Here is a 57,671-nt window from a genome sequence, read left to right on the forward strand (position 1 = left end):
AAGAGTACCTGGACATGTTTCGGATCTACCAGATCGATCTAAGCTATTCAGAAATTGGCTTTGAAAAGCTGGATAGTAACAAGGATGGAAAAATATCTTTGAAAGAAATGGTCAGTGGTTTTCAGGATTTTCTCTTATCCGCAGATCCAGAAGCTGCTGGCAACTGGATCTTTGGTGATTGGGAGAACACTTCTACTGCCCATACAAGCTAAACTACCTATCCAGGACTACCCGCAAGGTACTAACACCTCCAGCTGAGTGTACACGAACCGAGTAGACTCCAGATTTTAACTGAGACAGATCTGCTTCTCTTGATGAGACTTGAAGCACCCTTCTGCCGGACATGTCATAAAACTCTGCACGTTCCATTTGTTCAAAATCCAGGTGTAGGATTCCGTTTGTCGGATTAGGATAGATGCTTCCATGAGACAACTTCTCACCTAAAATCATCATCAGCTCTATGTCCACACTGGCACTGACCGTATCCAGCAGATCGGTCACCTCCACATCAAGTGAATAAGAGTCAACGCCATCGGGCCACATGGACAGATCAGCAAGAATGGCCCCGCTGAGCTCGTCCACAGAAAAAATCCCATGATCACTGCTTGTAATCCTATAATAGAGCTGATCGCCATTCGGATCAGAAGCTGCGACCTGACCTATCTCTTCTATGTCATTGCCTAAACCTAACAATGTAATCGCTGAGGATTCCACCACGGGAACACCTTCCATCGCTAATCCCCACTGGAAAGCCAAATTAGAGTAGGTATCGATCCAATTGATCCAAAGTTCATCGCCCGCAGACACTTCCAGAATGGCTGTACTCTGATAGTCTTCTCCACTATCATCAATCTCAGCAATCGGAAAACCACCACAAGCGTCATAGACCAACAGGTAGGTATCTTCAGAAGTGAAGTACTCCGACGTGATCACCAGATTACCCGCACTCCCTGCTGTAAAGTGATACCAGATGGGAGCAGAAGGTGCCTCCTGTAGACCAGTGGTAATCTCCAGCGGATCTGAACATACATCCCCGGCTTCAATAGCTACTTCTTCCAGTTCAAATGTAAAAGCAGTTGCTGCCTGGTTTTCCCAGATTATTAACAGCGATTCACCAGCATTCAATCCTACTACACTGGTACCTGACAGTCCACTGCTGTAGATTTCACTAACCTGACAGTCAGGTACTGCCCCAACGTATTCGCTCGACTCAGAGCTTATAATCAATTTTTTATCGGACGACTCCATAGTGTAGCTAAACCAAAATAAACCGGTCTCACTCACAGGCACCTCATTGGTTCCTTGCACAGCTGTCTCTGGGTTCTCACAAAGTTCACCAGTACTGATGGTAATTTGTTCAAGGTTCCACTCAAATGGCTCTGAGGAATACTCGTTTCCCCAGTAGATGTAAAACGTTTCTCCTGCCTTCATATCCGCCAGCAACAGTTTACTTTGATAGCCATCTCCAAAATCATCGTTTTCAGCAAACGGTGCCTCTCCACATTCATCAAATACATACAAGTAGGTATCCGTTGTGGTCAACCCGACCGAGCTTATACTCAAGTCTCCATCAGTTTCGGGTGTATAACTAAACCACATCGGCACATCGCTACTTTCATTGACTCCAAGGACAGCAGTTTGTGGCAACGTGCAGAGATCACCTGACTCAAGGTCTTGCTCTATCAGCGTATAATTAATTGTTCCGGGTTGGTCCAGAAAGCTCTGATCCCAGGCAATGAGCACCTCGTCACCCTGCTCCATTCCTAGTGCCTCCACCACCTGAGTTCCTTCTCCATATATTTCAGTTACCTGGCAGTCCGACAGCACGTAGATATCCACCTCTTGCTCAGCCTCTATCAGAAGCTTTTGACCATTGGCCAAGACAGTATATACCGACCAAAACAATTCCAAATCTGTGGTAATGGTGCCTGAACCAGCGGTAATCTGAGCTGGGTTTTCACAGTCTAGCCCCGCTGGCACTTCTTCTACCGACAAGTTCCAAATGAATGAAGCATCCGATGAAAGGTTCTCCCATAGAATTTTCATTTCTTTCCCTTCCTGTAGGGTCAATGTCAAATCAGTCTGGCCATTGCCATCATCTGCATTGCCTGACAACAGTTCCAGATCACAACTCTCATATACGGACACGCTCGTCTCTGCCTCAGTCTGCCCTGAGCTCGACAGTGTCAGGTAACCATAGTATGGCATGGTGAAAGTGTACCAATGAGCAGTCATGGTGGTATTGTTAATTCCCTCTACGGCAGTAGCTGCGGTGGTGCACCCTTCACCTTCCGCCAATGGTTCAGATATCAATGTCCAGTCAAATGCTCCACCATCAGCCTCAAACTGGATGAAAATCGACTCATCCTGCTGGATGTTGGTGAGCACCATTTCACCGTCTCCGGCTAACTGTCGAGTCAACTGCTGACAAGAGCCCGTGTAGACCCGATAAGGCTCTGCGCTATTAATGGTAATCTTCTCGTCTGCGACGGTTTGGGTATAACTATACCAATATTCTCTTAAATCAATAGCAGGCAGACTATTGGTCCCCTCTGAAGCTGTCGCAGACAGACTACAAGCTCCTGCTGCTACCTGATCGGAGGAAGTTAATGTCCAGTCGAATGATCCCTCAGAACCCAACAAAGTCCAGTAGATGTAGATGGATTGATCCGCATCCATAGCCAGAGCCACTTCTGACTGGTTGGTACCAAAAGCAGCTTCATTGGTGATGATAGCATTGCCAGCACAATCTGGATGTACTCGCACGACTGTAGAGCGATCTGTTTGGCCCACGGATGAGAGCGTGACAATGGAAGCCTGAGATGCCGTGTAGGTATACCATCCCTGAGTTTCAGTGGTATTAGTACCCGCCATTGCCACTTCAGCATCTCCACATTGAGCACTGGTAAGTGATTGCCTCCTTGGACTGTTTTCCAGAACTATGCGCATCCTGGATTTTTGATCCTGAGTGAAGAGGTTCATACAGGCATCATCTGTATAGTCCATGTAGTTTTCAATCATATCCTGCAGCTCATCTTCAGGACAGGTATCACTGTCAGAGCACCCAAAGTTGGGCTCGGATGCAGGTGGTGTATCACTGCAGTAATCATCTACCGTACACCCACCATCTCCCCAGATATGTCGTAAGCCCAGCCAGTGACCTACCTCATGGGTAGTGGTTCTTCCCTGATCAAAAGGTGAAACTGCACTCCCTGTAGTCCCAAAAAACTGATGACCAATGACTATCCCATCAGTTTCAGCAGGTCCTCCATTCTCAGCAAGGCCTGTGAGGCCTGATAGCGATGGGAACTGTGCGTATCCCAATACTCCGTCCAGATCCCCACCAAAAGTCAGTACCCAAATATTGAAATACCGCTCAGGATCCCAGTATGAATCAGGCTTCAGCGTGTTTTCAATATCTGATTCACCCCAGAAAACTTTTCCTCCATTGATCCGATTGACTCCAGGTTCAGACAAAATATTGCCATCCGGGTCTTGCAGTACAGGGTAAAACTCAATATAAGCGTCAGCACCATCGGGATGATCATTGCTTCCATTACCCAAGCGACGAAAATCTTCATTGAGGACATCAAATTGGGACTCAATCTGAGCCAGAGAAATATTCGCCCCTGAGCCAATGGCTTCACCATTGTGGACAATATGGACGATAGTTGGGATGTAATAGACCTCATCAGAAGCTGTTCGTCCACTAGTCTTTTCTGAAATCAATTGCTCCAACACAGACTCAAACTCGGACTCTTTCAGTCGATTCGGGTATTTAGCTTGTAGCTTATCCTCCATCACTGTGGTGTAGCAGTTTCTGGTTAGAGGAGTTTGAATGACTGGGGATGATCCCATACTTCCAAATGGATTGTTGACCTTTTGGGCATACGACGAGATGGCACCGAAAAAGATCAAACATAGGGCCAATGTGGGGTGACTGAGTGGAGTTTTCATAGCATAAAAAGTAAAAAGGCCTGCCATTTGTAGCACTTAGCTCTATGACAGGCCCTTAAATATACTTAAGGTAAATAAGATTATTTGTACAAGCCGATTTAAACTCCTTCTGCCTCTACCGCGGTGACTTCTGGCACCATTCGTTTCAGCAAGTTTTCGATTCCGGCCTTCAAGGTGATAGTGGAAGATGGACATCCACTGCAGGCGCCTTGTAGTAACACCTTCACTTTTCCATCTTCGAAAGAATCAAAAGTGATGGCTCCACCGTCCATTTCCACGGCAGGTCTGATGTATTCATCCAAAACACCTTTGATTTTGGCTTCAATGTCCGTGTCGGTTTCCTGTACCTTGTGATCTTCCTCCACTTCTTTTTCGGTAAGGATTTGTTTGTCTGCTTCCAGAAAACTCTTGATGAAATTTTGAACCTCACCTTTGACCTCTGCCCACTCTACATCTTCGGCTTTTGTGACTGTAACGAAATTGCTCATGTAAAAAACACGCTTCACATAAGGAAAGTCGAAAAGCTCACTAGCCAGTGGTGCTTCTTTAGCGCTCTCCTTATCTGGAAAATCTCTACTCACTCCCTCCGGCAATAGCAGGAAGTTCACGACAAACTTCAGTGAGTTAGGATTAGGATTGGATTCGGTATATATACTGATAGGTGGCTTTGTAGTTGCTTCCATAATCTTTTCTGTTACTTCCTGTTGTAAATGCAAAAGTCGGTGAAAAGTTCAGAAATGCCAGAGTTATTCGAATCGTTTTACCCTTAAAACAAAAAAAGGCAGCTCCTCGAGCCGCCTATTCCGTTTTCACCTTCTGTGAAAACCCGCCTTGTTTTTAGTTTAAAAATGGATGATCCCCCATTAGCAATACAGGACAAATGAGTTTTACCGTGCATCCAACGAGAATATGTTGGTCCTCAATTAGAATTTGAAAAGCATCAAAAAAGCGACCCAAATAGTATGGGCCGCTTTTGCATACGGTGAATTGGAATACAATGATATCATCACTGTAACACGTCAAAGTTTGGCAATGAGTATTCGGTTGGCTGAGAAAAGTAAGTGAATACGGGTGATTAGAATTCGATTATGACAGCTTTTCCAGGGCTTTCAGCAACTGCTCTTTTTTGCGAACCGAAACGGGTAATCGACTTTGATCTTTCATCACCAGGGTACCTCCTTCGCGTTTGTCATAATGATCTATATGCCGCAGATTCACCAGATGAGACTGGTGAGTTCGGAAAAAAGATTGGCTATCTAATAGTTTTTCGTATTCCTTCAGTGTGGTGGAAACAAGAATAGACCGCTTATCTGTCAGAAAGAATCGCGTGTAATTGTCACTGGACTCACAGCGGACAATCTCCGCAATGTCAATGAGATATACCTTCTCCGAATCTTTTAGTACAATCTTAGTAAGCTCGCGATTATTCAATTGATGCGCCAGGGTTTGGATCTGCATGCCCGAAACACTCCGGTGCAGATTCGTTTGTGCTTTGGTAACAGCGCGCTCCAGCTCCTCCGGATCAATCGGTTTTAGCAGGTAATCAATTGCTGATATCTTAAATGCCTTGACTGCATACTCATTGTGGCCGGTCACGAAAATCACTGCAAACGCCCTATCGGGAAATACATGCAATACATCGAAACCAAGTCCATCCCTCATTTCGATATCCAGAAACACCAAATCCGGCTTACTAGACCGTATTAGCTCCACTGCAGTCTTCACACCATCAGCTTCACCTACCACGGTCACCTCCGGGCAGTAGATACCGAGTAAGGTTTTGGTGGATTCTCTCAGTGAGGGTTCATCATCGATTATGACTGCTCGCATCTCTCAAATGTAGATTGAAATTCGTTAACTCAAGGCCGGAATATTCAAGGTAGCTGTGGTGCCCTTGCCTGTATCATTGCGCTCCAGCTTCATAGCAAAGTTGGATTTGAATTTCGCCTTCATGAGGTCCAGACGCTCCACAGTGATAGTAGACGCCAACGAGTGATGGTCAGAGTCAGTGTTTACTTTTTGATCCAGCCCAACTCCATTGTCGCGAATCTCCACATAGACCCCATTACTCGCTTTGGTGAATTTCACGAAGAGTTCTCCTTTGTAATCAATGCCTCGCAATCCGTGTTCCAGTGCGTTTTCCACTAAGGGTTGAGCAAAAAGAGGTGGAATAGTTACTGCTGCTTTGCTCAGCTCTTCGTCTACCTCTATGTGAAAGTCGAAAGAATCCTTAAAGCGTAGTTGCTGAATCTGCAGGTAATTAGTCAGCATATCTACTTCGTCCTCTATACTGATAAACTCTTCTCTGCTGTGTTCTAATATTTGCCTCATCAGTTTGGCAAACTTGGACAAGTACATGACAGATTCTTTGGTGTCACTGTTCAAAATGTAGTTTTGAATGGACGAAAGTGCATTAAAAATAAAATGAGGATTCATCTGCAGACGTAGCATGCGTTGCTCTATGTTCGCCACTGCCTGCTGGTGCTTGTACTTGCGGCGCTGATACAGAATCATCCCTGCCAGCAGTATGACCAAAATGGCCACTCCGGCTACAGCCAATTGGGTATTTCGTTGGCTCAGTTGGAGTGCCTGAATTTGAGATTGCTGAGAGAGGCTTTCTATTTCCTGGTCTTTCTTCTCTGTTTCATAGAGTGCTTGTAGCTCATTGATTTGCTTCACTTTCTCTTCCGCAAAAATGCTGTCTCCCAACATTTTTTCTTCCGACAGCAATTCGAAAGCAGTTTGGTAGTCACCAGAAGCTCTATAAATCTGAGTAGCGAGTTCCAAAGCACGTTGTAGCTCATGTACCATACCAGCATCCCGTGCATTGGATATAGACCGTTTGATGTAGTGAATGGCCTGATCGTAATCCATCCGGGTCAGGTATAGGTTGGCCAAAAATTTATTAGCCCGGATAATTCCTTCCCCATGGCCAGCTTTTTCATATAGCGCTGCACTCTGCAAAAAATACTTCTCTGCTGCACGCAAATCCCCTTTCTCCAGGTTAAGCTCTCCGATATTCCTGTAGGAAGCAGCCAGTCCTGTTTGATCTCCCATCACCTGCTGCAGTATTGTCGCTTGCTCAAAGTAATAAAGCGCCGAATCATACTCATCACGCTGTGAGAGGATAGAACCTATATTCAGGTAATTTCTACTTTGCACCGGCTTATGATCAGCAGCAATTGCATTGGTCAAACTAACCTGGTAATATCGCATGGCATTGTCATAGTCCTGCTGCTTGTAATAGACGTTACCGAGATTAAGGTTGGCAATGGTTAGACCTACCTTATGATCAAGCCGCTCAAACACAGCAACAGCAGCCAGGTGGTTTTGGGCAGCACTGTCCAGCTTTCCTTCAGAAATGTAATTGGACCCAATGTTTATAAGTAGTCGTGCTTTTCCATAGTCATCTGTCACATACCTCAATGCTTGCTGATAACTATAACTGGAAGAGTCCAACTGACCGAGACGCTTGAAGGATATCCCCAGACTGTTGTAAACATCCTCCAGATTACTGGAATCTCCATTGGCCAGAAAATAGGGGAGTGATTTCTGCAAATGAGCTATCCCTTCTCGATACTCACCCGTATCATTGGACAAAATTCCCTTCACCGCAGATAGCTTAGCCAGTCCATGTTCGTATCGTAGTTCACTTGCCAGGTCGCTTGCCTTCTGAAAGCAAGAATCCGCTTTTACTCTATCGGAGTTTCTGTACTGATATACCAGCTCGGTGAGTATATCTACCTGCTCTGAAGGTGAAGCCTCAGGAAGCTGCTGCAATAGACTGTCCAAAGCTTGAGAATGAACAGAAGCAGACACACAAATAGTGAGAATAACCGCTAAAAGTACTTTCATGAGTTCGAATTAGGTTGACAAGGCGTGGGAACTCACCTCATGGTTTAGCCGCCAATTTAAATCATGTTGTCAATAGAAACTAGTCCTTGTTCAGCTCACCTTCACTGCTCGCAATCAAAGTGGCCACAGTAGCGTCACCTGTCACGTTTACTACCGTCCTGCACATATCCAGGATGCGATCTACCGGAAAGATGATAGCGATCCAGGCAGGATTGAGCCCGACAGATTGCAGCACGATGATCATCATGATCAAGCCAGCACTAGGCACGGCAGCAGCCCCAATGGAAGCCAAAGTGGCCGTAAGAACAATGGTCAGCTGCTGAGCCAATGAAAGATCTACCATATGCATTTGAGCAAGAAACACCACAGCTACGGCTTGGTAAAGGCTGGTCCCATCCATGTTGACTGTAGCGCCCACTGGCAGAACAAAGCTGGCAATGTTTTTAGACACTCCCATGTTTTCTTCTACACACTCCATAGTAACAGGAAGCGTAGCAGCACTAGAGCTGGTAGAGAAGGCGAGGAACTGAGCTGGCGAGATATTCCTAAAGAATTTTTTGTAGTCGAGTTTTTTGATGAAGACTACACCAATCAGCGGATAGAAAACGAAAATCATGAACGCAAGTCCAATGAGAAGAGTAATTGAATACGATCCCAAACCTTTGAAGATTTCGAAAACCTCGGCCGGAGAATCAGCCATTTTGGCGATAACCCCAGCTAGTAAGGCAAACACAAAAAATGGAGCAGCTTTCATAACCAGCTCTACCATTTTCAGGAAAACCTCGTTGGCGCCATTGATAAAATCGATGACTGGTTTGGCCTTATCCTGAGGGATCAGCACCAGGGTGACGCCAAAAAAGATCGCAAAAAAGATCACTTGCAGCATCAGTTTATTATTGGCTATACTCTCGATGATGTTTTCTGGCACCATGTCTACAATAAACTGTAATGGAGGTGCGTCTTTGGTCTGCTCGGCTGCAGCCATTTTATCTGAAATGTCTGTTTTTGGGGCGGCATAGTCTGGGTCATTGGTCACTTCCGCTACCACATCAGCATATTTGGGATCAGATAAGAAATCCTTGTTGTCTTTTGGTTTGACTCCAGTGGTTTCGTTCACCCAGAGCTCATAGGAGATGCGGTTCTTTACCCGCTGATCATTATCTATGTAATCACCAGGCTTGATCATGTTGACCAGCAGCAGACCAACAGCTACGGCAGAAACGGTAGTGATCAGATAGATTCCCAAGGTTTTGGCTCCTAATCTCCCCAGTTTGGTCACATCACTGAGACCTGAGACTCCACTAATAATAGAAAAGAGTACCAGAGGCACTGCAATGAATTTCAGCAGCCTGATAAAAATGGTGCCGAATGGATCAATCCAGTTGATGGTGAATTCATTCCAGCCCATGGCACTGGAGATGAACGCATAAATAATCCCTAGGATTAGTCCAATGATGATCTTAACGTGGAGGGGTAATTTCTTCATGAGCCGTTACGTATCTGTATCTGTTTGTGATGAGGTTAAGCTTGCAATTTATTGGTTCTTGCGCTTAATCCGAAATTCCCCAGAATATAGTAACTCCCGCCCTGAAGTACTCAATACGCGACTATGACTACTAGTTATCGCTAACCACGAAGGTGCCATCCTGCCAGATCAGGTCCAGACACCTGTCTTCCCCTACACAGTAGCGAATGTTTTTACCCTTTTGTGGCAGAATATACTCACTGTCATATCCATCACCCTCGATGTGACCTTCAGGTCGAAGCGATTTCACCAGATCCAACCCTTCAACTATATCACCACCATTGACTCTGGTATAACTCTTGGAATCAGGTTGGTACAGCTTGAAATCGATACTCCCATCACAAAACATGGTACAACAGTTGGTGACATGTCCAATCAGCTTTTCTCCATTTGTTTTATTCCAATAGACCATCGCTTCATCACACTCATTCATAGACTCTGAGTACTCAATGTAGCCATTGGGTGCATCTAGCAAGGTCACGTTCAACACCGAACCGGCAGACTCATCAAGTTTTTCCAGTTGTGAAGAGTAGTTACTCAATCGGTCATCTTTTTTGAACTTTAGCAAGCCGTGAAGTTTGCGAAGGTCATTGCGCACGTAATACTTCTCGATCCCTGATAATTCATCCATTACGCTAGCTATCGAGGGATATTTGTTGGCTTGTTCAAAAACGGACCCATTCCAACGCCACTCTGTCACCATTTCATCTCGTGAAGTAGTCCTAATCATATCACTGGTGAGTGATGTGCCACTAACCATTTCCGAGTTATAGTCAGGAAATACGCTGTGGGTCACGCGTGACCAACTTTCACCACTAATCCTGAATAGTCCGAACTGTAAAGTGGTGGCTTTGCCATCCGGACAGTCTCCACCGCAGTAACCGGTGGATCGTTTCAAAACACCTATAAGTTGGCCAGCATCAGTCGAGTTCAAAAGAACATATTCATACACATACTCTTTATCCATATTACCAGCATTTATGGTAATCATTCCATCCTTGGCAGATAAAGAATACTCAAACTCATTGCCATAGTGAGCTCCTTTGTCAGATAAGTCAACTCGCGCTTCCTTGGGAATCATACTGATAGAATCGGGCATCAATACGAATAGTTCTTTCACCGTGAGCTGAGTAGCAACTGCCGCCTCAGGTGCTGGCGGATCCTCATTAGCTGCGTCTTCTTGGATTGATTCTGTTTTGGAGCCACAGCTCCAGAGAATGAGTATAATGATGAGTATGAAGTAATTCTTTTTCATGGTAGAGGTTATTTAGGGATTGAAAAATTAGTTAGCCATTTGCATACGCTTCACAATCTCTCTCAGTTCGGTACTGCCCACTTGGTTCATTTCCACATCTTCAGCTACCAGTTTAGCTTTATCTGAGAGCTCCGTGCTCAGTACAAATTGACCCGATTCATTGAGGTATATACCTATCACTGGAAATGGCACCAGGCCATTCTTTCCAACTCCCGTCACACAAGTGGTCAAAATCATCAAGTCTTTTTTGGCGTCCTCATTCACATCGATAAATTCAATCACTACCTCTTCAATCATCCACTCGTCAGTGGAATAAGGACTGAGCTTCTGAGTTGCATCATCTTTTTCTACATACAATCCAATGATTCGCCCTTCTTTCATGGAAGTAGCATAAAGGACTATTTGTCCCATACCCTCTATGTCAGCTACTTTGGTCAGATCTGTCAATGGATCACCCTCTATAATCACCGGGGTTTGCTCAAGCTTTAAGAGGTCATTGTCCCTGATTTCAAAGAAAGTCACTTCTTCCTCTCTGTCAGAATCTTGACAGGCCGGCATTAATACACGTATGTAGTTTGCAGATGAGCCTCTTGCGATTTCAACGACCGGCGGATCACAATACAGCGCTTCTCCGGAGACCACAGCCTGCTCCCCGATCAACCCTTTGTCAGAGTAAAAGGCGACCTGATAGTTGTAATTAGGCTCTCCATGGTCACTTATGTTACGAAGCAAGACGATGTGTCTGTTATCACCTTTCAGCACAGCCAGGGGTGCATAGCCTTTGGCAAGCCAATACCTGCTGAATTTTTGAGGACCCGGGGAAGGTCTTTCACTACCACCAAACTTAGCCGGATGCTGCTCGATCCAGTCTAAATACTCCATCAAAGTAGTTAGAGGTTGGGTATGTACAAAGGACTCAGTCTTGCTATCCCATTTATAGTATCTCTCTGAGGATGCATAGTTTTGATCGCCACAGCCATATCCACCTTGCTCATCCACTATTTTTATGCCCTTTTCAGTAAAGCTAATATTAGAGGCGTAACCTTGCAGGTACTCGCAATTCCCTCCTTCAAACACCGATGGAGCATAAAGATTAGCTGGTTTCAGTTCGTTGTATTTGGTAATGCGATAGACATCACTGCTGCCATCAAATGAGGTTCGAAAGTTGGATATTTGGTTAACAATCAACTCAGGCACTCTATCACCAGTGAGATCTTTAGTGTCTTTCACCGTTCCTGAAACCAGGCTAAAGTGTGTCACTCCATTTGCCTTCAATTGATCAAAAATTTCCTCGTGATAGTCACCACCAGAGAAGAGTTGATTGAGTGTGTTGAAAAAAACCAGGCTTGACTTGTCCGCTTCTATTAACTCATAGACTCTAACGTTACCCAACTTATAGATGAATTTATAGCTGATATCACGCCCTTTCGACCGAAGTGCTAACAACACCTTTTCGTAATCCACCGGAGGTGCAAAAGCGACCGGACCGGATACCTTATCCATCTTTAACTGGTAGAGCTTATTGCGTATTAAGTTCAGGTCCTCTGGAGATAACTCTACACCCTCTGCGGTCCGTTCCTGAACGAACTGCTCAATATCTGTATCTGCGGTGATCTCATTTTTAAGACTTGAGCCAGGAATAAGAGATCTTCCCTTATTGGTTTGTACGACAACAGGCTGGGTAAAGTCATTGGTGCTGGAGAGCGTAAGCGTGTTAGTAGTGGATGTTTCACACATGGCGTCTATATTCACACCATCCATACAAGCCATGATTGGTAAGGTGCCTGAATTCTTCCGGCGAATTACAAATTGATTGGCCAACCAAATAACCTCAACCTCATGCTGTGTAGGCGTGGCTCCTACTCCACCTCCTGTAAAATAGGAATACTCAACCAGCCACTGGCCATTCTTACCGATCCTGATCACTTCGGCCATCCCACGAATATCTTCTGCTTCTATGGATCTATGATACCTAAAGATTAGGAAGCCGTTCATCTCTCTAACCTCTATGGGCTGTATCGTTCCAAGTAGAGCTTCATTGTCATTGATAAGGCCTTTAATTGACTCAGGATAAAAGACACCTTCATAAGGTACATTCTCACTCCCAGACTCAAACTGGCTTTTGAGATTAAGCATTCTTTGAGATGCTTTCTCCCTATTCTCATCAATAGATACTTCGGTGAATTCGGTTTTGGTAATTTGTGTTTCTGATATGCGAGAAGATGAATAAGTACCGTTTGATCCAACTTCAGGGTCATTTGATTCTCCACTGTCTATGATGGTTGATTCGAATTTTCCATTCTTCCAATAGTAGGCTCTGGAGTTCGTAATAAATCCCTGAAGTTGGTTTTCATTGACAATGTAATCTCCAATGGTCATAGGCATACCCAACTCAACAAGATCTGTTTCTTTCCATTCTGAGTCCAGATATAAAACACTTATTTTTCTATTATAAAACCCGCCTTCCATATCGTCTCCAAGCTCCTGTATCACTATATAAGGTTTCGCAGGTGATCGCCAAAGGGATATTTCATATCTTGTAAAGTCACCTTCACCCGGCACATTGATCACAAATAGTTCATCAGCAACTCGAGTGAGACTCAGTTCATGTCGGAAGACATTAGTTGCTTTTCCAGTTGCCAATAGTTCATTTCTGATAGTGGAATCTAGCGAAACATAACGCTCAGGCACTTCTAAAAACATCTCATCCAGGGATTGTTCCTTAGCTGATGGCGTACAGTTTAGTAAGAAGACAGCCATAACAGCGGACAGAAGCAAAGTGGAAAGCTGATTCATTTCAAGATGGGTTTAAGCTAGCAGAAATAGTTATTCCAGAAGGGCATGAGATCATACCATTCTGTGATTGAAACTATTGAAGTAAGGGAAAATGTCCTTACCATGCAAACAAATACTCGATGCTTACTTGATTAGAAGAGATTGATTTTGTAAACAGCAGATTCAGTTTACAAATGTCACACCTCAAGCAAACATCAGCCAAAAAGTTATTGTGAAAGCTTATTAGTCCGGGCGATCAGGAGGAAATCAGCTATTACCAGAGCCGACATGGCCTCTACGATGGGTACTGCCCGAGGAACCACACAGGGATCATGCCGACCTTTACCTGAAACTGTGGCCGTATTGCCATGCTTATCGATACTTTCTTGATCCTGCATGATGGTGGCTACTGGTTTAAAAGCCACATTGAAGTAAATGTCCTGACCATTGGAGATCCCTCCTTGAATACCACCGGAGTAGTTGGTCCTTGTTTTGACTAGTCCGTCTTCTGTGTAGAAAGCATCGTTGTGTTCTGAGCCACGCATCCTGATGCCTTCGAATCCACTGCCGTATTCAAAACCTTTTACTGCATTGATGCTAAGCATGGCTTTACCAAGTTCTGCATGCAACTTATCAAAAGCTGGTTCGCCAAGTCCTGCTGGCACACCGGTAATCACGCCTGTAACGACCCCACCTACCGTATCCTGATCTTTACGCACTTTATCAATATAATCGAACATCTGTTGAGCCATCTCAGGGTCCGGGCATCTCACATCATTGGATTCTGTTTGAGAAAGGTCTAAATCAGTATAGGGCTTATTCAGTGCGAGTTCTCCTACTTGCGAAACATAGGCATGGAAAGAAATGCCAAATTCTCTGAGCATCAGTTTGGCAATTGCTCCAGCAGCTACCCGAGCCGCAGTTTCTCGGGCAGAGCTTCTCCCGCCTCCTCGATAATCGCGAATACCATACTTGGTCTCATAAGTATAATCTGCATGAGATGGACGAAACTTTTCCGCAATGTGACTATAGTCCTTACTCTTTTGGTCTTTGTTTCGGATCACCATACCAATTGGCGTACCAGTTGTCTTTCCTTCAAATACTCCACTTAATATTTCAACCTGATCCTCTTCCTTGCGCTGTGTGGTGATTTTTGATTGTCCGGGCTTACGTCTGGCGAGTTCATTTTGAATAAACTCCATGTCTATCGGGATGCCGGCAGGGCATCCATTGATGGTGACGCCTATCGCAGCTCCATGAGACTCCCCAAATGTGGTAATGCTAAAGATCTTTCCGTAAATGTTTCCCATTCTACTCGTTACTTATCGTCAAGCGGCAGCAAAGATATTCGCATTTGCTTGCGATGTGATAAGAATTGAAGGTTTTTAGGTCACTTGAGAAGTAGAAAATTTGGTCGTTCTACTTTTTAAATACCATATATGCTGTCAAACCAAGCATCATCACTATGAAGATATTAGTAAAAATCCGCATCCATGAGCTCTCATTCATCCCTACGAGTTTGTTGTCTTTGAACTCTATTCCATCATAGAATGAGCCCATGTCATTGGATAGGATGTATTGGTTCTTACGGCTTTCACCAGTGACAACCAGAGTTTGGTTGGACCTGAGCGTATCGTATTTTTCATCATCTGGATTGAAAAACACCCATTGAAAATAGTCCCCAAGCTCATAAGTACCTGGTTCATTAGGAATGCCGTAGTAGTTGAAGCTCTTGGTACCAGTGACCCTACCTGAAGATCGGGTGATATCCTGCTTCACATTTGGCGCATAGAAATCAAATGCATCAGTAGTTGGTACAACCGGTTCTTCCATAGCGCTGATGTTTCCTTCTCCTATCACATTGAAGGTGTAGTTAAAACTCTCTCCGGTTTGGAGCTCTAGTGAATTGATTTTTTCGGCGAGTCGATAATCTCCTACAGCAACACGTTCCTTTAGCGGATGCGGCGGCAGTTCGCGTACTTCCACTTTCTTGGGTTTGGAATAAAAGGTCTCATAATCCTCCATCCGGTTTCGACCAAAAAATGATGGGTTCTTAGCCACTTTGTATTTGATTAGTTTCAGGCCTACTGATGGAAACGAAATATCCTCGACATTCAGTGGATAGAAGGTGGCTTGATAGATTTTGTACTGGGTATACGCCCGGTTATTGATGGTGACCGGTTGTCCGTTGATATTGTCAATATTAAAGTTTTCCTCCCAGCAACTGGACGGTTTGATCTCTTTGACAATGTCAGTGATTTGCTTGCCCAAATCATAAAAGCGCATATCAGCCCGATTCGTCTCTGCGACATAAAATGCCAGTGTGGTAGTGAACCCTTCACCCACAAACACATCAGACTTATCTGTAGTAAGCGCCAGGAAAGCATCTGCTTCCACATCGATAAACTCTGTTGGCTGCTCCTCACGATCTCTGAACATATCGAACGGACTACCAAATGGATCATTTGATCGCCTCTGTTGTTGCTGTGCAGGGCCTACTTTGATAGTAAATCCAGAAACGGAAATCTGCTCGCCATTGACCTCCATGGAGAAGCCTGGAATATTGAAACTTCCTTCGCGTGTCGGCTGATAGTTTTGAGTAATGCTTTGTGAAGAAGTCATGCGCCCATTGATGAAACTGGTGGATGACGATGAGGACGTACCCCGCTTCACAAAACCCTCGATATCTGGAAATGGGCTATAGTTTTTTAACCGCTCGTTTTCTACGGTGAGCGTTACTTTAAAGTATTGATTTACAGCAATATCAGTGCTTCCTATTTCTATTTTTTTATCCTGGCCATAAGCTCCCGATAGAAGAACTAACACAAAAAAACAACCTAACCCAAAAACCCTCGTATTAATCATAAGTTATGCCTGAAAACGATTGCAAATAGTAGTCGTAAAATTAGATGAAAAGCTAAAAATTGCTTAACTTTTCCATAACTACGTTTTCAAAAGGAAAACGTCAAATTTACATCATTAGTTAACCCTTTAACAAAATTTTAGATTTATGTTAGAGTATTTCAAAACCATCCTATCAAAAGTGAGTTTTGACCGGTGGCTCTTCGAGAAAGAGCTGAAGAAAGCTATTAAGTCTCTCGTTCCGGAAGAAATAAGGACCTTACGGGACTGGTGCTACGATCAATTCGGTCAAATCTACGAATCCATATTGAATAAATGCTTTAAAACAGCATTAGCTTAAAAACTGAAAGGCCTCCAATTGGAGGCCTTTTTTATTTCTTCATAATGTATGCCAACACATAATAGGGTGGCCTGTTTTCATGTTTGGCTCCTCCACCAGTACTCTGCATCGTGTGATTGTGGGTGTCGTTGTTAATGGATAACGTGTGTGAGTGTTGGCCTGTATTGCTTGGAATAGAAGCATATGCCGGACCTCCATCCTTAGCCGCGCTCCCACTGTTACTTCGGTCTGGCTCATTGCTGCCTGTATCTTTCATCGGCCTTTCATCATTGGTCCATTCAATCGGGTGAGAATGTCCCCCTCCGTATTGTGCGCTTCCTGAATGATTGTGAGTGTCGTTATTGATGACATGAGTATGCCCTGGCATTTCGCTGGTCAATAATCTCACGCTATCCTGACCACCAGTGTTTCCACCGGTGGTACCTCCTATACTGAAATCTCCAGGATTATTATACTCTTCAATCGATGCATCATAGCCCACGACAAATCGACCGGAAAGATTAGGAGTGCTATTGGTGCCGTCACATAGCTTCCATCCTTCTGGAACGGTAGACCCAGACCACATTACAATCGTTCCTGAGGGAGAGCCAACCATGTGCCAGTTGCTACCATCAAAGTAATACAAAGACTTAATGTCTGTGTCATAGACGATGATCCCATCAGTAGTGGCCCACTTGGTACCTCCAGGGTCACGTTGAGCAGTCGTAACTCGGGGCACAAGCATTCCCTTATTGCCAGGAGTTTCTACTTGAAAAATCGCGTCAGGCTCCAGAGATGTAGTTCCTACACCTACTCCATCCTGGGCATGCAGTACAGAAGTCGACCCGACTAGAATGAAGGTCGACAGCAAATATCTAAATGAGCACATAGCATATGGTTTTTGAATTAAATATAATCTCAATAACGTTACTTGCTATGTCTGATTGAACAAAAATGCACTATCCTGATCAAAAGCAACCTGACAATACATCCTCAACAAGTCGAATTGAAGTACTTGAAAAGGATTCTCTGGTTGCAAATAACTACTCATCAAGGTATTTTCGCCACCACCTTTAAGTAAGAATAGTATAAAAATGAAGTTTATCGCCCCTTATATATTCTGTTTTATCGTAGGCATACACACTTTGATTGGCCAAACATCAAGTGATGGAGTAGGTATTGGTACGGTGAGTGTTGCCTCTGACGCCATTCTGGAAGTTGAATCAAATAACAAAGGGATTCTCGTACCTCGGGTAACCACCACACAAAGGAATCAGATTAGCGCTGTTTCTGAAGGGCTCATCGTATATGACAAGACTGTAGACGCATTCTACTACTACAGTGGAAGTGAGTGGTTAAGACTCATCACGCAACCCGAATTGGACCTGAAGCTTAACTTAACAGGAGGTACATTGACGGGTAATTTAAATATGTCCTCAAATAAGGTCACTAATGTTGGTAACGGCACCAATACTGCCGATGCGGTAAACAAAGGTCAATTAGATGAAAAATTGAATCTTTCTGGTGGTACACTGACAGGTAATCTCTCCATGAACTCAAACAAAATTACCAATCTCGCAAGCCCAACTGTTGGGACTGACGCAGCAAGATATTCCAACATAACTGCACTAGACAATAGAAAAGCAGAAGAAGGTGCAGTACTTACAGACTTCAATAACTATACAGATGCAGGAATCTACTTTGCAGGAGGTTCATTTGCTAGTAACCAGCCCAACCAGGATGATTTCTACACTATGATCGTAACTTCCAATGGATCCATCATCGACCAACTATGTATTACCAATACCTCGACCAATGGAGGTAGAGGAGATATTTGGTTTAGAAGAAAAAATGGTTCCTGGGGAGCATGGACCAAAATAAAATAATCACTTCATCATCCTCCAAGAACCATTTTAGTCCAATCGGATTATAACTGACCTAACAACTCCTCCACAGCACGTTTCAACTGAGGATCCACATTATTGGCTTTATATGCCGGTGGATTCTCCACCAAAATATCCGGTACCGCAGGGCCATGTTCCATGTTTTCTTCCGTGGCCTTCACATACCATGCTCTGAAAGGCATCCGCACATAAGAGCCATCTATTAGACCATACCCTCCGGTAGATATTACGGCTCCAAATGTGGGCTGACCAACCAAAGTACCTAAATCTAAGGTCTTATAAGCATGTGAGAAGATCTCGGCATTGGAGTAACTGTTCTCATTACACAAGGCTATTGATGGTTTGGTCCAGGATGCCAGTGGAAGTCGCTCTGCAAATGGATAAGTCTCCTTAAACTTCAAGTGGTTTTCTTGCAGATTATCTGTAGCTCCTCTAGGTACGGTATAGGCATGTTGACGCACACTCAGTACAGCCATCAAATAATCAGTAGTCCATCCACCGCCATTGTAACGCACATCGATCACAATACCTTCTTTTTCGTAACCAGCAGCCATTAGCTCACGCTCAAACCGCTCAAAACTGCTCCAGTTCATTCCCTGAATGTGCAGATATCCTAGCTTGCCTCTGGAGTACTCATCAACCAGCTTTCTTCTGGTTTCCACCCAATCGTCATACAGCTCCCTATACAAACTATTTGAAGGCCAAATCACCACTTCTTTCGTTTGGCCAGACCGAGCAACTTCAAGCAATATTGGGTTATCATTCTCATCGACCAATAGAGAATAAAAATTGGTGCTGGCAGTAACGGGCACCTGATTCACTGACTTGATCACATCACCCACCATCAGCTTGCTCTCAGCTCGGTCCGCTGGAGAATTAGTCAAAATCTTATTTACTTGAAATCCTCCATCCACATTTACACCAGAAACTCCTAATAAACCAGTGCGCTGACGTTGAGTCTCCTTCTGGTTCTCACCAGAGCGATAGCCCATGTGGCTTGCATTCAATTGGCCCAGCATCAGGTTATAAATATCTTCAAAATCCTCTTTGGTACTGGCTTTTAAGGCTAGTGGTTTGTATTTGGCTTTCAAGGCGGCCCAATCTCTTCCATGAAAATTTGGATCATAAAAACCCTGATCAAGTGCTCTCCAACCCTCTTCAAATAACTGCTCAAGCTCAGCAGTATAGTTGACCATGAGCTTGGATGAGGTAGAAAGCGTCTCTTTTTTATCATCATTAGTTTTTACCCGCTCTAGCTTTCCTCCCCTGGTGATCATGTAAATGTACTTACCATCAGCATCGAGAGTGAACCTATACGGCCGGATGTCTCCTCCAGCCAATTCTTTATTCTCTGAGCCGTCCCATTTGATCTTGAATAGATTACGCTCTACTTCATAATCTTGCCGTCCCGCAGAACCAAGGGTATAATAAATGAATTCTCCCTTCTTGTCAAAAGCAAAATCGGACTCATTGCCAGCATAGGAAGTTACCTGGCTTAACCGTTCATATATTTTCTCAAAATCAATTACGATTGGCTCTACTTCATCTGACTTATCTTCTCCCTTGTCTTTCCCTTTTTTGTCCTTACTGTCAGCGTCTGTCTTTGGCTTGTCCTTTTTGTCATCTTCAGGATACCAATCTCGTTGCAACCTTGTCTTTTCCCAGTCTTCCTTTTTCAACCAAACAAACCAAATATCCGCATCTCCATTGTTGCGTGAGGATAGGAACCCCAACTTACTACCATCCCTGCTCCAAACTGGATTACTGTCACGCTTAGGGTGCATCGAGACATTGACAGGCTTGGAAGAATTATCAGCCGCATGGATGTAGATTTCATCATTGAAGTTCAGGTCTGACATAGAATATGCCAGCCATTTACTATCTGGAGACCAGGCTACGCCACCTGGAGAATCCCAGCCGTCTTGCAGCACTTTTTGATTGGACAAATTACCGGAAGAGGAGATGTCTGTAACCAATAATTTACCTCTATTCTGCTGATAGGCCAGCTTTTTCAAGTCAGGACTCATGACCAGACTGGATTCATCTTCTGGCGTATTGGTAATTCGCTTCACACCATGCTTAAGTGATTTGAAAATATCTTTTTCTGAGGCGTCAGTCGAGTACGCTGTATAAAGATCGTACTGACCTGCTCTATCGGAGGTAAACAACAGTGTCTCATCATTCAGCCAAACCACCTCTCGCTCTCTGGCTGGAGTATCCGTAACACGTACACTACGATTAAATTCCTTGTCTGTCATTCTGACAAACACTTCACCTCTCGTGATGTAAGCTGCATACTTTCCATTGGGAGAAATGGCATAACCTTCCAGGTTATTCGAGATGGTTTTGGATACCTCTTCATCAAATCTCAAATCCGAAGAAACGTCAATACTGATCGCGGAGGTAGTACCTCCTGACATCACTTTCACTTGATCGCCAGTCTGATAAACGATTACTCCATTTTCAGCAACACTGAAGCTATTGACCCCAAACTCTTCTTCATTGGTCAATTGAGTTGTTGAACCTCCAAGTGGCATTTCATGAATGTTGTACTTACCACTCTCAGAAGTAATGTAAAGCAGGGTGTTATTGTCTTTCCACTGTGGGCTGTGGTCATTGCCATCGAAATCCGTAAGCTGGGTATACTCACCGGTATTGAAATCATACATCCATACGTCACGATTGGCAGGACCTTGATATGCTTCACGAGCAACCCGACAGGTACCCCGAACAAAGGCCACTTTGGAGCCGTCTGGCGACACCACTGGGTCCAGGCCAAGCGCATCGATCAACAGAGTAGGTGTACCGCCTTCTATTGATACTTTTTGGATCTCCCATTCTCGCTCTACCTGCGCATACAAACGTCTGGTTAAGAAGATCAAATCTCCATCAGCTGTAAAATCATACAATCCATCTGAAGACGAATGAAAGGTAAGTCGCTCCGGCACGCCACCTCCCGCTTTCATCAAAAACAAATCGTTGTTGCCATATCGATCACTCTGAAAAGCTATCTGACTTCCATCAGCGCTCCATTTTGGATTGGTTTCATAAGCTTCGTGCAAGGTCAGTCGGTCTGCACGACCACCAGCTACCGGGACCGTCCAAATATCACCCTGGTAAGAAAACGCAATTTGACTTCCATCCGGACTGAGGTCTGGCATGAGCACCAGTGGCTGAGCGCTTGTGGGAAGTGAATACAAAGCGGTGACAAGGAGTAGGATTTTTCCGAGTTTCATAGGCAAAAAGGGGTTAGTTTATCTGAATAAAATCAACAGTAAATTATAGCATTTGTTCTAAAGAGCTGAAGCACAACTTGATTGACGCAAGCATTCTTAGATCAACGGCATTTTCGAGTCCACGCATGCGGTGTATGTAACGGCTATTTTGACTATCTTTCATACTACCTAAAACCCTGAAATGATGAAACTCATAGCTATGGTGTGCCTGATCTGCATACTTCATATTGGTATTGCACAACCTAAGGAGAAAGATGCACTGGTGGATTCGACCTTTCTTACCGGAAACATTCAGCATCCCGCAGACTTGATCCAGGGCCTGGTACCGGGACTATTGGTAGCTAAGCAGAACACCGCAGAATTCGACCCATACGATCTGAGGCTAAGAGGTACGAATACCTTTTCTGGTCGGACGAATCCTTTGATTTTAGTGAATGGCCTTGTTGTGCCCTCATGGGATTTTATTGATCCAAATGAGATTGGAAAAATCAGAATTTTAAGCGGAAGCGAAACTTCCCGGTTCGGGATGCAGGGAGGGTCTGGTGTCATTGAAATCACCACAAAACAGGCTTCTGAAAACTTTCAAATCAGCTACCATGGATTTGCAGCAGTTGACACCAAGATCTACAAACAAAAAGTACTGGATGCTCCGTCATACAGGTCACTCGGCGGGAGCGACCTGGGCTCCACCACCGTCTGGTTGGAAGAGACTACCAGACCGGCATTTTCTCATGTGAACAACCTATCATTTGGACAGAGGATATCTTCCTTCAACTATCGGGTGGGTCTCAATTACCGCAATGTACAGGGCATTCAGAAGGAGACCGACTATGACCGGGTGAATGGGTTGGTGAATTTAAAATGGACCGGATCTGAATTACTTCAAGTAGAATATACCGGAGCAGTAAACAATCAAACCTCCAATCCCGGATTTACTGAGGTTAGCCGCTTTGCTATCGCTGCTAATCCAACTATGCCCATCTTTTTTGAATCCGGTGATTACTATCAGCCACAGGCATTTGACTATTTCAATCCTTCAGCCATCATCGGGTTGAGTGATAAGAAAACTACTCAAACCAATCATCTGAACCTCGTCAGATTAACCAGTAATATAGGCCTTGCACAACTCCAATTGTACGCCAGTAACTCTCATCAGGAGCAAAGCCTGGATGAAACCTATGACGATAGATTGAGGTTTAGAGGAGGCACGCTCTATCAAAATGATTATTCAATCAATCATCAACAACTGGGAGGTCGATTTGAATATGATTTGCAATCTGGTGACTGGTCGATATCACCAGCGCTGCAGTTGGACAATCACATTTACAAATTTGAAAACAAAACGGTTCAAACGTTCATCACCGGATCGCAGAGCCAGATAAATACAGCCACTGAAAAAGGTCAGGTAGTACTCCTTGGTGGAGCAGTTTCCGCAGACTTCAACTTCAAAGACCAGTGGCACGTAAGCATTGGGGATCGGTTGGAATCCTCTTCCGCACTGGGAGATGAAGCTGGTTTTACTCATTTTCCCTGGTTAAACAGTAGACTCGACATATCTAACTTTCTGGGTTTTGGTGGCACCAATTACTTTACCATCGGGCATGGGAAGACAGGAATGACACCCTACCAACAGGGCTGGTCTGCAGAGCGGATTGGAGACTTTGGTCAGGAGCAATTTGCCAACCCGAACCTCCGTAGTGAGGTAGTGAAAAACACCGATATCGGATTGGATTGGAGATCTGCTGATGGACGTCTTGGAGTTGGTGCACTGTGGTATTGGAAAATTGCCTCAGATATGATTTGGGAGCAGATCTATGACAATGGAGAAGAATTCGCACTGGTCCATGCCAATGCAGCCAAACTTGCTAATCGGGGACTGGAACTGACCATTGATTACTCCCAGGAAATTGGTGATGTCAAATGGCAATCACAACTAGTCACCACTACGTTTAGCTCAGAATGGAAAAGCCTCAGTGGTGATTTGAATACAAATCTGGACAGTACGCGATATGGACTCGTTTTCAATGCAGGCTTTGCTAGTCCATCTGTCATATCGTTTTATGAAAATCAACCTTTTGGAACCATCACGGCCATTCAAACCAATGGTATCGATACACAGGGACAGTCGTGGATCATGGTTGATCAAAATGGCGATGGGAGCATTTACTTTGAAGATTTGCAGGTGGTCGGCCAGGCACTTCCCAAAGTCACCTTGGGGTGGTACAACTCTTTCCACTATCAAAAATTAACTGCTTCATTTCTGGTCAGTGGTGCTTTTGGGCATTCATTAGTGAACGAAACTGCCGTGATGTATCAGCCAAACCTGTCCTGGTCCTACAGTAATTTCCTGGAGAGCTATGATGAAATAGCTCCAATAAGTGATCGGATGGTGGTGGATCACTTCGTGCAGAAGGCCTCTTTTGTACGAATATCCTATTTCCAACTGGCTTACAACCTGAGCACTAAGCCTGACGGATTGCTAAGTCAGGCACAGATTTACTTTGCAGGGAATAACCTGCTTACCTTCACCAAGTATTCAGGGGACAATCCTGACTACAAGCTCTCCAAGAGAGACTATGGTCTGGACGCCAGCCGAACAGCTGGTGTTGATCCAAAACTTCCCGGATTTGATTCTGCCAACCAACTGTATAGTTATAGATCTTTTGTACTTGGTTTAAAACTCAGCCTATTTTGATTGATCCAGAGCCTGTTCAATATCGGAGATGATATCGTCCAGGTGCTCCAAGCCAACTGATACGCGCACTAAACCCGGTGTAATGCCCACTGCCTGTCTCTCTTCTTCGGAAAGTTTGCTGTGAGTGGTAGATGCCGGATGTGTAGCAATAGTACGAGTATCCCCCAGGTTAGCAGACAAGGAGATCATCTGCAATGCATCCAAAAACTTTCTACCCTGATCGATCCCACCTTTTAGTTCGAACGTGACGATCCCTCCTCCTAATCGCATTTGCTTTTTGGCGAGCTCATATTGGGAAAAGGAAGGCAAAAATGGATACCGAACCTGTTTCAATGCTCCGTGTCCCTCAAGGTGTGTAGCCAGTTTCAATGCATTATCACAATGTTTTTCCATGCGCACGGCTAGTGTTTCCAGACTTTTGGATAGAATCCATCCGTGAAAAGGTGACATGGATGGTCCGGTATGCCGAGCCATGAATTTGATTTCCGGAAACAAGTCTTCAGAAGTCACAATGGCACCTCCACATACTCTACCTTGACCATCGATAAACTTGGTGGCCGAATGTGTCACGATATCTGCACCCCATTTGATCGGGTTTTGTAAATAAGGAGTAGCAAAGCAGTTGTCTACGTTGACAATGATTCCCTTGGATTTAGCCAGTTGGCAAATTCTCTCCAGATCGATCAGGTCAAGTGCAGGGTTGCTTGGCGTCTCCAGGAAAATCATTTTCGTTTTTGGTGTAATGGCATTTTCCCAACCTGCTTCATCCAAAATATCGACGTAAGTATGTGTAATTCCCCACCTTGGCAGCAGTTTGGTTAGAATCTGATGGGTAGACCCAAACAATGACCGGGAAGCTACCACGTGATCTCCACTACTTAAAAATGCAGCCATGCTGGTGAACATGGCAGCCATTCCTGAAGCCATCGCCATGCCGGTTTCTCCTCCTTCCAGCAAGCAGAGCTTTTCTATGAACTCGTCGTTATTGGGATTGGAATAGCGAGAGTAAATATTCCCTTCCTTCTCCTCTGCAAATAATGAGCGGGCGTCCTCTGCATCATCAAACATGAAGCTTGATGTGGCATAGATCGGCACAGAGTGCTCTTTTTGACCAGATCGCTCAATTTGATGTCTTATTGCAGCAGTTTCGAACTTTTTGTCGCTCATGGCATTTATCTTTAAGGCTTCAATGGAGAATCACCGCGTGGATTCGAAAGTTGTTTGCCAAAACTAAAGCAGTAATGTGATGATAAAAACATCCTGTTCACTTTAGTGATGGCATCTGAGAACTTAATATCGAACTAAGAACAATTAATTACGACGGAGACATGAAAGAAATGAGTGTAACAGAGTTGAAAGACCTGATGGATAGTGGAGAAGATTTTCAACTGATAGATGTACGCGAGCCAAACGAATATGAGGTAGCAGAGATCGGTGGGGAGCTAATCCCGCTTGCTACCGTTCCCGACAATGCTGATAAAATAGCCAAGGATAAGAAAGTGGTGGTACACTGCAGAAGTGGCAAACGTAGCGCCAATGCCATCCAGTTCCTGGAGCAGCAGCACGGATTTGATAACCTGTACAATCTGGTGGGAGGAATCCTCGCCTGGTCTGATGAAATAGACCCGAATGTGCAGAAATACTAAAAATAAAGAGGCTGTCTCAAAAGCGGTGCTCTTGTCATCCTGAACTGGTTTCAGGATCTAAAATGCATTGATATTCAACTACATAGATTCTGAAATAAATTCAGAATGACACCAATTTCAGGCTTTTGAGACAGTCCCTTTTCTATGACTATTTTTCTTGCCCCAGAACAATGGGTCCATAAACGGCATCTCTGAATTGCTTGTGTACTTGTCCCTGATAAGGAAACACCTGCACAAACAGCACTGCTGTTAATTCATTGACGGGATCTACCCAAAATAAAGTGCTAGCCGCTCCGTCCCAGAAGAATTCTCCAACTACCCCGTTGTTTTCATCAGCTGATTTTGGTGCTTCTGTTCGTACGGCAAAATCAATCCCAAAACCAACCTGTCCCTTGCTCGGTAGCCACAGACTATCCTCTACAGCAGGAAGGTGATTGGTAGCCATGAGCCGCACTGTTTCAGGTTTTAAGATAGTGTTGCCGTTGTAAGTTCCTTCATTGACCAGCATTTGTGCAAACCTCATGTAATCATCAATAGTCGCTTTTAGTCCCCAGCCACCTGGTGTCATCGGCCATTTTTCATAATTGATGGTATGGACCATCTCATCAGGAACCCTAGTGAGACTAGTATCAGTCTTGTAATAAATCGCAGCTACTCGATCACGCTTATCCTCCGGAACATAATAACCTGTTTCATTCATGTTCAGTGGCTCCAAAACCGTCTCTCTCATGTAATCAGCAAAAGCTTTCTCAGCCAACACTTCGGTCAAACGTGCTTGTACATCCACAGAAATGCCGTATTCCCATCGAGTGCCGGGTTGATACCCAAGAGGCAGATTGGACAAGGCTGCTGCCATATCTGCCAGAGAATTTTCCATATTGAGCAGGTCAGCCTGCCCACTCAATGTATCCAGACCCAGATCACCTCTGGACGAAAAACCGGCGGTATGACGGGTAATATCGGCTACTGATATAGGACGATTTGCAGGTGTTAGTTGTCGGTTACCTTCCTCATCCAATATGGCTACCTTCATGTTAGAAAACTCCGGAAGGTATTTGGCCAATGAGTCCTCCAGCCGAAATGCCCCTTTTTCATAAAGGCTCATCAGTGTAGTTCCTGTGATAGGTTTGGTCATGGAGTAGATAGTGGCGATCGTGTTTCGATCCATGGGTGTTCCTGCTTCCCGATCTGCATTACCGAAAGCGTTGAAGTAAACCTCTTCTCCTTTTTCATAAATCAAGGCAGATGCACCTGCAACTATTGAGTCTTCTACAAATGCCTTTAAAGTAGCATCCAATCTTTGAATAGCGTCTTGATTGATAACTTGACTGTTCGATTGTTCTGGCTCTGACTTGCATCCAAAAAGCCAAACACTTAAAAGAAATAGTAGGGTTAAGTTTTTCATAAAAAAATGTGATGGAAATGAGTTACAAGCTACAAAATCTCCACCAATATGCTAAACAGCTTTTAACAGTTGCTTAAATAACTAGTCGCACAATTAGTTGCCAAAGCATTCATTGCGTGTTGTTTGCCCAATCTGACTACTTCACCAATCACAATAATTGCTGGGGATGATAGTCGGTTTTCTTCCACCTTGTCAAGTGCGTGATCTAGCTCCGTGAAAACCGATCGTTCATTTGGACGGCTCCCATTCTGAATAATTCCAATAGCCTCCTCGGCTCCACGTGCTTGTATGAAAAGGTCTACAATTTTTGGCAGGTGTTTCATTCCCATCAAAATGACTACCGTAGCACTTGATTGAGCCGCCAAAGCCAAATCTGATGAAAGCTCTAGAGAAGAAGTAGTACCTGTGACTACCCAAAAACTTTCGTTGACCCCACGTTTCGTCAGAGGAATTTCACTCAATGCCGGGACAGCCAGAGCACTAGAGATTCCGGGGATAACTTCTACCTCCATTCCGTGCTGTCTGGCATGGGTTAGTTCTTCATGCCCTCTCCCAAACACAAATGGGTCTCCTCCTTTGAGCCTAACTACATGTTCATACTTCTTACCATTATCGACGATCATGTCATTGATGTAGATCTGCTGATACTGATGGATCCCAGGCTTCTTTCCTACGTAGACAAGCTCACAACTCGGTGAACAGTACTGCAGTAACTCAGGATTAGCCAACGCGTCGTAAAGCACAACTTGAGCCCTTTTTAAAGCATTTATTGCCTTTAGCGTGATTAATTCCGGATCCCCTGGTCCTGCACCAATTAAGTAAAGAGTAGACATATACGTAATTAATTTATGTAAAACTACGTATTTTATTTTTAATAATTAAGTATTATTACGTAGTTTTACGTAAAATTAAAATGACTCATATGAAAAAGGTACTAGTCATCGGTAATGGAATGGTCGGATACAAGTTCTGCGAAAAGCTCAGAGCCAAAGCTTCGGGAGAAGAAATTTCCGTGGTAGTATATGGAGAAGAGCCAATACCAGCTTATGATCGCGTTCATTTGAGTGAATTCTTCGAAAATCAATCAGCTGAAAAGCTCTACATGGCACCCAGAAGCTGGTATGAGGAAAATGGCATAGCGCTGAAAACCTCGCAGCTAGTTACCAAGATTGACCGTTCTGCTCAGTACATTGAAACTCACACGGGCGAAAGAGAGCACTACGATTACCTCATTCTGGCCACAGGATCTAGCGCGATGGTACCACCTATTAAAGGAGTAGATAAAAAAGGAGTCTTTGTCTACCGTACCATCGAGGATTTGGAGCACATCATTGCTTATGCCCAACATGTAAAAAGAGGTGCGGTACTCGGAGGTGGTTTGCTGGGGTTGGAAGCTGCCAAGGCGCTAATCGATCTGAACTTAGAAGCGCAAGTGATCGAGTTTGCACCAAGGCTCATGCCCAGACAACTAGATGATGCCGGATCCAATATGCTTAAAAGTAAGATTGAGGCACTTGGAATAGAAATCCTGACCAATAAAAGCACCAAAGAAATCCATGGGAATGGAAAGTTGGATAAGTTAGAATTCTCTGATGGCTCCAGTCTTGAGACGGACATGTTAGTAATTAGCTGCGGAATCGTATCTCGAGATGAACTGGCCAAAACATGCGACCTTGAGACTGGGCCAAGAGGAGGATTTGTGGTGAACGACCACATGCAAACCAATGACCCGAACATCTTTGCCATTGGTGAGGCAGCCAATTATAAAGGAATGGTTTACGGCCTGGTAGCTCCTGGCTATGACATGGCTGAAACGGTGGTAGATCAACTGGTGGGCCAACAAACCAAGCGCTTCACTGGTGCAGACATGTCCACCAAACTGAAGCTAATCGGTGTGGATGTGGGGAGCTTCGGAGATGCCCTGGGACAAACGGAAGGCTCCATTCCCATCGCTTTTGAAGACAAGAACTCCGGTGTATACAAACGGATCAATCTCTCAGCGGATAAAAAGAAACTACTCGGAGGAGTATTGGTAGGCGATTGCTCAGACTACAGCATGCTCCTGCAGATTACTCAAAACGGGATGGCAGTACCACCAAACCCGGAAGATCTCATTTTAGGTGCCCGGGGAGCTGGCGGGGGAAATGCCATTGGTGACCTGCCAGATTCAGCACAGATCTGCTCCTGTGAAAATGTCACCAAAGCAGCCATCGTATCAGCAATAAAGGATGACGGGATCATCGATTTGAAAGAAATCCGAACCTGTACCAAGGCCGGAACTGGCTGTGGGGCATGTTCACCGATGGTAGGCGACATTGTAAGTGCCACACTCAAGTCTATGGGACAAACGGTGCGTAAAACCCTCTGTGCCCATTTTGACTATACCCGCCAGGAGTTGTACAGCCTGATCAAAATCAAAGAAATCAAATCATTCAATGAGCTTCTAGATCTCTATGGTAGCGGCGATGGTTGCGAAACCTGCAAACCTGCTGTGGCTTCCCTGCTGGCAAGTATCTGGAACGAGCCTATTCTAAAGCAAGACACCATCCAGGATACCAACGATCGGTTTCTGGCCAACATTCAAAAAGGAGGCAGCTACTCGGTGGTACCAAGAGTACCCGGAGGAGAAATCACCCCGGATAAACTCATTGTGATTGGTCAGGTAGCCAAAAAATACGATCTGTATACGAAAATCACTGGTGGTCAGCGGATTGATATGTTCGGTGCAAAACTCAACGACCTCCCAAAAATCTGGCGAGAGTTGATAGATGCTGGATTTGAAAGTGGTCACGCGTATGGCAAGTCTTTAAGAACTGTAAAAAGCTGTGTTGGATCCACCTGGTGCCGCTATGGCCTTCATGACTCGGTGAGTTTTGCGATAGAAATAGAAAACCGATACAAAGGATTGCGCTCACCACACAAACTGAAGGGTGCCGTATCTGGCTGTAGAAGAGAATGTGCCGAGGCTCAGGGCAAAGACTTTGGGTTAATCGCCACAGAGATTGGCTATAATATTTATGTCTGTGGAAATGGTGGAGCCAACCCGCAGCATGCCAAGCTGCTGGCCGGAGATGTGGATGAGAAAACGGCCATCAAATACCTCGACCGATTCTTAATGTTTTACATCCGAACGGCAGAGCCGCTAAACCGCACAGCCGTATGGCTAAATAAACTGGAAGGTGGTATTGATTACCTCCGGGAAGTAGTGGTCAATGATTGCCTGGGAATCGGCGAAGAGCTTGAAAAAGACATGCAATCCTTAATAGCGGCATACCACTGTGAATGGCGAGCCGCTGTAGAAAATGAAGAAATGAAAAATAAATTCAGGCATTTTGCCAATAGTGATGCGGATGATCCAAACCTTCAGTTTGTCCCCATGCGGGAAATGAAAAAACCCGCTGATTGGGACTGATTTGTAAAAAGCAAAAACGATGAGCCAACAAACACTTGAATATAAAACCGTGAAGCTGGAAGAAGTAAAGCAATGGCGTGAAGCATGTCTGATCAACCAATTTCCTACCGATGGAGGGTTGTGTGTGGAATTGGATGGGTTACAAATCGCCATATTCAACTTCTCCAGACGAAATGAATGGTATGCCACACAGAACCTTTGCCCGCACAAAAAGCAAATGATTCTTTCCAGAGGAATGATCGGGTCAGATGGAAATGAACCCAAAGTAGCGTGCCCGTTTCACAAGAAGACTTTCTCGCTGCAGTCTGGAGCGAACCTCAATGGCAATGAATGCGCCTTGGCAACTTACCCGGTGAAGGTGGAAGAGGGAAAAGTTTACGTAGGTCTAGGGTAATTCTACGTAATAATTTGAGTTAGAAACTCGACAGATTACTTACTTTTACGTAGACACATCAATTGATGTAACCCTCATACATGCCCAAGTTACGATTTAGACGGTTAGGACTTTTCTATATTGCTGCCTTGGGCGGTATCGCATTGAGCATCATTATCTCACAGGTGCTCATACAAACGTCTATCAATAGTCAACAAGATGATGCACGAGTAATCAATGTAGCTGGCCGCCAACGCATGCTGAGTCAGAAAATCAGCAAAGTCGCTCTGAAGATTCAGCAAGGTCAGGGCGATAGTACCTCCAACTACCAGGAATTGAAAAAAGCAGTAGATCTGTGGCAACAGAGCCATGAAGGTCTACAAAAGGGTGACTCAGAGCTGGGCCTGTCACAAAATCCATCAGCAGTCGTACAAAAAATGTTCACGGAGATCGAGCCACATTTCCTGGCCATTTACGGCTCTGCAAGCAACTTATTTGGCACCAATGACCAGTCAGTAATTGCGCAAAATGTGGCGGTAATTCTCAATAATGAGGAACAATTTCTGGAAGGAATGGACCGCATTGTCTTTCAATACGACTTTGAGGCACAGGCAAAGGTTCAAGACCTGAAACAAAAAGAACTCTACTTATTCGTCATCTCACTATTGATTATTGGCCTGGAGTTGCTCTTTATTTTTGCCCCTTTGGCCAAGACCATTCGTGCTACTGTTCAGCACCTGACAGAATCGGAAAAAGCTTCACAAAACATGGCAAGAGAGCTTTCCAAGCTCTACGAAGAACTAGGGAGAAACTACCAGGACCTGGAAGCGGTCAATATAAAACCAGAATCTCCTTCCCTTTATGCCAGCATTAGAAAGGATGGATCATTTAATTACCTGTCCAGTCGATTCTTGCGGATGATGGAGTATGAGGAAGAGGATCCGCCCAACACTTTTGGTCAGCTGCTGGTGTCCAGCCAGTACCAGCAGGACTTTATCAATGGACTACTCAAACTACTGGAAGAAGGAAAAAACTGGTCCGGAGAGATTCGCTTGATTACTGAACCCGGGGACTTTTGCTGGTTAGAGACCTACCTGATTCCTGTGCAGACTTCTGGAGAAATAAAATGGATCGCCCGGGAAACCACCCAACTGAAAGAAGCCAAACTGAAATCCAGAGAAATCAACAAGGAACGAATTGAAAAATCGGTGAAGGAACAGCAATACCGATCTGCGCTTATTTTAGAAGGTCAGGAAGAAGAGCGGAAACGTCTCTCCCGGGAAATCCACGACGGTGTAGGACAAATGCTCTCCGCCATGAAATTACTGTTGGAATCATTTAACCCATCATCTACCCCGATGAAAATGCGGCTAAATGATGCGAAGGATTTGATGAAATCCATCATTCAGGAAGTTCGTCGAGTTTCTTTTAACCTTACCCCCAGTAGCCTGGATGATTTCGGACTGGTACCGGCACTCAATAAGTTTTGCGAGGAGATCAATGCCGTGACCAAGCCTGAAATCAAGTTTATCAATGAAACAAAATTCATCAACAGACTCGAGAGCAACATCGAAACGAACCTTTACCGCATCATTCAGGAGGCGGTAAACAATGCCATCAAATATGCCAAAGCCAGCCACATCACTGTGCGCATTGCTCACACCATCAATAACTTGAATATTTCGGTAGAGGATGATGGAAAAGGGTTTGATTTTGGTCGTGTAGAGCGTAGTGGGCATTTTGAAAAAGCCGGCCATGGTATTTTTAATATGCGCGAAAGAACTTCTTATATTGGTGGAGAATTTAGAATGGACACTGAGCTAGGAAAAGGAACCCGAATATTCATCACATTATCCCTCGACAAAAATGATTAAAGTAGCACTAGCAGATGATCACGAGATCGTCAGGTATGGAATCAAAATGGTACTGGAAGATGACCCGGAGATCGAAGTAATCTGGGAAGCATCAGACGGTCAGGAGACTTTGGACAAAATGGCTGAAGAATCTCCCGATGTGCTGGTAGTGGACATTCGGATGCCTTTACTCACTGGCCTGGAGGTCACACAGAAACTCAAGCAGGCTGATCCGAAAGTCAAAATTGTGATGCTAACCATGCATGACGACTCAGAGTATGTGCTGAAGTCAATGCAATTTGGGGCTGATGGCTATCTCTTAAAAGACACCAATAAAACCGAATTTAACAAAGCTGTGAAACTGGTGAATAATGGGCAAAAGTATTTTAGTGGAGACATTTCCACCACCATTGTCAATTCCTTTCTAAATACGGGTAGCCCAATGAGCCAGACTGCTGAAACCACTGTCGCACCGATGATTGCACAGGATTATGGTTTAACAAAGCGTGAAAAACAAATTCTGAAATTGATCTATGATGGGGTATCCAATAAGGAAATAGCCGAGCAATTGGATAAAAGCATTCGCACAATTGAAACACACCGCTTCAACATCATGAAGAAACTGGAGGTGAACAACATCACTGAGCTGCTGAAAAAGGTAGATAAGGAAAAGCTGACTTAGCAAGACATTTTGATCCGAATTCCTGACAGATTTAGACCTATCTGTCTTGATTCAACCGCATACATTTACTTTACAGTTCGCACCTCTGTGATCTGCATCAAATCAGGTCTAAGATGAAGAATCTAATTGTATTTACCTGTCTGGCAGTACACCTTTCACTTCCTACTTTCAGTCAGAAAGCCTTTGTCCAAGTTGTAAACCAGCACCTTACATTGGATGGAGCACCATACCGTTTCATTGGTACCAATCTTTGGTATGGTATGAACCTGGGAGCTGGAAACAAAGCGCAACAGAGTCGACTGACCAGGGAACTCGATCGCCTTGCATCCATGGGGGTTACCAACCTCCGAATCATGGCTGCCAGTGAGGGACCAGAAGAAAGCCCTTATCAAAACAAACCAATCCTCCAAACATCACCCGGAGTATACAATGAGCAATTGCTTCAGGGACTTGACTTCCTCTTAATAGAAATGGGCAAACGCAACATGAAAGCTGTAGTTTGTCTTGGAAATTTTTGGATGTGGAGTGGTGGATTTCCTCAATATGTTTCCTGGGCCAACAACAGTAAGATACCCTACCCAGACATAGCTGGCGGTAGTTCGTGGGATGACTTCATAAACTATTCAGAATCGTTTTACAGCGAAAAAGATGCTATCAATATGTATCATGATTTCATAAGGTTCTTAATCTCCAGGCAAAACAGCATCAGCAACATACCTTATGTAGATGACCCTACCATCATGGCCTGGCAACTAGCCAATGAGCCCAGAGGATATAGCCACGCACGTGAATACCGCAAATGGATCAAGAAAACAGCCAAACTCATCCAAAGTCTGGATCCCAATCATCTGGTATCCGTAGGAGCTGAGGGCGACACATCCACCAAGATCTCTGGAACGGATCTCTACAAAGACAACAAATCAAAACACATCGACTATGCTACCACACATCTCTGGATCCAAAACTGGGGGTGGTTTGATCCGAAGGATACTAGCTCATTTGAAAAAGCCCGAGCAAAAGCGTTGAGATATCTAGATGGTCAAATCCGGAAGGCCGAAAAACTTGGTAAACCACTCGTTTTAGAGGAATTTGGGGTATCCAGAGATTATGGAAACTTCGAGGTTGATAGTGACATATCCTACCGCAATCGATTTTACAGGTGGATCTTTTCCTACCTTATAGCGCATAATGACAGTCCGTTGCAAGGCTGTAATTTTTGGTCCTGGGGAGGCGAAGGTCGTCCTACTAAAGCTGGAGGATTTTGGGAAGTAGGTAACGATTTGATTGGAGATCCTGCACACGAGCTGCAGGGTTGGTACTCTGTTTATGATATGGATAAGAGCACCATTGATATTGTCAAAACCTACTGCGACATACTAAACGAATAGATCTGCCGCAAGTAAATGAGTAATTACGTAGAAAATTCATATTTAAATACGTATTTTTACGTATTCAAATGAAATGACTATGGATTGCTTCAGCTGTTCCAATCAGGAATGTGTCATCAAGAAAAACTGCCGCCAGGAAAAACTACATCCCTTCATTCAAAAAAAAGCTACGCTACGCTGTAAGAAAGGACAAAGCTTCATCATAGAGGGATCTCCTGTTCACGGTCTGTACTTCGTCCAGGATGGGAAAGTAAAAGTTGCCAAAACAGGTCTTAACGGTAAAGAACAAATCGTTCGCTTCACCGGAAATGGTGAGACCATTGGGCACCGTGGATTTGGAGCTGGTCAAACGTATCAAATCAATGCTGTCGCTTTAGAAAACACAGTTCTTTGTAATTTCTCCAGCGATACGCTACATCAAATGCTTCTGGAAGTTCCCACGCTCACTTATGATCTCATGACCTTTTATGCCGAGGAACTCAACCGAAGTGAGACGAAAGTGAAGAAATTTGCCCAAATGACCGTACGTGAAAAAGTAATCGATGCATTACTGTACTTCAATCGTAAATTTGGTAGGACACATGACCTCTTAAACCTTAGACTATCCAGAAAGGAAATATCAGACTTTGCGGGCACTACTGAAGAGCAAGTCATTCGTACGCTTTCCGCTCTTAGAAAAGAAGGCCTCATAGAAACTCCAGGTAAGCGAATTGCCATCAAAAACGTAGAATTACTTAGAAAAGAGATTTCTGAGCACAATTACTTTCTGGATAGTTAATGCACTATAATTGAGCTATTTATGGATTCAAACCTGTGCATTCGCAGGTTTTTTTGTGTCCCAAAAGACTGTTTTACGCTGACAGGCAGACATAAAACATCTACGTATAAGACTCTAGGTTTGCACATATCTACGTAATTATACTTATTCATAATTCGTAGTGACTAAAGCTAAACTTAAGAGATTATGAAAAAACTTACCTACCTAACTGTGCTGATGCTCACCCTCGGATATGGGGCGCATGCGCAAGTGTCTGTTTCAGCAGAAGTTCGTCCAAGATCCGAATTCCGAAATGGATTCAAGACGTTAACAGAGGAAGCCAAAACTGCTTCTTTCTTCACAGAGCAGCGGTCCAGACTTTACCTGGATTATGCTGATTCCGCATTCAAGTTCAGAGTAGCTTTTCAGGACATTCGCATCTGGGGGGAAACTCCACAGATTTTCAAAGAGGAGTATGGAAAGACATTCATCAGCGAAGCATGGGGTCAGTATTACTTCACCAATACTTTTTCACTCAAAGTCGGTCGCCAGATCATCTCTTATGACAACCAAAGATTCATTGGGGGACTGGAGTGGGCTCAGCAAGGACGCAGACATGACGCTTTGTTATTCCTTTATGAAACTCAAAAGAGCAAACTGCACCTAGGCTTTGCTTATAATCAAGATGATGACATTCCGGAGCCAGCATTTCTTCAATCTCCAGGAGCTGGATATTACAGCGTCAGTGGAAACTATAAAACTTTCCAATACGTCTGGTACAATCAGCAAATTAGTGAAGGCTCTATTTCTCTCCTTGCATTCAACGCAGGTTACCAAAATCCAGACACCACAGTTTCATACAAACAAACCTTTGGGTTGGTGGCATCTAAGAAACTGGGCTCGATCAAACTGGCAGGAGATTTCTACTACCAAACAGGTGAGCTAAGTAAAAACAAAGTGAACGCAATGCTAGCTGGGGTCAATGCGACCTTTACCACATCATTGACGCCACTCACTTTGGGAGTCGAATACGTCTCTGGAAAGGATGACGGAGACACCTCCTCAGATATCACCGCTTTCAGCCCTGATTTCGGTACCAATCACGCTCACAATGGCTTCATGGATTACTTCTACGTAGGACCTGCGAACGGATCTGTGGGAGTGACTGACATCTACCTAAAAACCAGTTTCAACCTTGCTGGAGGCGCCTTAAAAGCGAATATCCATGAATTCATGACAGGATCTACCCAATTGGATACTGAAGGAAATGAACTTAATAAAGCCATGGGTACTGAGGTAGATCTGGTATTTGTGAAAAAACTAAAAGGTGGTGTGGTTTGGAATCTGGGCTATTCACAAATGTTTGCCACCGACACCATGGAAGCGCTACGCGGTGGAGACAAGAGTGCTCTACAGTGTTGGGCATGGACCATGATCACCTTCAAACCTACCCTTTTCACTTCGAAATAAATTGACAACTACAAAATTGATAGTCATGAGAATATTAAAAAGCACACTCATATTAGTCGTACTGGCAACCATCTGGACAGCTTGTACAGGAGGCACGGCCAAAAACAAATCAGCTTCTGTTGAGGAAGCCAAAGAATCCAGTTCATCCAAATTAATGATTGAGAAGCCACAGCTCACCTTTGGGTTCATCAAACTGACAGATATGGCACCATTGGCCATAGCCAAAGAACTTGGCTATTTTGAAGATGAAGGATTGTTTGTTACCATCGAAGCGCAATCCAACTGGAAAAATGTCCTTGACAGAGTGATCGATGGGCAGCTGGATGGATCGCACATGTTAGCAGGTCAGCCCATTGCCGCAGGCGCTGGATTTGGCCGTCAGGCAGAGCTGGTCACGCCTTTCTCCATGGATCTTAATGGAAACGGGATCACCGTATCCAACGAAGTTTGGTCAGCAATGAAGCCCAATGTTCCGATGGATACTGAGGGCAAACCAATCCATCCGATCAAAGCAGACGCATTGGCTCCGGTGGTGAAGGATTTTAAAAACTCCGGCCGTCCGTTCAAAATGGGAATGGTATTTCCGGTTTCTACACACAACTATGAGATTAGGTACTGGTTGGCTGCAGCCGGAATCAACCCTGGCTTCTATACAGCAGACAACATTCAGGGGCAGGTAGACGCAGACGTTCTGCTTTCGGTAACACCACCTCCTCAGATGCCAGCTACGCTTGAAGCAGGTACCATCTATGGCTACTGTGTGGGTGAGCCATGGAATCAACAGGCAGTTTTTAAGGGAATAGGGGTACCCGTAACGACCAATTATGATATCTGGAAAAACAATCCGGAAAAAGTATTCGTGATGACCAAGAAGTTTGTAGAGGAAAATCCAAACACGGCCATAGCGGTAACAAAAGCCCTGATCCGTGCTGCAAAGTGGCTCGACACTCCGGGCAACCGACCTAGAGCCGTAGGAATTCTGTCCATGCCTGAATATGTCGGAGCTGATTCTGTGGTGATTGCCAATTCCATGACAGGAACCTTCGAATTCGAAAAGGGCGATAAGCGAAAAATGCCCGATTTCAACGTATTCTACCGATACAACGCCACCTATCCATTCTACTCAGATGGCATTTGGTTCCTAACACAAATGAGGCGATGGGGACAGATTCCGGAAAGCAAGCCTGCAGACTGGTATCATAGCACCATCAAAGACATCTACCGTCCTGATATCTGGAAAGAAGCCGCTAAAGCGCTGGTAGAAGAAGGCAAGATTCCCGCAACGGATGTACCCGAAACGGATGGATATAAGGCAGTCACCAGTGACTTCATTGACGGCACCACTTATGATGGAAAAGATCCAATCGGTTACATCAATAGCTTCAACATCGGGAATAAAGACGAGAGTTTATAAGACTGTCAAGTCTCAAACGAAGATGCTAAAACAAGTTCAGGATGAGAATTGAGCCAAACTTGAAACCCTTTAAAAAGGACAGTCATGCTGAAACAAGTTCAGCATGATCAAAAAAAATAATAATCCAGAAAAATAAAAGCGTGTCATCCTGAATTTATTTCAGGATCTAGACTTGACAATTTCAATTAATAAAAAATAGACGTTGGTGTCTGAGGGCATGGCCCGTCCAGCCCTCGCACCAACATCCTAAACACATTCATTACTTCATCAAATACCAACGTCATGAAGAACAAATCAATCAAAACGCTAAAAATGCTTGGCCTGGGCTTCCTGGAGCCATTGATCCGCATATTCAGTGGAGAAGAGCATGCCAAAAACGGAAAACTCTTTTTTAAACAAGCACTGCTTCCGCTGCTATCCATCGTACTATTCATTGCCATCTGGCATGCCGGGGCAACAGCACTTTACAACAGCGAAGCTTCAGCTAGAATAGAAAAAGCAAGGGAAGAACAAGGTGAAGAGGCAGCTATTGCCATGGAGAAATGCATTGCCTCAGGTGATATTTCCTGCCAACCAAACACCCTCCCTTCACCCGCGCAGGTTTATTCCGCATTTACTGCTCTTTGGGAAGACCATCTGAGCATTAGCGAAAAGAAAGATGATTTTAGAGAAAAGGTGGCTGACACCAATGCCCAACGAGAAGCGCAGGGTCTGGACCCAATCACCTATACTGGAAGACCTTCGTTTCTAGACCAAATTGGCACGAGCCTGAAAACCGTAGCAGCTGGCTTCTTATTGGCCATGTTTATTGCTGTGCCCATCGGGATCATTATCGGTCTCAGTCCTTCTTTAAGAACTTCTTTCAACTGGCTCATTCAAATCCTTAAACCGGTTTCTCCGGTGGTGTGGCTGCTGCTGGTTTTCATGATTGTGAAAACAGTCATCACCGACCCTAGTTTGGACAAATCATTCATCATCTCATTTATCAGCGTCGGACTCTGCGCCATGTGGGCGACCCTGGTCAATACCAGCATGGGCGTGAGCACAGTAGATAAAGACTACATCAATGTAGCCAAGGTGCTCAAACTCAACATCGGTCAGAATATTTTTAAGATCATCTTACCCGCCTCACTTCCTTTGATTTTCACTGGTTTGAGGATTACCGTGTCAGTAGCCTGGATGGTGTTGATTGCCATCGAACTTTTGGCACAAAGTCCTGGTCTCGGCTCATTCGTTTGGGAAGAATTCCAAAACGGCGCTAACGACTCCAACGCCAAGATCATTGTGGCGATGTTCGTAATCGGGATCATCGGATTCTTACTGGATCGCATCATGCTAAGTGTACAAAATATGATGAGTTTCAATAAAAGCATGGCATAATGGCGATACTCGAACTAAACAATGTCTCCAAATCCTTCGGAGTGGGATCGAATAAAATTGACGTACTTTCAGACATCAATCTGAAGGTAAACGAAGGAGAGTTTTTAGCGATCGTCGGGTTTTCCGGTAGTGGTAAGACCACCCTCATCAACCTGATCAATGGACTTCACTTTCCAGACCAAGGCGAGGTATTATTGAAAGGCAAAAGAATCACCGGACCGGGACCAGACCGTGGCGTGATTTTCCAGAACTATTCGCTACTGCCCTGGCTATCGGTTTACAGCAACGTGAAATTGGCGGTAGACGAAGTGTTTCCTAAAATGTCCAAATCGGAAAAGGAAGCTCACATTTTGAACTACATCGAAATGGTCAACCTCACCCCGGCCAAGGACAAAAAACCGGCAGAACTATCAGGTGGTATGCGTCAACGCGTATCCGTAGCTCGAGCACTGGCCATGAACCCTGAAATGCTCCTAATGGATGAGCCTCTAAGTGCACTGGATGCCTTGACTCGTGGGACCCTTCAGGAAGAAATCATCAAAATCTGGAGTCAGAACAAGAAAACAGCGGTCCTCATCACCAACGATGTGGATGAGGGAATACTGATGGCTGATCGCATCATTCCATTGACTCCCGGCCCCAATGCAACGCTCGGACCAGAGTTTAACGTGCCATTTGATCGGCCCAGAGATGTGACCACTATCAATAAGGATGATCAATACAAAAGGTTGAGAAATGACATTCTGGAATACCTGATCGAAGTAGGCGCTACCAGACGACAGGTGAGTGACCAAAAGTACATCCTACCGGACCTGAAGCCTACCATGCCGGGTAGAGTCATTTTCGGAAGAAAGAAGAAAAAAGAAACCGTAAAATATTTCTAGACCATGCAAGCACAAGAAGCAATACCCTATATACCAGAACCAGTTGCTCAAGCAGAAATGCTGGTCTGCCAAAATTTAAGAAAAGTCTATCCCACCCCCACTGGTGACTATGTGGTACTGGATGATCTGCAGCTTTCCATTCGGCAAGGAGAATTTGTCTCCATCATCGGGCACTCCGGCTGTGGTAAATCCACCTTGCTCACGATGATCGCCGGGCTAAATGACATCAGTGGTGGACAAATCATCGTTGATGGAGATCCCGTCCGGGAAGCAGGTCCGGACCGTGCAGTGGTCTTTCAGTCGCCAAGTTTACTGCCTTGGCTCACTGCCTTGCAAAACGTCATGATCGGGGTGAAACAGGTATTTCCAGGCGCATCACGAGCAGAGAAAGAAGAAATTTGCAAATACTACCTGGACAAGGTTGGACTAGGGAACGACTTCCACAAACGAGCGACCGACCTGTCTCAAGGCATGCAACAGCGGGTAGGGATTGCCCGGGCTTTTGCACTGAAGCCGAAAGTCCTGCTGCTCGATGAGCCATTTGGAATGCTGGACTCCCTGACACGCGGAGAACTCCAGGATGTCTTGCTGGAGATCTGGCAAAAGGAAAAAATCACCGCCGTGGCTATCACCCATGATGTGGACGAATCGATTTTCCTGGCCGACCGGGTGATCATGATGACCAGTGGGCCTTATGCCAAAATCGGTGATGAACTGGAAATCCCATTCGAGCGACCAAGAAACCGGAAGGAAGTGCTGGAGCATCCAGATTATTACGATTACCGCGGATACCTCCTCGATTTTTTGAATCACTAAACCCAAATAACAGCTTAGACCGAGCTGTACATGGACCTGTCGACCACCATGAAAGAAGCTGTAAGTGAAGCAGCATAGAATCCTTTTCAGAAAGCCGGTTCCACCTTTGGAATGACGAAAGTAAAGCATTTCAATTGGTCGATTTCTTCGTCCGTTTTGGAGTTGAGGTGTTGCATGAGCCGAAAGGAGAGATCTTTTGATTCCTTCTTCGGTTTGCCCCAAATAAGATCGTAGTTCAAGTTAGTATGGCATTCAGCCATCATATACGGATATGTTTTCTTGGAATGTTCGATACCTTGAATTCCCCCAATCCAACTGCTTAGATCGTCACAATCTGCTTCAAAATTAAGCGTTGGTTCCTGTGCGAAAAGTAGTGCGATAAATATGAAAATGTTACTCATGAGTTCTGCGGGGATCCCTGAATTTCCTAAAATGAGTATGCGCCCCAGCTGCTAGAAGTACTGAAATTTCCCTTTCGCACTGTCATTTCAACTGCCTCAGCATATTCATTTTAGTTTGTTGTGAGGCGTTTTAATTAAGCAGTTGGAACATTCAAGTTGCCACCTACAGCTCTTATCACTTTAAGAATAGTGTCAAATTGAGGTTTCGAGCCATGCGCTAGAGCTTTATATAAGCTAGGCCTACTTAAGCCTGTTTCCTCAGCAATTTTGGACATTCCACGTGCTTTAGCCACATGGCCGAGAGCAGTTTTGATGTCCTCTGCATCACCTTCTTCAAGAATAGCGTTCAAATACTCTGCGATCATTGCATCATCATCTAGGTATTCAGCAATGTCGAATTTGGTTATTTCTTTAGTTGCCATCTTCAAGTTCGTCTTTATAGTTCGACCATAAATTTTTGGCTTTGTCTATGTCCTTCTGTTGAGTTGATTTAGTTCCTCCGTTCAGAAGTAAGACAATAGTGCCTCCATGTTCCTTCAAGTAGACTCGATATCCTTTGGCGTAGTGGATTCTTAGTTCACTGATTCCTTCTCCAACTGGTTCGCAATCACCAAAATTTCCATGTTCTTCAATTCTTTGAATTCTGAAGAGGATTTTGGCCTTTGCTCGTTGGTCTTTTAATTTCCTCAACCACTTGTCAAATACCTCCGTCTTTTCAATAGAATACACACGACAAATGTATTCACTTGGATACAGTTTTGCAATTTTCCGTTGAAATATGCATTTAGAAGTGATACCTCACAACATTCGTTATTGTGCAACTGATCTGAAGTGCTTCCAAAGTATCCAAGTGGCACTGCGCCTGCCTGTCGGCAAGGCAGTTTCAGAAAGAGAAAAATCCTGCGAACTGAAGCTTACAAACAGCACAGAACTTTCTCGGTGGCAGATTCACGGTGAGAGTTCCTCCCCTGATCCTCGTTTGCAACGAGGATCCTTAGTACTTAGAGTTTACAATTCGAATAACCAGAAAACCTCAAAATGACTAGCGATAAGTAAGCTCCAGATTGTTGGTCCAGCCTTGAACTACGTAGACCCGATTGACCCCATCATTGCGTCCATCCGCAATCAGAATGTTTTGAACGGCATCTGATCCGCTTAGTCGGTATTTATTCACTTCGGCTTTTTCACTTCCAGGAGTGATTTCGTAAATGGTTCCAAAGATGGCAGGCATATACAAGCGATTCACACCATCATTGCGCACATCCCCATACTCGATCTCAAATGGACCGCCAATAGTGGATGAAAGAACCTCTCGTGACCAACTGCCATTTTCGAAATAATATTCATAGAAATTCTCCACACCCATTACATAGAGTGAACCCGTTTCATCTATTGGTTGCAGTAAAAATGAGTAAGCATAGGAAACTTCTGGTTCACCCGGAAAGATCTGGGGCATTTCAGTCTTTTGCCATTCCCCATCGTAGGCCAGCTCAAATAATCGGCCGGATCGAGACGATAGGTATACATGATCTCTATCCAGCCCACGAACATTACCAGCGGCCATGCCAACTATTGGGTCATCAGAATCCAGGATTTCAATCAGCCGGGTATTCCATTCCGTCCCCGTAAAAAACACCTCAATGAGTCTTTCTTCGCCAATATCCAATTCCTGTACAATCAGACTTTTGGTATCCTGATTGGAAAACTTCCCTGACGCAAATCCCCCCACGATGACCTCAAAATCAGAAGAATAGATCGTATCACGCTTCCATTCCTCTGCGTCATAAGTCAATTCGGTAAAGTATTGATGTTCGATATTATAGGTCTCCTCGAAGTATTTATGTCCGAGTGCAATGAGGTGCTGCTTTCCATCGGATTTAAGGTCATCAAGCCATGCCCATCCTGCTGATTCATCGGTGACAGTACCAGTCTGCTCCCACTTACCGTCCAGATAGGTGTACTCCCTAATGCCAGAAAGCAAGAACGGATTTGTCAGCACAATTCCATATCCACGATTGATCCCATCATTTCTACCCGGTCCAATATCCAAAAACTGGACCTGAATGCTCTGCTCTCGAAATCCGTGTTCATCCTTTTTCTTACAACTTACAAAAGGAATGGTAGCTATTACCACGATGATATAGAACCGTATATGCGCAACGTGGAGTTTAAAAAATGGAGTCATAACGCTAAGTGGAGTTTACAACTAAAATAACGGAATTATGCCACAACAGGAAGTGAAACACGACTATTATTATTCGTAAACCTCTCTCTATAAGCTACTTATATCACTTCACACAGCTCATTAGCTAAGGGTATTGATAGTAGATTCTATAACAGATCAAACCATTCCTGGTAAGGCAACTCTCCTGGCAGCTTAATTAAGAAGTACCCTTATTTAACATTTCATTCATTTCGTTAATTAACGATTTCCCTTATTTAAATATTTTATGTTTTTCTTAATTAATAAGCATTCCTATTTAAGTTTTTATTCTTTTTCTTAATTAGCAATACCCCTTATTTAAGTTTTTGATCATTTTCTTAAATAAGAAGTATCTTTGATCAAATAAAAAGCGAGGGAAATGAAACACTTCACATCTGGTAAATATATTACTCAAGGGTCTTACAAGAGTTTTCAACCTGAGAAGATCAATAGGGATTGGGTGATTGAAAACATGGAATTGATTCATCTATTAAGCCAAGCTGATAGACAACTTGGAAGACTTGACATGTATTCAGAGTACATTCCCAATATTGATTTATTCATTAGCATGCACGTGCTTAAGGAGGCAACTCAATCCAGTAAAATCGAAGGAACTAAAACGAATATCGAGGAAGCGCTGCTCGAAAAAGAAGATGTAGCAGAAGAAAGAAGAGATGACTGGGAAGAAGTTCAGAATTATATTTCAGCGCTAAACCAGGCTATCAATAGTTTAGAAGAATTGCCGTTTTCATCACGTTTGATTAAACAAACACATGAAATACTGCTTTCTGGGGTCAGGGGTAAACACAAGTTACCAGGTGAATTTCGAACAAGCCAGAACTGGATAGGTGGAGCAAGCATAGCAGATGCCACCTTTATTCCACCCATTCATTCTACAATAGATGAGTATATGAGTGATCTTGAAAAGTTTGCTCATAGTCAGAACACTTACTTTCCAGAACTATTGAAGATCGCATTGATACACTATCAATTCGAGACGATTCATCCGTTTTTGGATGGTAATGGAAGAGTGGGAAGACTCATGATTACTCTCTATTTAGTAGAAAAAGGAATTCTAAAGAAACCAATCCTCTATCTATCTGATTTCTTCGAAAGAAATAGAACACTTTATTACGATAATCTGATGCGGGTCAGGGAGAAGGCCGATATTACTCAATGGTTCAAATTTTTCCTGGTTGGGGTTATTGAAACTGCCAAAAGCAGTATTTCCGCTTTTGATAGTATATTAAAGCTTCAGCAAGATGTTGAAATTCGCGTACAGTCCATGGGTAGCCGCTCTGCCAATGCAAGTATTATTGCCAAACAGTTATATCAGCACCCAATTATTGATGCTCAAAAGGTAAGAGAAATTACTGGCTTATCCATGCCTTCAGTTTACAAACTAATCGAAGAATTAGAGACGCTAAAAATTCTGCATGAAGTTACAGGTAGCAAAAGAGGAAAAGTTTATTTCTTCAAAGAATATATTGACCTGTTTAGTAATGAACAGTAGTAGGTTAGCTCATGCTCACTTTAGTTGTGTATTTAAGTCCACCTGAATCATTGAACTCAATCCGTATGATATGGCTCAGAACTTGCAACTCAAATAACCCGAACTTAATTAAGAACTAACCTTATTTAAGTTTTCATTCATTTTCTTAATTAGTGATACTCCTTATTTAAGTTTTTGGCCATTTTCTTAAATAAGCAGAAGCACATTATCCACACGCTTAAATTTTACGCAAATTTAAATACGTATTATTACTTACTTTTATCTAAGTAATTACGTAGTTTAGACGTTCTTCAGAACTACGTAATAAAACTTAGTATGGAAACAAGTAAGAACGGCAAAGCCAAAAGGATCGAACTTTTCAACCTCAAGTCCATCAACATGCGGGTTTTCCACCTCACATGGATGGCTTTTTTTCTTTGTTTTTTTGGTTGGTTTGGGATTGCTCCCATGCTGGCAATTGTCCGGGAAGATCTCGGCATCACTACCGATCAGATTGTCAATACCAACATGATCGCTGTGGCCTCTACTGTTTTCATGCGACTTATCATAGGTTGGTTATGCGACCGGATAGGCCCTCGAGTTACCTACACCTGGTTGCTAATCCTTGGTTCCATTCCGGTCATTTTGATCGGAATGGTCCAAAATTATGAGCAGTTTCTATTAGCCAGAATGTTTATCGGTGCTATCGGCGCGGGTTTTGTCATCACGCAGTTTCACACTTCGGTGATGTTTGCACCCAACATCGTGGGCACGGCCAATGCTACCACTGCCGGCTGGGGTAATCTTGGTGGCGGAGTGACCCAGCAGGTCATGCCCATCATCTTTGCGGGAGCTCTGGCATATACGGGATCCGAATTTCTCGCCTGGAGACTTTCCATGATAGGCCCAGGCATCATGCTCTTTGTCATGGGGATTGTTTATTACTATTTCACCCAGGACACACCGAAGGGAAACTATAACTACCTGGATACCAAAAAGAAAGAGAAAAAGTCCAAAGATAACATCAGTAAAGTATTAGGAGATTATAAGGTTTGGTTACTGTTTATCATCTATGGTGCCTGCTTTGGAGTAGAACTCATTGTCAACTCCAAGGCAGCACTATACTTTATCGATTACTTCGATATGGACATCAAAACAGCCGGTCTTATTGCAGGACTGTTTGGGCTGATGAACTTATTCGCCCGTTCGCTCGGTGGCTTTTTTGGCGACCGATTTGGTAAAACCGGCGGACTCAATGGACGGGTTCGATGGCTTTTTATCACCTTGTTTGTAGAAAGTCTTGCACTGATACTCTTTTCCAGAATGGGTACCATTCCACTGATCATTGCCTCGCTGCTACTATTCAGTCTATTTGTACAAATGAGTGAAGGTGCCACCTACAGTGTCGTCCCTTTTGTCAACAAAAAAGCACTGGGTATGGTGTCCGGAATTGTAGGTGCTGGTGGAAATGCCGGCGCAGTGGCTGGTATGCTACTGTTCAAAAAGAATCTGACTGGACTGGAATGGACCGACTCATTCTTTGTGCTTGGCTTCATTGTGATGGCCGTATCATTTTCCACTTTCCTTATCCGGTTTTCTAAAAAAGCAGAAGTCATAGCTCGCAAGGAAAGCCGAAAAGAAGAAGAACTTATCCAGTTACAGCCTGAACTCGCAACCGCCACTTCATAAAAACCGACCTGATCTATGCCACAAAAATGGAGTGAACCATACAAGACTGTTTGTAGCTACTGCGGAGTAGGATGCGGCATCAAAGTGCGCAAAAGCAACAAAGGACGCCTCCAGCTGGAAGGCGACGCGGACTATCCCGTCAACAAAGGGATGCTATGCTCCAAAGGCATGAATCTGCACTACACAGCCATGGATCAAAGTGACCGACTACTCAAGCCACAAATGCGCTGGAGCCGTCGGCATCCAATGCAAGAAATCAGCTGGGATACGGCCATCGAACGAGCTGCAGCCGTATTCAAAACATTTATTCGTGAGCATGGCCCGGACAGTGTGGGGTTGTACGTCTCGGGCCAGTGCCTCACTGAAGAGTACTACCTGGCCAATAAACTGGTCAAAGGATTCCTCGGCACCAACAACATTGATACTAACAGCCGACTGTGCATGAGCTCAGCAGTGGTAGGTTATAAAGAAACCGTAGGTGATGACGCCGTTCCGATTTCCTATGAAGACATAGAACTTTCAGACACCATTTTGATTGCTGGTGCGAACCCGGCATGGTGCCACCCGATTCTTTTCAGAAGAATAGAAAAGCACAAAGCAGAAAATCCAGACGTAAAAATCATTGTAGTCGATCCAAGGGTTACGGATAGCTGTGCTTTAGCTGACATTCACCTACAGGTGCAGCCGGGCACCGACATGATGCTCTTTCACGCCATTGGTCGCTACCTGATTGATCATGGCCTGGTAGACGATGAGTTTGTCAGTAATCATACCAACGGGTTTGAAGCGTATGTCAAAGAAGTGCGCTCCAGGTCGCTTAAAGAATATGCGGCAATTTGTCAGGTCTCTGTGGAAGATATCATCCACACGGCACGCCTGATCGGACAGTCCAAAGGCTTCATCACCATGTGGGCGATGGGATTGAATCAAAGCACCGCGGGAGTCAACCAAAACCTGGCACTCATCGACCTTAATCTAATCACAGGCAAAATTGGGAAGCCCGGTTCAGGCCCTTTTTCCCTAACAGGCCAACCCAATGCCATGGGTGGACGTGAGGTAGGAGGCCTCTCCAATCTACTGGCAGCACATAAAAATCTGGCCAACCCACAGCATCGTCAGGAAGTTGCGGACTTCTGGGGAGTAGAATCCATTCAGGAAAAACCTGGTCTCACCGCTACCGAAATGTACGAAGCACTTAAGACCGGAAAGATGAAAGCCGTCTGGATCATTTGCACCAATCCTTCTGTGAGCATGCCCAATGCGCGACTGGTAGATGAAGCTTTGAAGGCCGCCAAATTCGTGATCGTACAGGACATTTCTAAAAAGAGTGACACAGCCAAATATGCCGACTTGATTCTACCGGCTGCCGGTTGGCTGGAGAAGGAAGGCACCATGACCAACTCAGAACGACGGGTTACCTATTTGCCCAAAGTCATCGATGCTCCCGGAGAAGCACTACCCGATTCTGAGATCATCATGCGCTTTGCCAGAGCCATGGGATATCATGGATTTGATTTTAAAGACGCATCCGATATTTACGATGAGTATGCTCGCATGACGAAGGGTACACCGATCGATGTGTCGGGTCTTTCTTATGAAAAACTTAAAATGCACCGATCTATCCAGTGGCCGGTGCCCGAAACGGATCATGAAGGCACTCCACGGCTCTTTGAAAACGGAAAATTTCTCACTGCTGATCAACGCGCCAACATACACACAGCAGGCCCCGAGCTCCAGCACGAACCAACCAACCCGGACTTTCCACTGATCCTCACCACCGGTCGTGTGCGAGATCAGTGGCACACGATGACCCGAACAGGGAAAGTAGCCAAACTGAACAAACACACTGACCGGCCATTTCTGGAAATTCATCCCTCAGATGCAGCGGTAAGAGGGATCAGGGATGGAGCCCCGGTGAAAATAAAAAACGCGCGTGGCGAGGTTCAGGTAGCTGCGAAAATCACCGAGAGCATCAAGAAAGGAGTCGTATTTCTACCCATGCACTGGGGTAAAAAACTCAACCACGACCTCAATCGGGCAAACAATCTGACCAGTGAGGCAGTAGACCCGAAATCCAAACAACCTGGATTTAAGTTTTCTGCTGTTGAGGTAGAACTATACCAGCCCGCTAAAAAGAAAATTGTGGTGGTCGGAGCAGGCGCTGCGGCCTATCGGTTCGTAAATACCTATCGGGAATTCAATCAAACAGATGAAATCCATGTTTTCTCCAAAGAGCAGTGGCCATTTTACAATCGCGTGCTGCTGCCCGACTATGTCAACGAAACGAAGGAATGGGAAGACCTGGTGAAGTACACGGAAGAGGAACTTCGCCAACTGAATCTGACGATGCATCCGTCCAATCCCATTGAATCGATCAATAGAGCATCCAAAACAGTCACCGACAGCCAAAATGAAACGCATAGCTATGATACACTCATTGTGGCAACAGGTAGTCGTGCGTTTGTGCCACCAAATGCGCCAATGAACCTACCTGGTGTTTTCACCATGCGTGATCGGACCAATGCTGACGATTTGAAAGAGAATATTTGTCCAGGGAGCCATGTATTGATTATTGGGGGTGGCTTGCTCGGTCTGGAATTGGCAGCTGCACTCACCGAAATACAGGTGCATAGCACCATCATCCAGCTCGGTTCGCGTCTGATGGAACGCCAACTGGACCCGGTGGCCAGTGCGATGCTCAGAGAATATGTAGAAGACCTGGGCGTGCGTGTTTATACCAATGATGAGGTTACCAGCATTTCGGAAAATCAGGAAAAGCTCCTGGATGTCACGCTAAAAAGTGGACATGAAGTAACGGCCAATGCGGTAGTATATGCCATAGGGACCCGACCTAACATAAAAATTCTATCGGATAGTGGGATTACTTGTGGTAGAGGCGTCAAGGTCAATGACTACCTACAGACTAGCGATCCAGACATCTTTGCTCTTGGTGAAATAGCCGAGCATCGCCAAAAAATGATTGGGATAACCGCTGCAGCAGAACAGCAAGCCGACATCTGTGCCCGATACCTAGCTGGTGATCCATCACAGTTCTATACAGGCACCACGCCGATGAACATTCTCAAATTCCCAAGTCTGGATCTGTGCTCAGTGGGATTGGCAGAGATCCCAGTGAATGGCAAAGGATACAGTGAAATCACCTTTTTGGACCGGGAGGCGCTCTTCTATAAGAAGTGCATCATACACCATGACAAGCTGGTGGGAACCATCCTCCTCGGTGATAAAACGGAATTTGCCGAATACAAGGAATTGATTGATAGCGGGACTGAACTTTCAGACAAACGCATGCAATTGCTGCGATCGGGACAGGCACCGGCAGCAGCCAGGGGTAAGCTGGTTTGCTCCTGCAACAATGTGGGAGAAGGAAATTTGACAGAAGCCATTTCCGCCGGACATGAAAACCTCAATTCACTCTGTCAGGCAACTGGGGCAGGATTGGGCTGTGGAAGTTGCAAATCAGAAGTAAAACGCCTGATCGACCGATCCATACAACCAGTGAGTTCATGATATATTTGTTTAGATGATGCAGGTAAAAGACTTAGTTCGTGTTTTTGTGAAAGGGGGAATCATCTCTCCCGGAGACTTTCTGAAGGTGCTTCTGATCGCTGAAAAATTAGGTGCACAAAACATTCATTTTGGCTCCCGTCAGGATATCTTGTTTGCCGCTAAAGAAAAGAGCAAAGCCATCCTCGATGAAACCTTTCAGTCGATTAAGACAGAATACGAAATCAACACATTTGAGTACCAAAACATTCTGAGCAGCTACGTGGCACTGGACATATTGCCAGGTAAAAAGTGGCTTGCATCACATATCTATCATTACATTCTCAATGCTTTCGACTACCGTACGAAACTGCGGATCAATGTAGTGGATCCTTCCCAGGCGTTGGTTCCTTTATTTACCGGACAGGTAAACTTTATTGCTTCAAGTCAGGAAAACTACTGGTATGTTTACTTGCGCTTCAAGCGCATTCAGAATGCCCCATGGCAAATGCCACTTTTAGTCTACACGGAGGATTTGGTAAAAATCGCAAAAGCCTTAGAGGACAATGACATCACTGAAAATGACTGGGACTACAAGGCCATTTTTGAGTTCCTGACCGAAAATGTCAACATGAATACCCAGCCTGTAACCGAAAATCTGATCTTGCCGGAAACGCACTTTCCCTATTATGAAGGAATCCACCGACAGGCTGATGAAAAATACTGGCTTGGGCTTTACTGGCGCAATAATCAATACAAAATCACCACACTTAAGGCCATCATCGAGCGATGCATTGAGACGGAGGTGGGAAAAGTGACGCTGACACCATGGAAGTCTTTTGTGATCAAAGGCATTTTAGAAAAAGATCGACTCGGCTGGGAGAAACTGATGGGTAAGTTTGGCATGAACCTGAGGCACTCCGCTTTGGAGCTGAACTGGCACCTGCCAGCGCTAGATCAGGAGGCATTGGACTTAAAGTTCTATCTGGTGCGGGAACTGGACAAACAGGACATCAGCACCTATGGACTGACATTTACCATCAAGAGTTCGACAGATATTACCTTGTTCACCTCAGTGGTCATTGAAAAAGCAGAGGGAGAGAACATGTACAACCTCCTCTATAGCAAAAACTTCAATCCCAACCTCAATGAGTATCGCTATTACGCAAAGGACGTCCACAAAACAGTTCTGGCTCCATTGATAGTGGAACTGAGCCTGGTCTATTATGAAAGCCTAAACGAAGAAACTCAGGAGTCTCCTAAAGTCAAATCCATCCGGGACAACATCGAAAAGGAGCTTTATCAATGCATACACTGCCAGACTGTTTATGATGCCGAATATGGAGACCCTGAAGCCGCAGTAGCTCCAGGAACTACTTTCAATGAACTCCCGGGAGATTATGTCTGTCCCACCTGTGGAGGCAAGAAGGATGGTTTTCAGAAATTGAGCATTGCTTAACCGAGATCCTCTGGAGTATTCACATTCTTAAGCTCTGATGAATCTTCCGGAGAGATCTTTTTCACTTTACAATCATCCAAAATACGCTGCAAACCATACAAACCCATTTCCACCTGATCCAGTACTTTTCGGAATGACGTTGGTTGGTAAATAGTGATTGTCGTCTCCGGATAGTCAATATTCTCTTTTTGATAGGTGATGATGTCATGAGCATCATCCATAGCATCCAACAACTTCTGAATGGTGCCTTTGGTCACATTCACCAAATCACAAGCCACAACCAACCAAGGCTCTTGCGGACGGTGATTAATGGCCGCTACCAATCCACCTATTGGACCAATGGCATTATACTGATCTACCAGCTTGTAGTGGCTTTCGGGTAAACTTCGATATTGCTCAATGTTACATGAGACACATACGTCCAACCCCATTTCGGCAAGCAAGTTATACAAGTGATGGTATTGCGCTCTACCGTTAACTTCCAGCAGATGTTTCTCCACACCCATACGCTCGCTTTTGCCTCCTATTAGCATCAATGCTTTCATAATCTTTAATATACAGGTTTTTTTGCCATCAATCCCAATGCCACTCCATTAGACCATCCAAACCCGTCCTGTGTGGGGTACTCTCCGCCACCAGCTGTGAGCGTGGTGTCTACCACATTGTACTTTTCCATCATTTTGCCGGTATTGGTATACACCTTTTTGTTGACGGAAAGCCAGCGCTCGGCAATATCCGTGGCAAGCTCTGCATTGTCATAGTGCTCCATACCTTTGATTCCGATCCATTGCAGCGGAGCCCAGCCATTTGGATAATCCCACTGCTGTCCCGATTCAATAGTAGTAGTAACCAGTCCTCCAGGCATCAGTAGATGTTCCTCAATGTAACTCATCGTTTGAATCCCCTGTTCCTCTGTGGCAATACGGAAATAAAGTGGATATGCTGTAGCCATGGTAACCTGATCTTCTAACCTATCTTCTGTCCACACATAATCAGTAAACGCTCCCTGGCCTTCATTCCAAAAGACCTGCTGTAGTGCTTCCTGACGGTCGGCTGCTTTTGCGGCAAACTCAGTGGCCTTATCCATGTCTCCTGTATGAGCATACATCCTGGTGAGAATGATCTCTACACCATGCAGCAGGCAGTTTAGATCGACGGGAAGTATCTCCGTAGTGCGAATAGTAGCAAACTTATCCTTGTCTTCAAACCATCGGGTACTGTAGTCCCAGCCAGATTCTGCTCCGGCTCTCAGGTTTCTGTACAGCTGACTCTTTTCATCCGCACTAAGTCCTTCTGCTAATTCAAAATCTTCCTTGTGGGATTCTGGACGAGGGAAATCCAGAAAGTCATAGTATCTGTTGAGGATAAGCGTGTCGCCTAAAAGAACTGTTCTATTCACCGCTTGGTTAGTAGCATTGAGTTGGTCTGCGCCTTTCATCCAGAATTCATACTCTTTCTCAATCATCGGTAAGTACCGCACGGCATCATCCAAACTGGTGAGCTGAGCATATAGATTGACCATATGTGCAAAATAGGGCGGTTGACTTCTACCCAGGTAGTAGCTGCGGTTTCCATTAGGGATGAACCCAACTGAATCAATCAGGTAGGCAAAATTATCCACCATCAGTTTCACCAGGTCATCACGTCCAGACACTCCCAAGCCGATCATGGTGAAGTAGCTGTCCCAGTAATAAATCTCACGGAAACGACCACCTGGCACTACGTATTTGCCTGGCAGTGCTATCAGGGTGGAAGTCCCAGAAGTGTCACTGGCCTCACGCGTTAGGTTGACCCACATGTTGTCCAGGTGCTCTTCGAAAAACTCATTTTCTTCAACAGACTTTACTTTTGGGGCGATAGGTTCGTCAAAATTTGCCTTGACGAAACCGGCCAGATCAAAGTCAGGACTATTCTTTACCTGCTCGTATTCAGCGGCTATTTCATAGGGGTTTTTCCTGGGTGTGCAGTCTACAAAAGTCTTAGAGTCTGGAAATACCCCGGCGATTTGCACATCGTGAAACAAAGGACCCAAGGACTCCCAGGGCTCATAGAAACCTTCCTGCTCTGGTACCTCCTTCGATTTTGTACAAGAAAAAAATAGCAGTACCATGAGGCCTGCTATTTTGAGTAAGTTCGATGATTTCATGGGTTATTAGTTAGTTGCTATTGCCTGATTCTTTCTGGTTTGAACGTTGCTCACTACCCAATCCCCCACTTTTTCTCCTTGTTCTACACCGTTTTTGATTGCCATCATGTAATGGATTCCTCCATATAAGCGACTGATGGCAGCCTCTTCGCTAGCCTGCAAAAATGAATCAAACTCCCTGGTGGGCAGTCCATATTCATTTTCTGTGGTATCTGTAAATGCAAAATTATCACCTAAATAATCTGTCAGTGTCACAGCCGCAGCTCTGGAAATCACACTATGTCCGCTGGTATACTCTGGAAAAGGTGGCGTCTGCAATAGTGGCACCCATTCTTCATCCATGTACTGATTGATCAAGGTCTCTGGACGCACCACAATGCTTCTCCACTTCTCGTCCCAGCAGCTAATAAATCCATCAAACAACGCGATGGATGTGCGCGTATAAGCCTCCACAGTTTCCGAAAAATCACTTCCTGCCGTTCTGGTAGCAATCGCCACAATCCCAATCCAGTGACCTCCCGGGGTTATCTTCTTAGTTGCAAACATGGCGTGTCCTCTATGGTGAGACACATACGGATTGCAATCCCAAAATTTTGCTATAGCCCGTTTGCCATCGTCCAGTCCTCCACCTTCTTCATATACCTGCACCAACTGCTTATAGAACTCGCTGTTCTCTTCCATGGTCAACTCCAGTGGAGGTGGCGGAGGAAACTGATTGGCAGAATCCAGGACCATCGGGCGAATCTTCATCCAGTGAGGCTCTATCCCTTCCATATAATCCGGTGGGGTCGGCTTCCAGAGAAACTTTTCATTTTGTACCGTGTACTTCGGAAACGTCCTGGTTTGCTTGTAATTATCCTTATCTGCCCAGGCCAATACATGGTCGGCTACCAGCTCTCCATAAGCAATGGAGTTTTCCTTCACCTCTTCTGGAAGTCCACTTTCTTCCAGTCTGGTATACAATGCATTTCGATACTCCTCTATCTTGTCCTCTGAAAAGATCAAGGTCTGCCCAATTTTCATAAAGGCATGAAGACTAGCCAGGTTTGGCTCAATCCGTTGGCCAGCTGGTGGTGCTGGTGGAGTGGCAAAGCCTGTCAGCTGACCACCCAGTGAAACCAGGGTATCTGGTTTGAAAGCTGCTTGAATCTCAAATGCAGCAATGTTTGGGTAAACATAAACGCGACTAGCAACAGGTGGTGAAAAAATGTCGTAAACGATTACATCTGTCAATTGCTTAATTGTTCGCTGATAGGTCTCGGGATCATTCAAAATCGCCTTATGAGCGGTATTTTCCTTACATCCCCAAAAAGCAATTGCCACCAGTGCAATTAAAAAATACTTCTTCATACATTCTCCTTGTTAGATGATTTTCGGGTAAAGTTAACCAACCACAGGAACAAATGTCAATCTCAATAAATTCCTAAAAAATACCTCTTTTGTGCAATTAGATTACCCCTTTTCTGGTATTTACATTGGTAAGAACCCGTCATACCTTTACCCTATCAATTAAACTTTTAGCATCATGTTAGTCACTATTATAGGATTCATTCTTTTAGGAACTATTTCGCTTCTAGACAAATATTGGTTGAGTACGCATTCATAAGCTATCCCATATATCACGAAAAGCCATCGGCTGGTCACCTCTTCATACTAATTAGCATTTTGTTTCGACCGGTCCGATGGCTTTTGTTATTCCTAACTATGGAATTAAGCTTATTCTTTATCTAAAAATGGATATCGATAATTTCTTGGAGGCACAAACGTCTCCTTAATTGTCCGAGCACTCACCCATCTCAACAAGTTCATACCAGCCCCGGCTTTATCATTGGTTCCTGAGCCTCTTGCTCCACCAAAAGGCTGCTGACCAACTACAGCCCCTGTAGGCTTATCGTTGATGTAAAAATTCCCAGCCGCATTTCTAAGTTTCCTTGCCGCAAGCTCTACTGCCTCACGATCTTTGGAGAAGACCGCCCCGGTCAGCGCATAAGGTGAGGTTTCGTCCACCATTTGAAGTGTTGCCTCAAAATCCTTTGGCTCATATACATAGATGGTCAACACCGGACCAAAGATCTCTTCACACATGGTAGTATACTTGGGATCTTTTGCCAAAAGAACTGTCGGCTCAATAAAATATCCAACAGAATCGTCATAATCACCACCGAACAGCACTTCTACGTCGCTATCCTTCTTGGCTTGCTCTATGTAAGCCGTGATTTTATCGAACGCCTTTTTATCAATGACCGCATTCACGAAATTGGAAAAGTCTTCAGGGCTACCCATGCTGATCTCTTTGAGTGCTGCTTCCATATGATTCTTCACATCTTTCCAGATATTGGAAGGAATGTATGCTCTGGAGGCGGCACTACACTTTTGCCCCTGGAATTCAAAAGCTCCTCGAATAAGACCTGTGGCTACTTCCTGTGGATTAGCAGACTCATGCGCTACCACAAAGTCTTTACCGCCAGTTTCCCCTACGATTCTCGGATAAGCTTTGTACAGGTCTATGTTTTGGCCGATGGTTTTCCAGAGATGTTTGAAAACACCGGTACTTCCAGTAAAATGCAGGCCCGCAAAATCCGGATGTTTGAACACTACATCCCCAGCTACTGGACCATCTACGTAAATCAAGTTGATCACACCATCAGGCAAACCAGCTTCCTGAAATACTTCCATAATGACCTGTGCTGAATAGATCTGCGTATAATTTGGTTTCCAAACCACCGTATTACCCATTAGGGCTGGAGCTGCAGGTAAATTACCGGCAATAGCTGTGAAGTTGAATGGAGTGATTGCAAATACAAATCCTTCGAGCGGACGGTATTCCATGCGGTTCCAAACGCCTGGAGACGACTCTGGCTGATCCATGTAGATATCCTGCATGTAGGATGCATTGAACCTTAGAAAGTCAATA

Annotated in this window: 42 protein-coding genes (2 of these 42 only partly in view); 20 read left to right on the plus strand and 22 right to left on the minus strand. The window is 44.5% G+C overall.

The window, feature by feature from the left end; all coding sequences use genetic code 11:
- A protein-coding gene (locus ACO067_RS09605) for an EF-hand domain-containing protein (RefSeq protein WP_421873442.1) crosses the window boundary here: on the plus strand, nucleotides 1-212 show its end. 367 nt of this gene lie to the left of the window's left edge; the window shows 212 of its 579 coding nt (coding positions 368-579); its start codon lies off the left edge, out of view; it ends in the stop codon at nucleotides 210-212.
- Nucleotide 213: 1 nt separating this feature from the next.
- Here the strand turns inward: ACO067_RS09605 and ACO067_RS09610 are convergent, their stop codons facing one another.
- The 9 genes from ACO067_RS09610 to ACO067_RS09650 all read right to left on the minus strand — a co-directional run bounded on the left by ACO067_RS09610 (nucleotide 214) and on the right by ACO067_RS09650 (nucleotide 16,232).
- A complete protein-coding gene (locus ACO067_RS09610) occupies nucleotides 214-3,957 on the minus strand; it encodes a M43 family zinc metalloprotease (RefSeq protein ID WP_421873444.1) in 3,744 nt (1,247 codons plus the stop codon).
- A gap of 98 nt (nucleotides 3,958-4,055) precedes the next feature.
- The gene (locus ACO067_RS09615; RefSeq protein ID WP_421873446.1) at nucleotides 4,056-4,640 is read right to left on the minus strand and encodes a NifU family protein; all 585 of its coding nucleotides are present in this window, start codon (nucleotides 4,638-4,640) and stop codon (nucleotides 4,056-4,058) included.
- Nucleotides 4,641-5,043: 403 nt separating this feature from the next.
- On the minus strand, nucleotides 5,044-5,787 hold the full coding sequence (locus ACO067_RS09620) for a LytR/AlgR family response regulator transcription factor (protein WP_421873449.1): 744 nt from the start codon (nucleotides 5,785-5,787) through the stop codon (nucleotides 5,044-5,046).
- A 24-nt stretch (nucleotides 5,788-5,811) separates the two neighbouring features.
- Nucleotides 5,812-7,812 carry a tetratricopeptide repeat-containing sensor histidine kinase gene (locus ACO067_RS09625; protein ID WP_421873451.1) on the minus strand — a complete coding sequence of 667 codons (2,001 nt, stop codon included), beginning with the start codon at nucleotides 7,810-7,812 and terminating at the stop codon, nucleotides 5,812-5,814.
- A gap of 79 nt (nucleotides 7,813-7,891) precedes the next feature.
- On the minus strand, nucleotides 7,892-9,298 hold the full coding sequence (locus ACO067_RS09630; RefSeq protein WP_421873453.1) for a dicarboxylate/amino acid:cation symporter: 1,407 nt from the start codon (nucleotides 9,296-9,298) through the stop codon (nucleotides 7,892-7,894).
- Nucleotides 9,299-9,428: 130 nt separating this feature from the next.
- Nucleotides 9,429-10,592: a hypothetical protein gene (locus tag ACO067_RS09635; RefSeq protein ID WP_421873455.1), complete on the minus strand. Its 1,164-nt coding sequence runs from the start codon at nucleotides 10,590-10,592 to the stop codon at nucleotides 9,429-9,431.
- Between the two features lie 27 nt (nucleotides 10,593-10,619).
- On the minus strand, nucleotides 10,620-13,388 hold the full coding sequence (locus ACO067_RS09640; protein ID WP_421873457.1) for a hypothetical protein: 2,769 nt from the start codon (nucleotides 13,386-13,388) through the stop codon (nucleotides 10,620-10,622).
- A gap of 206 nt (nucleotides 13,389-13,594) precedes the next feature.
- Nucleotides 13,595-14,677, minus strand: coding sequence for a chorismate synthase (aroC, locus tag ACO067_RS09645; protein ID WP_421873459.1), 1,083 nt, complete (start codon nucleotides 14,675-14,677; stop codon nucleotides 13,595-13,597).
- Nucleotides 14,678-14,786: 109 nt separating this feature from the next.
- Nucleotides 14,787-16,232 carry a BatD family protein gene (locus ACO067_RS09650; RefSeq protein WP_421873461.1) on the minus strand — a complete coding sequence of 482 codons (1,446 nt, stop codon included), beginning with the start codon at nucleotides 16,230-16,232 and terminating at the stop codon, nucleotides 14,787-14,789.
- 145 nt (nucleotides 16,233-16,377) lie between these two features.
- Here ACO067_RS09650 and ACO067_RS09655 point away from each other — a divergent pair, with 145 nt between their 5' ends.
- A complete protein-coding gene (locus ACO067_RS09655; protein WP_421873463.1) occupies nucleotides 16,378-16,569 on the plus strand; it encodes a hypothetical protein in 192 nt (63 codons plus the stop codon).
- A 31-nt stretch (nucleotides 16,570-16,600) separates the two neighbouring features.
- On the opposite strand, the gene ACO067_RS09660 is transcribed toward ACO067_RS09655, so the two are convergent.
- Nucleotides 16,601-17,437, minus strand: coding sequence for a tail fiber protein (locus ACO067_RS09660; protein ID WP_421873465.1), 837 nt, complete (start codon nucleotides 17,435-17,437; stop codon nucleotides 16,601-16,603).
- A 205-nt stretch (nucleotides 17,438-17,642) separates the two neighbouring features.
- Here ACO067_RS09660 and ACO067_RS09665 point away from each other — a divergent pair, with 205 nt between their 5' ends.
- The gene (locus ACO067_RS09665) at nucleotides 17,643-18,434 is read left to right on the plus strand and encodes a hypothetical protein (RefSeq protein WP_421873468.1); all 792 of its coding nucleotides are present in this window, start codon (nucleotides 17,643-17,645) and stop codon (nucleotides 18,432-18,434) included.
- Between the two features lie 41 nt (nucleotides 18,435-18,475).
- On the opposite strand, the gene ACO067_RS09670 is transcribed toward ACO067_RS09665, so the two are convergent.
- Nucleotides 18,476-21,688 (minus strand): S41 family peptidase, encoded by a 3,213-nt coding sequence (locus ACO067_RS09670; RefSeq protein WP_421873471.1) that lies wholly within the window; start codon nucleotides 21,686-21,688, stop codon nucleotides 18,476-18,478.
- Between the two features lie 181 nt (nucleotides 21,689-21,869).
- Here ACO067_RS09670 and ACO067_RS09675 point away from each other — a divergent pair, with 181 nt between their 5' ends.
- Entirely contained in the window at nucleotides 21,870-24,383 is a 2,514-nt protein-coding gene (locus ACO067_RS09675) for a TonB-dependent receptor plug domain-containing protein (protein ID WP_421873475.1), read from the plus strand.
- Here the strand turns inward: ACO067_RS09675 and ACO067_RS09680 are convergent.
- Entirely contained in the window at nucleotides 24,375-25,550 is a 1,176-nt protein-coding gene (locus ACO067_RS09680) for a trans-sulfuration enzyme family protein (RefSeq protein ID WP_421873478.1), read from the minus strand. The genes ACO067_RS09675 and ACO067_RS09680 overlap by 9 nt on opposite strands.
- Before the next feature lie 161 nt (nucleotides 25,551-25,711).
- Between ACO067_RS09680 and ACO067_RS09685 the strand changes: the two genes are divergently transcribed.
- Entirely contained in the window at nucleotides 25,712-26,029 is a 318-nt protein-coding gene (locus ACO067_RS09685; protein ID WP_421873481.1) for a rhodanese-like domain-containing protein, read from the plus strand.
- Between the two features lie 148 nt (nucleotides 26,030-26,177).
- Here the strand turns inward: ACO067_RS09685 and ACO067_RS09690 are convergent, their stop codons facing one another.
- The gene (locus ACO067_RS09690; RefSeq protein ID WP_421873483.1) at nucleotides 26,178-27,434 is read right to left on the minus strand and encodes a serine hydrolase domain-containing protein; all 1,257 of its coding nucleotides are present in this window, start codon (nucleotides 27,432-27,434) and stop codon (nucleotides 26,178-26,180) included.
- A 62-nt stretch (nucleotides 27,435-27,496) separates the two neighbouring features.
- Nucleotides 27,497-28,267: a uroporphyrinogen-III C-methyltransferase gene (gene cobA, locus ACO067_RS09695; protein ID WP_421873486.1), complete on the minus strand. Its 771-nt coding sequence runs from the start codon at nucleotides 28,265-28,267 to the stop codon at nucleotides 27,497-27,499.
- 89 nt (nucleotides 28,268-28,356) lie between these two features.
- On the opposite strand from cobA, the gene nirB reads away from it, so the two are divergent.
- From nirB to ACO067_RS09750, 11 genes are all read left to right on the plus strand, one after another.
- The gene (nirB, locus tag ACO067_RS09700) at nucleotides 28,357-30,846 is read left to right on the plus strand and encodes a nitrite reductase large subunit NirB (RefSeq protein ID WP_421873489.1); all 2,490 of its coding nucleotides are present in this window, start codon (nucleotides 28,357-28,359) and stop codon (nucleotides 30,844-30,846) included.
- A gap of 19 nt (nucleotides 30,847-30,865) precedes the next feature.
- A complete protein-coding gene (nirD, locus tag ACO067_RS09705; RefSeq protein WP_421873492.1) occupies nucleotides 30,866-31,240 on the plus strand; it encodes a nitrite reductase small subunit NirD in 375 nt (124 codons plus the stop codon).
- Between the two features lie 80 nt (nucleotides 31,241-31,320).
- Nucleotides 31,321-33,093, plus strand: a complete 1,773-nt coding sequence (locus ACO067_RS09710; RefSeq protein WP_421873495.1) for a type IV pili methyl-accepting chemotaxis transducer N-terminal domain-containing protein — start codon at nucleotides 31,321-31,323, stop codon at nucleotides 33,091-33,093.
- The gene (locus ACO067_RS09715) at nucleotides 33,086-33,754 is read left to right on the plus strand and encodes a response regulator transcription factor (RefSeq protein ID WP_421873498.1); all 669 of its coding nucleotides are present in this window, start codon (nucleotides 33,086-33,088) and stop codon (nucleotides 33,752-33,754) included. The genes ACO067_RS09710 and ACO067_RS09715 overlap by 8 nt, the downstream gene beginning before the upstream one ends.
- 113 nt (nucleotides 33,755-33,867) lie before the next feature.
- Entirely contained in the window at nucleotides 33,868-35,142 is a 1,275-nt protein-coding gene (locus ACO067_RS09720) for a glycoside hydrolase 5 family protein (protein WP_421873500.1), read from the plus strand.
- Nucleotides 35,143-35,221: 79 nt separating this feature from the next.
- Entirely contained in the window at nucleotides 35,222-35,920 is a 699-nt protein-coding gene (locus ACO067_RS09725) for a Crp/Fnr family transcriptional regulator (protein WP_421873502.1), read from the plus strand.
- Between the two features lie 186 nt (nucleotides 35,921-36,106).
- Complete coding sequence (locus tag ACO067_RS09730) at nucleotides 36,107-37,369, plus strand: alginate export family protein (protein ID WP_421873504.1); 1,263 nt, start codon at nucleotides 36,107-36,109, stop codon at nucleotides 37,367-37,369.
- Between the two features lie 25 nt (nucleotides 37,370-37,394).
- A complete protein-coding gene (locus ACO067_RS09735; protein ID WP_421873507.1) occupies nucleotides 37,395-38,783 on the plus strand; it encodes a CmpA/NrtA family ABC transporter substrate-binding protein in 1,389 nt (462 codons plus the stop codon).
- 282 nt (nucleotides 38,784-39,065) lie between these two features.
- Entirely contained in the window at nucleotides 39,066-40,163 is a 1,098-nt protein-coding gene (locus ACO067_RS09740; protein WP_421873510.1) for an ABC transporter permease, read from the plus strand.
- Nucleotides 40,163-41,047 carry an ABC transporter ATP-binding protein gene (locus tag ACO067_RS09745; RefSeq protein ID WP_421873512.1) on the plus strand — a complete coding sequence of 295 codons (885 nt, stop codon included), beginning with the start codon at nucleotides 40,163-40,165 and terminating at the stop codon, nucleotides 41,045-41,047. The genes ACO067_RS09740 and ACO067_RS09745 overlap by 1 nt, the downstream gene beginning before the upstream one ends.
- 3 nt (nucleotides 41,048-41,050) lie before the next feature.
- Nucleotides 41,051-41,863: an ABC transporter ATP-binding protein gene (locus ACO067_RS09750; RefSeq protein WP_421873514.1), complete on the plus strand. Its 813-nt coding sequence runs from the start codon at nucleotides 41,051-41,053 to the stop codon at nucleotides 41,861-41,863.
- An 86-nt stretch (nucleotides 41,864-41,949) separates the two neighbouring features.
- Here ACO067_RS09750 and ACO067_RS09755 read toward each other — a convergent pair whose 3' ends face one another.
- From ACO067_RS09755 to ACO067_RS09770, 4 genes are all read right to left on the minus strand, one after another.
- Complete coding sequence (locus tag ACO067_RS09755; RefSeq protein WP_421873516.1) at nucleotides 41,950-42,264, minus strand: hypothetical protein; 315 nt, start codon at nucleotides 42,262-42,264, stop codon at nucleotides 41,950-41,952.
- A gap of 134 nt (nucleotides 42,265-42,398) precedes the next feature.
- Nucleotides 42,399-42,686 (minus strand): addiction module antidote protein, encoded by a 288-nt coding sequence (locus ACO067_RS09760; RefSeq protein ID WP_421873518.1) that lies wholly within the window; start codon nucleotides 42,684-42,686, stop codon nucleotides 42,399-42,401.
- Nucleotides 42,676-42,993: a type II toxin-antitoxin system RelE/ParE family toxin gene (locus ACO067_RS09765; RefSeq protein ID WP_421873521.1), complete on the minus strand. Its 318-nt coding sequence runs from the start codon at nucleotides 42,991-42,993 to the stop codon at nucleotides 42,676-42,678. The genes ACO067_RS09760 and ACO067_RS09765 overlap by 11 nt, the downstream gene beginning before the upstream one ends.
- Before the next feature lie 313 nt (nucleotides 42,994-43,306).
- Nucleotides 43,307-44,449: a hypothetical protein gene (locus ACO067_RS09770; RefSeq protein ID WP_421873523.1), complete on the minus strand. Its 1,143-nt coding sequence runs from the start codon at nucleotides 44,447-44,449 to the stop codon at nucleotides 43,307-43,309.
- Between the two features lie 397 nt (nucleotides 44,450-44,846).
- On the opposite strand from ACO067_RS09770, the gene ACO067_RS09775 reads away from it, so the two are divergent.
- The 4 genes from ACO067_RS09775 (at nucleotide 44,847) to ACO067_RS09790 (ending at nucleotide 52,611) form a co-directional block, all read left to right on the plus strand.
- Nucleotides 44,847-45,980 carry a Fic family protein gene (locus tag ACO067_RS09775; protein WP_421873525.1) on the plus strand — a complete coding sequence of 378 codons (1,134 nt, stop codon included), beginning with the start codon at nucleotides 44,847-44,849 and terminating at the stop codon, nucleotides 45,978-45,980.
- Between the two features lie 315 nt (nucleotides 45,981-46,295).
- Nucleotides 46,296-47,648: an MFS transporter gene (locus ACO067_RS09780; RefSeq protein WP_421873527.1), complete on the plus strand. Its 1,353-nt coding sequence runs from the start codon at nucleotides 46,296-46,298 to the stop codon at nucleotides 47,646-47,648.
- 15 nt (nucleotides 47,649-47,663) lie between these two features.
- The gene (locus tag ACO067_RS09785; RefSeq protein ID WP_421873530.1) at nucleotides 47,664-51,176 is read left to right on the plus strand and encodes a molybdopterin-dependent oxidoreductase; all 3,513 of its coding nucleotides are present in this window, start codon (nucleotides 47,664-47,666) and stop codon (nucleotides 51,174-51,176) included.
- A 13-nt stretch (nucleotides 51,177-51,189) separates the two neighbouring features.
- Complete coding sequence (locus tag ACO067_RS09790) at nucleotides 51,190-52,611, plus strand: rubredoxin (RefSeq protein ID WP_421873532.1); 1,422 nt, start codon at nucleotides 51,190-51,192, stop codon at nucleotides 52,609-52,611.
- Here ACO067_RS09790 and mobA read toward each other — a convergent pair.
- The 4 genes from mobA to pruA form a co-directional block, all read right to left on the minus strand.
- Nucleotides 52,608-53,156, minus strand: a complete 549-nt coding sequence (gene mobA, locus ACO067_RS09795; protein WP_421873534.1) for a molybdenum cofactor guanylyltransferase — start codon at nucleotides 53,154-53,156, stop codon at nucleotides 52,608-52,610. The genes ACO067_RS09790 and mobA overlap by 4 nt on opposite strands.
- Nucleotides 53,157-53,161: 5 nt before the next feature.
- Nucleotides 53,162-54,757: an alpha,alpha-trehalase TreF gene (gene treF / locus ACO067_RS09800; RefSeq protein WP_421873536.1), complete on the minus strand. Its 1,596-nt coding sequence runs from the start codon at nucleotides 54,755-54,757 to the stop codon at nucleotides 53,162-53,164.
- 6 nt (nucleotides 54,758-54,763) lie between these two features.
- Nucleotides 54,764-56,107 (minus strand): vanadium-dependent haloperoxidase, encoded by a 1,344-nt coding sequence (locus tag ACO067_RS09805; protein WP_421873538.1) that lies wholly within the window; start codon nucleotides 56,105-56,107, stop codon nucleotides 54,764-54,766.
- Between the two features lie 366 nt (nucleotides 56,108-56,473).
- Nucleotides 56,474-57,671, minus strand: the 3' portion of a protein-coding gene (pruA, locus tag ACO067_RS09810) for an L-glutamate gamma-semialdehyde dehydrogenase (protein ID WP_421873540.1). Its footprint extends 434 nt past the window's final position; 1,198 of the gene's 1,632 nt are visible here — the last part of the coding sequence; its start codon lies off the right edge, out of view; the stop codon is at nucleotides 56,474-56,476.

The sequence above is a fragment of the Marinoscillum sp. genome, from assembly GCF_965229915.1.
Classification (GTDB): domain Bacteria; phylum Bacteroidota; class Bacteroidia; order Cytophagales; family Cyclobacteriaceae; genus Marinoscillum.

What these genes read in the sequence shown, in the direction of transcription:
- ACO067_RS09725 (WP_421873502.1), top strand. Translation starts at nt 35,222, where the DNA reads ATGGATTGCTTCAGCTGTTCCAATCAGGAATGTGTCATCAAGAAAAAC.
- ACO067_RS09690 (WP_421873483.1), bottom strand. Translation starts at nt 27,434, where the DNA reads ATGAAAAACTTAACCCTACTATTTCTTTTAAGTGTTTGGCTTTTTGGA.
- ACO067_RS09785 (WP_421873530.1), top strand. Translation starts at nt 47,664, where the DNA reads ATGCCACAAAAATGGAGTGAACCATACAAGACTGTTTGTAGCTACTGC.
- ACO067_RS09685 (WP_421873481.1), top strand. Translation starts at nt 25,712, where the DNA reads ATGAAAGAAATGAGTGTAACAGAGTTGAAAGACCTGATGGATAGTGGA.
- ACO067_RS09665 (WP_421873468.1), top strand. Translation starts at nt 17,643, where the DNA reads ATGAAGTTTATCGCCCCTTATATATTCTGTTTTATCGTAGGCATACAC.
- ACO067_RS09745 (WP_421873512.1), top strand. Translation starts at nt 40,163, where the DNA reads ATGGCGATACTCGAACTAAACAATGTCTCCAAATCCTTCGGAGTGGGA.
- ACO067_RS09750 (WP_421873514.1), top strand. Translation starts at nt 41,051, where the DNA reads ATGCAAGCACAAGAAGCAATACCCTATATACCAGAACCAGTTGCTCAA.
- ACO067_RS09775 (WP_421873525.1), top strand. Translation starts at nt 44,847, where the DNA reads ATGAAACACTTCACATCTGGTAAATATATTACTCAAGGGTCTTACAAG.
- ACO067_RS09735 (WP_421873507.1), top strand. Translation starts at nt 37,395, where the DNA reads ATGAGAATATTAAAAAGCACACTCATATTAGTCGTACTGGCAACCATC.
- aroC (WP_421873459.1), bottom strand. Translation starts at nt 14,677, where the DNA reads ATGGGAAACATTTACGGAAAGATCTTTAGCATTACCACATTTGGGGAG.
- ACO067_RS09640 (WP_421873457.1), bottom strand. Translation starts at nt 13,388, where the DNA reads ATGAATCAGCTTTCCACTTTGCTTCTGTCCGCTGTTATGGCTGTCTTC.
- treF (WP_421873536.1), bottom strand. Translation starts at nt 54,757, where the DNA reads ATGAAATCATCGAACTTACTCAAAATAGCAGGCCTCATGGTACTGCTA.
- nirB (WP_421873489.1), top strand. Translation starts at nt 28,357, where the DNA reads ATGAAAAAGGTACTAGTCATCGGTAATGGAATGGTCGGATACAAGTTC.
- mobA (WP_421873534.1), bottom strand. Translation starts at nt 53,156, where the DNA reads ATGAAAGCATTGATGCTAATAGGAGGCAAAAGCGAGCGTATGGGTGTG.
- ACO067_RS09720 (WP_421873500.1), top strand. Translation starts at nt 33,868, where the DNA reads ATGAAGAATCTAATTGTATTTACCTGTCTGGCAGTACACCTTTCACTT.
- ACO067_RS09670 (WP_421873471.1), bottom strand. Translation starts at nt 21,688, where the DNA reads ATGAAACTCGGAAAAATCCTACTCCTTGTCACCGCTTTGTATTCACTT.
- ACO067_RS09650 (WP_421873461.1), bottom strand. Translation starts at nt 16,232, where the DNA reads ATGATTAATACGAGGGTTTTTGGGTTAGGTTGTTTTTTTGTGTTAGTT.
- ACO067_RS09710 (WP_421873495.1), top strand. Translation starts at nt 31,321, where the DNA reads ATGCCCAAGTTACGATTTAGACGGTTAGGACTTTTCTATATTGCTGCC.
- nirD (WP_421873492.1), top strand. Translation starts at nt 30,866, where the DNA reads ATGAGCCAACAAACACTTGAATATAAAACCGTGAAGCTGGAAGAAGTA.
- ACO067_RS09770 (WP_421873523.1), bottom strand. Translation starts at nt 44,449, where the DNA reads ATGACTCCATTTTTTAAACTCCACGTTGCGCATATACGGTTCTATATC.
- ACO067_RS09615 (WP_421873446.1), bottom strand. Translation starts at nt 4,640, where the DNA reads ATGGAAGCAACTACAAAGCCACCTATCAGTATATATACCGAATCCAAT.
- ACO067_RS09630 (WP_421873453.1), bottom strand. Translation starts at nt 9,298, where the DNA reads ATGAAGAAATTACCCCTCCACGTTAAGATCATCATTGGACTAATCCTA.
- ACO067_RS09755 (WP_421873516.1), bottom strand. Translation starts at nt 42,264, where the DNA reads ATGAGTAACATTTTCATATTTATCGCACTACTTTTCGCACAGGAACCA.
- ACO067_RS09730 (WP_421873504.1), top strand. Translation starts at nt 36,107, where the DNA reads ATGAAAAAACTTACCTACCTAACTGTGCTGATGCTCACCCTCGGATAT.
- ACO067_RS09625 (WP_421873451.1), bottom strand. Translation starts at nt 7,812, where the DNA reads ATGAAAGTACTTTTAGCGGTTATTCTCACTATTTGTGTGTCTGCTTCT.
- ACO067_RS09660 (WP_421873465.1), bottom strand. Translation starts at nt 17,437, where the DNA reads ATGTGCTCATTTAGATATTTGCTGTCGACCTTCATTCTAGTCGGGTCG.
- ACO067_RS09620 (WP_421873449.1), bottom strand. Translation starts at nt 5,787, where the DNA reads ATGCGAGCAGTCATAATCGATGATGAACCCTCACTGAGAGAATCCACC.
- ACO067_RS09760 (WP_421873518.1), bottom strand. Translation starts at nt 42,686, where the DNA reads ATGGCAACTAAAGAAATAACCAAATTCGACATTGCTGAATACCTAGAT.
- ACO067_RS09680 (WP_421873478.1), bottom strand. Translation starts at nt 25,550, where the DNA reads ATGAGCGACAAAAAGTTCGAAACTGCTGCAATAAGACATCAAATTGAG.
- ACO067_RS09780 (WP_421873527.1), top strand. Translation starts at nt 46,296, where the DNA reads ATGGAAACAAGTAAGAACGGCAAAGCCAAAAGGATCGAACTTTTCAAC.
- ACO067_RS09805 (WP_421873538.1), bottom strand. Translation starts at nt 56,107, where the DNA reads ATGAAGAAGTATTTTTTAATTGCACTGGTGGCAATTGCTTTTTGGGGA.
- ACO067_RS09740 (WP_421873510.1), top strand. Translation starts at nt 39,066, where the DNA reads ATGAAGAACAAATCAATCAAAACGCTAAAAATGCTTGGCCTGGGCTTC.
- ACO067_RS09655 (WP_421873463.1), top strand. Translation starts at nt 16,378, where the DNA reads ATGTTAGAGTATTTCAAAACCATCCTATCAAAAGTGAGTTTTGACCGG.
- ACO067_RS09675 (WP_421873475.1), top strand. Translation starts at nt 21,870, where the DNA reads ATGATGAAACTCATAGCTATGGTGTGCCTGATCTGCATACTTCATATT.
- ACO067_RS09610 (WP_421873444.1), bottom strand. Translation starts at nt 3,957, where the DNA reads ATGAAAACTCCACTCAGTCACCCCACATTGGCCCTATGTTTGATCTTT.
- ACO067_RS09790 (WP_421873532.1), top strand. Translation starts at nt 51,190, where the DNA reads ATGATGCAGGTAAAAGACTTAGTTCGTGTTTTTGTGAAAGGGGGAATC.
- ACO067_RS09715 (WP_421873498.1), top strand. Translation starts at nt 33,086, where the DNA reads ATGATTAAAGTAGCACTAGCAGATGATCACGAGATCGTCAGGTATGGA.
- ACO067_RS09635 (WP_421873455.1), bottom strand. Translation starts at nt 10,592, where the DNA reads ATGAAAAAGAATTACTTCATACTCATCATTATACTCATTCTCTGGAGC.
- cobA (WP_421873486.1), bottom strand. Translation starts at nt 28,267, where the DNA reads ATGTCTACTCTTTACTTAATTGGTGCAGGACCAGGGGATCCGGAATTA.